The organism is Streptomyces sp. NPDC051207 (genome assembly GCF_040682395.1).
Lineage (GTDB): Bacteria > Actinomycetota > Actinomycetes > Streptomycetales > Streptomycetaceae > Streptomyces.
This window is the reverse complement of record NZ_JBFBAX010000019.1, coordinates 1-54,618: the sequence shown is the minus strand read 5'-3', so window position 1 is coordinate 54,618 and position 54,618 is coordinate 1. Positions and strand designations below refer to the sequence as shown.

Below are 54,618 nucleotides of genomic sequence, written 5' to 3'. Positions count from 1 at the left end.
GTCCTGGCGTCGGTGCTGCTGAAGGTGCGCAACGCCAAGTACCGCAGGCTGTGCGAGGCCGAGGAACGCGACGACGACCTCGACGGCATCCCGGACATCTACGAGGAGGACCAGCCGGAGTACCACCTCCGGATGGCCGCCATCCACGAGCGCAAGGCCGAGGAGCACCGCCGGATCGCCGACGAGAAGACCGCCGAGCGCCGCAGGCTTGCCGAAGTGGCGAGCGGGGCAAGCGCAGACGGGGACCGTCCGGCATGATCTGACGAGACGGTACAAAGGACGGAACCATGGAGTCGGACGCACGCGGCCGGGCCACGGTCCGTCAGACTCACGTCGGACCGCAGACCGAACCGCACGCACGAGCACGCACCAGACGGACACGTACGAGCACGCACAAGAGGGAGACCGCGATGAGCGCACCAGACGGCAGCCCGGTCGGCGCCGAACGCAGCATCGGCCAGCTGTTCGCCACGGCGACGACCGAGTTGTCGGCGCTGGTGCACGACGAGATCGCGCTGGCGAAGGCGCAGCTCAAGCAGGACGTGAAGCGGGGCGCGACGAGCGGCGGCGCGTTCACCGCGGCGGGCCTGCTCCTGCTGTTCTCCCTGCCGATGCTGAACTTCGCCCTGGCGTACGGCATCCGGACCTGGAGCGACTGGAACCTCGCCCTGTGCTTCCTGCTGTCCTTCGCGGCGAACGTCCTCGTCGCGGCCGCCCTCGCGCTGATCGGTGTCGTGTTCGCGAAGAAGGCGAAGAAGGGTCGCGGACCGCAGAAGGTCGCCGCGTCCATGAAGGAGTCGGCGGGTGTGCTGCAGAACGCCAAGCCGCACCCGCGTCCGGCCCTCGAGGACCGGACTCCCCCGGCCGTCGAGGCTGTGGCACGCTCGTCCTCATGACGGACCCCGGCATCCCTTCGGCGCAACCCGCCTCACTCGTACGGCTCGACCTGCCCGACGGCCACCGGGTGACCCACCGGGACGTCGCCGCCAACGGCGCGCGGTTCCACACCGCGGAACTGGGCGACGGGCCGCTCGTGCTGCTCGTGCACGGCTTCCCGCAGTTCTGGTGGACCTGGCGGCACCAGCTGGTCGCCCTGGCCGACGCCGGCTACCGGGCCGTCGCCATGGACCTCAGGGGCGTCGGCGGCAGCGACCGCACCCCGCGCGGCTACGACCCGGCCAACCTCGCCCTCGACATCACCGGCGTGATCCGCTCCCTCGGCGAGCCGGACGCCGCGCTCGTCGGCCACGACCTGGGCGGCTACCTGGCGTGGACGGCCGCCGCGATGCGCCCGAAGCTCGTACGGCGGCTCGCCGTCACGTCCATGCCGCACCCCCGGCGCTGGCGCTCGTCGATGCTCAGGGACGCCCGGCAGACCGCCGCGGGCTCCTACATCTGGGGCTTCCAGCGGCCCTGGGTCCCGGAGCGGCAGCTCACCGCGGACGACAGCGCGCTCGTCGCCCGGCTGATCCGGGACTGGTCCGGCCCGCGCCCGCTGGACGAGGAGGCGCTGGAGACGTACCGCCGCGCCATGTGCATCCCCTCGACCGCGCACTGCTCGATCGAGCCCTTCCGGTGGATGGTGCGGTCGCTGGCCCGCCCGGACGGCATCCAGTTCAACCGCCGCATGAAGCGGCCCGTCCAGGTGCCCACGCTGCATCTGCACGGCTCGCTCGACCCGGTGGTCCGGACCCGCAGCGCGGCCGGTTCCGGCGAGTACGTCGAAGCGCCGTACCGCTGGCGGCTGTTCGACGGGCTGGGTCATTTCCCGCACGAGGAGGACCCGGTGGCGTTCTCCACGGAACTCGTCAACTGGCTGAAGGACCCCGAGCCCGACCGCTGAGGCCGGTGACCCGCCGCCCGGCGGGTCGGGACGACCCCGCTCGGTGACCGCCCCCGTGCGTCCGGTATCCGGACGGGAACTGGTGTCCTACGAACGGCCACTTGCCCGGCGCATAGGCCAACTGGCGGCGCTCGGGGCGGTTATCGACCATCAGGTGGGGGCAGACGTCCCGGTATGGGCTGGACGCACGACTACAGTGACGCAGCACGCAATCGCCGCTCGGGCAGCGCCCTGAGCTTTCCCCAACGAGGCACCCCGCAGATGTCGGGCACCGGCCTCCGAGTGGGCATTCCGCACATCCTGCGTCGCCGGGCCCGCTGGGTCTCGGTACGCCTGCGCCACCCCCGCGGCTGACCCCGCGGCACGCGCCGCCCGCTGCCCTCCCGCGAGCACCTGCGTGAGGGCAGCGGGTGGCGACGACCCGGCCACGACGGACTACAGCGCGCAGCTGTCGCTGTCGACCTGCTGGTTCGCGGAGCGTCCCTTGGCGATGTCGTCCCGGATCTCGTCCGTGGTGAGCGCGTAGCCCGTGTCGGCGTCGTCCAGGGACTTCGCGAAGACCACGCCGTAGACCTTGCCGTCGGGTGTGAGCAGCGGGCCGCCGGAGTTGCCCTGGCGGACCGTCGCGTACAGCGAGTACACGTCACGGCGGACGGTGCCGCGGTGGTAGATGTCCGGGCCGTTGGCCGTGATGCGCCCGCGCACGCGCGCGGACCGCACGTCGTACGCCCCGTTCTCCGGGAAGCCGGCGACGATCGCGCTGTCGCCGCTGCCGGCGTCCTCGGTGGTGAACCGCAGCGCGGGCGCCTTCAGGCCGGGCACGTCGAGTACGGCGATGTCACGCCGCCAGTCGTAGAGGACGACCGTCGCGTCGTACTTGCGGCCCTCGCCGCCTATCTGGACGGTGGGCTCGTCGACGCCGCCCACGACGTGCGCGTTCGTCATGATGCGGCGGTCGGCGAAGACGAAGCCGGTGCCCTCCAGGACCTTGCCGCAGCTCTGCGCGGTGCCCGTGACCTTGACGATGGAGCGCTGGGCGCGGATGGCGACCGCGCTGTTGGCAAGGGCCGGGTCCGGGGGCTGCACCTCGTTGATCGGCTCGTTGGCGAACGGGCTGAAGACCTGCGGGAAGCCGTTCTGCGCGAGGACGGAGGAGAAGTCCGCGAACCAGGTGTCGGCCTGGGCGGGCAGCGCCCGCGAGACGCCGAGCAGCACCTTGGAGTTGCGGACCTCCTTGCCGACCGTCGGCAGCGTGGTGCCCGCCAGGGCGGAGCCGATCAGCCAGGCCACCAGCAGCATCGCCACGACGTTGACCAGCGCGCCGCCGGTCGCGTCCAGCGCGCGGGCCGGGGACCAGGTGATGTACCGGCGCAGCTTGTTGCCCAGATGGGTCGTCAGGGCCTGCCCGACCGAGGCGCACACGATGACGACGACGACCGCGACGACGGCGGCGGTCGTACTGACCTCGGCCTTGTCCGTCAGCGCGTCCCAGATGACGGGCAGCGCGTAGACCGCGACGAGGCCGCCGCCCAGGAACCCGATCACCGACAGGATGCCGACGACGAAGCCCTGGCGGTAGCCGACGATCGCGAACCACACGGCGGCGACCAGCAACAGGATGTCCAGCACGTTCACGAAGGCCACCCTGTCATGACCGCCAGTCGAGCGGGACCTGCTTCTCCCGGTCCCAGGGCCGCTCCCAGCCCGCGAAGTGCAGCAATCGGTCGATGATCCCGGCGGTGAAGCCCCACACGAGGGCCGATTCGACCAGGAATGCCGGACCCCGGTGTCCGCTGGGGTGCACGGCCGTCGCACGGTTGGCGGGGTCCGTGAGATCCGCCACGGGGACCGTGAAGACCCTGGCCGTCTCGTTGGGGTCGACGACGCCGACCGGGCTCGGCTCGCGCCACCAGCCCAGCACGGATGTGACGACGAAGCCGCTCACCGGGATGTAGAGCGGGGGGAGGGCCCCGAACAGCTGGACGCCGGCCGGATCGAGGCCGGTCTCCTCCTCGGCCTCGCGCAGGGCGGCCCGCAGCGGGCCGTCGCCCTGCGGGTCGCCGTCCTCCGGGTCGAGGGCGCCACCGGGGAACGACGGCTGGCCGGCGTGGGAGCGCAGCGAGCTGGCGCGCTCCATCAGCAGCAGCTCGGGACCGCGCTCGCCCGCGCCGAAGAGGATCAGCACGGCGGCATGCCGTCCGCCGCCGTCCTCGGGCGGCAGGAAGCGGCTGAGCTGCCCGGGCTGCACCGACTCCACGGCCCGCACCACCGGGTCGAGCCAGGCCGGCAGGCCCTCCGTGCTGAGCGTCACAGGGCCGCCCTGCGTGTGGCTCGCGCGCGTCATCGACACCCCCCTCGTCCTGCCCCCTCCAACGCCCGGCGGCCCGGGAATCGTTCCTGGCCGGCCGTCATCCGGCCCCCAGCGGCGGCGCCGGCCGGCCGCCCGCGTCCAGGTAGGCCTGCGGAGGCCTCAGGCGCTGGCCCGGATAGCCGCCCTTCTCGTACTTCAGCAGCTTCCTGGCCTTCTCCGGGTCCGTCTCGCCCTCGCCGTACGCCGGGCAGAGCGGGGCGATCGGGCAGGCGCCGCAGGCGGGCTTGCGGGCGTGGCAGATGCGGCGGCCGTGCCAGATGACGTGGTGCGAGAGGTCGGTCCAGTCGCTCTTGGGGAACAGCCCGCCGACCGCGGCCTCGATCTTGTCCGGGTCGGTCTCCTCGGTCCACCGCCAGCGGCGCACCAGGCGCTGGAAGTGCGTGTCCACGGTGATGCCGGGGCGGCCGAAGGCGTTGCCCAGCACGACGAACGCCGTCTTGCGGCCCACGCCGGGCAGCTTCACCAGGTCCTCCAGGCGGCCGGGGACCTCGCCGCCGAACTCCTCAACGAGAACCTTGGACAGGCCCATCACCGAGCGGGTCTTGGCCCGGAAGAAGCCGCAGGGCCGCAGGATCTCCTCGACCTCCTCGGGGTCGGCGGCGGCCAGGTCCTCGGGGGTCGGGTACTTGGCGAACAGCGCGGGCGTCGTCTGGTTGACCCTCAGGTCGGTGGTCTGCGCAGACAGGACCGTGGCGACCACCAGCTGGAAGGGGTTGTCGAAGTCCAGCTCGGGGTGGGCGTACGGATAGACCTCGGCGAGCTCGCGGTTGATGCGGCGGGCGCGGCGGACCAGGGCCGTGCGCGACTCGCCGCGCGGCGGCTTCGCGGCGACGCTCCGGGCCGCCGGGACGCCCTTGACGGCGGCGGTGGCCTTCTTGGGGGCGACGACGGCCTTCTTCGCGGCGGCGGCCTTCTTCACGGGCGCGGCAGCAGCCTTTCCGCCGGACGCGGCCTTCTTCTCAGGCGCGGCACCGGTCTTCCCGCCGGACGCGGCCTCCTTGGCGGATGCCGCCTCTTCGGCGGATGCCGCCTTCTTCGCAGGCGCCGCCTTCTTGGCTGACGCCTTCTTCGCAGATGCGACCTTCTTCGCGGCCGGTGCCGCACGCTTGTCCGTCGTCTTCTTCACCGCTGATCTTTTTGCCGCTTTCGGCGTTTCCCTACCGCCATCAGGGCCCTGTTCGCCCACAGCGGAATCACCACGTACAACCACCCGGGCAGCCCCCTCGGCCTGTGTTCTCACCGGCTATTTGGACACCCGGCCAGCCTAAGCCCCGGCACCGACATCCGACCCTGACCCCGAAGACCGGCCCCCAATTGGACCCCTGCCGCGTGGCCGGGCACACCAGTGCGGCATCCTTGTGACAGATCACACTGTTTGCACGGTCCGGCAAAATGGGGAGCACGGTCCCCTGTGTACGCGGGGGAGCAAGATCCCCTGAGCAGGTCGACAAGGAGAGAACTCGTGGACGACGTTCTGCGGCGCAACCCGCTCTTCGCGGCGCTCGACGACGAGCAGGCCGCGGAGCTCCGCGCCTCCATGAGTGAGGTGACACTCGCACGCGGTGACTCCCTGTTCCACGAGGGCGACCCGGGTGACAGGCTCTACGTCGTCACCGAGGGCAAGGTCAAGCTGCACCGCACGTCCCCGGACGGCCGCGAGAACATGCTGGCCGTCGTCGGCCCCGGCGAGCTGATCGGCGAGCTGTCGCTGTTCGACCCGGGCCCGCGCACCGCGACCGCGACCGCGCTGACCGAGGTCAAGCTGCTCGGCCTCGGCCACGGCGACCTCCAGCCCTGGCTGAACGTCCGGCCGGAGGTGGCCTCGGCCCTGCTGCGCGCCGTCGCGCGCCGGCTGCGCAAGACCAACGACGCGATGTCCGACCTGGTCTTCTCGGACGTCCCGGGCCGCGTGGCCCGCGCCCTGCTGGACCTGTCGCGCCGCTTCGGCGTGCAGTCCGAGGAGGGCATCCACGTCGTGCACGACCTCACGCAGGAGGAGCTGGCCCAGCTGGTCGGCGCGTCCCGCGAGACGGTCAACAAGGCCCTGGCGGACTTCGCCCAGCGCGGCTGGCTGCGCCTTGAGGCGCGTGCCGTGATCCTGCTGGACGTCGAGCGCCTGGCGAAGCGCTCGCGCTGACGCGGTCCGGCCGTACAACGGCCGTACGACCCAGCGGCCGCACAGCCGTACGTGTGCCCGCCTCTTCCGGAGGCGGGCACACGCGCGTGCGAGGCCGGCCGCTCGCGGGTGCGAGCGGCGGCGTGGGTCAGATGAGCCCGTGCTCGATCAGATAGTCCAGCTGCGCCCGCACCGACAGTTCCGCCGCCGGCCACAGTGAGCGGTCGACGTCCGCGTACACGTGGGCGACGACCTCGGCGGGCGTGCGGTAGCCGTTCTCGACGGCCGTCTCGACCTGCGCGAGCCGGTTCGCGCGGTGGGCCAGGTAGTACTCGACGGCGCCCTGGGCGTCCTCCAGGACCGGCCCGTGGCCCGGCAGGACCGTGTGCACGCCGTCGTCGACGGTGAGCGACCTGAGCCTGCGCAGCGAGTTCAGGTAGTCGCCGAGGCGGCCGTCCGGGTGCGCCACCATGGTCGTACCGCGCCCGAGGATCGTGTCGCCCGTGAGGACCGCCCGGTCGGCCGGGAGGTGGAAGCACAACGAGTCCGACGTGTGCCCGGGCGTCGGTACGACCCTCAGCTCCAGCCCGCCGACCTCCACGACGTTTCCGGCGGCGAGGCCCTCGTCGCCGAGCCGCAGCGCCGGGTCGAGTGCGCGCACGCGCGTGCCGGTCAGTTCGGCGAAGCGGGCGGCGCCCTCGGCGTGGTCCGGGTGACCGTGCGTCAGCAGGGTCAGGGCGACGCGCTTGCCGGCCTGCTCGGCCGTGCCGACGACGTGCCGCAGGTGCCCCTCGTCCAGCGGCCCCGGGTCGACGACGACGGCGAGGTCGGAGTCCGGCTCGGACAGCAGCCAGGTGTTGGTGCCGTCCAGGGTCATCGGGGAGGCGTTGGGGGCCAGGACGTTGACGGCGCGTGCGGTGGCCGGGCCCGACAGGACCCCGCCCCGTGGCCGGCCCGGCAGGGCGCTCGCGTCCGTCACTGGGGGGCTCCACCGGTCGGGATGTGCTTGGTGAACTCGTCGTGGCCCGGCCAGGACAGCACGACCTCGCCGTCCTCCAGCCGGGCGGTGGCCAGCACGGGCGTGAGGTCCCGGCCGGGTGCGGCGGCGAGCGCCTCGGCGGCCGTGTCGTACTGCTGGAGCTGACGCAGCGTCGCGATGGTCGGCGGCATCATCAGCAACTCCCCCTTGTCGTACGATGCCGCGGCCTCGCGCGGGGCGATCCACACCGTGCGGTCGGCCTCCGTGGAGGCGTTGCGGGTGCGCTGGCCCTCCGGGAGGGCCGCGACGAAGAACCAGGTGTCGTAGCGGCGGGGCTCGAACTCGGGGGTGATCCAGCGGGTCCAGGCGCCCAGCAGGTCCGAGCGCAGGACCAGGCTGCGGCGGTCGAGGAACTCGGCGAAGGACAGCTCGCGGGCGACCAGGGCGGCACGGTCCGCCTCCCAGTCGTCGCCCGTGGTGTCGCCGACGACCGAGTCGGGGGCCGGCCCGGCGAGCAGCACACCCGCCTCCTCGTACGTCTCCCGGACGGCCGCGCAGACGATCGCCTGGGCGTCGGACTCGGCCACCCCGAGGCGTGCGGCCCACCACGCGCGCGTGGGCCCCGCCCAGCGGACGGTGTGGTCGTCGTCGCGGGGGTCGACGCCGCCGCCGGGGTAGGCGTACGCGCCGCCGGCGAAGGCCATGGAGGCGCGGCGGCGCAGCATGTGGACGGCGGTGCCGGCGCCGGTGTCCTTCAGCAGCATGACGGTGGCCGCGCGTCTCGGGGCCACCGGGGTGAGGGTGCCCTCCGCGAGCGCGCGGACGCGGGCCGGCCACTCCGGGGGATACCACTGCCCATTCGCCATGGCCGGAGGCTATCTGGTGACGGGCGGATGTTCGAGAGGGGCCCGTGACGGGGCGCACCCGGCGTTGCGGCTGGGAGGCCGGGTGCGCGGCCGGCGCCACGGGGTGCCGGGGACCGCGTAGGGCAGCCCCGCGGCCCCGTCACGCCTCGGTCAGCTCCACCTGGATCTCGACCTCCACCGGGGCGTCCAGCGGCAGCACCGTCACGCCCACGGCGCTGCGGGCGTGCACGCCCCTGTTGCCGAGGGCGTCCGCGAGGAGTTCGCTCGCGCCGTTCAGCACGGCGGGCTGGCCGGTGAAGTCGGACGCGGACGCGACGAAACCGGTGACCTTCACCACGCGCGCGATGCGGTCCAGGTCACCGGCGACCGATTTGACGGCGGCCAGGGCGTTCAGCGCGCAGACGCGTGCCAGGTCCTTGGCCTCCTCCGGAGTGACCTCCGCACCGACCTTCCCGGTGACCGGCAGCTTGCCCTCCACTATGGGGAGCTGACCGGCGGTGTACACGTACGGGCCGGTCTGCACGGCCGGCTGGTACGCGGCCAGCGGCGGCACGACCTCCGGCAGGGTCAGGCCCAGCTCGGTCAGGCGCGCCTCGACCGCGCTCATCCGTTGCTCCCGGGCTTCTCGCGCTTCAGGTAGGCGACGAGCTGCTCGGGGTTGTTCGGCCCGGGCACGACCTGGACGAGCTCCCAGCCGTCCTCGCCCCAGGTGTCCAGGATCTGCTTCGTGGCGTGGACGAGCAGTGGCACGGTTGCGTATTCCCACTTGGTCATGCGGCCGACTCTAGCCGCTGCTCCGGCCCCTCCCACCGGTGCCCGCGGTCACGTTGTCCACAGCCTCCCGCGTGGTCCCGACCCGGACTGGTTAGGCTCGAATACGTGAGCAGGCTCCAGGTCGTCAGCGGCAAGGGCGGGACCGGCAAGACCACGGTCGCCGCGGCCCTAGCGCTGGCCCTGGCCACGGAGGGGAAGCGGACGCTCCTCGTCGAGGTCGAGGGCCGGCAGGGCATCGCGCAGCTCTTCGAGACAGAGGCGCTGCCCTATGAGGAGAGGAAGATCGCTGTGGCTCCCGGTGGCGGGGAGGTGTACGCCCTCGCCATCGACCCGGAACTGGCCCTTCTGGAGTACCTCCAGATGTTCTACAAGCTGGGGGGCGCCGGCCGGGCCCTGAAGAAGATCGGCGCGATCGACTTCGCCACCACCATCGCGCCGGGCCTGCGGGACGTGCTCCTGACCGGCAAGGCGTGCGAGGCGGTGCGCCGCAAGGACAAGTCGGGCCGGTTCGCCTACGACTACGTCGTCATGGACGCGCCCCCGACGGGTCGCATCACCCGCTTCCTCAACGTCAACGACGAGGTGGCCGGACTCGCCAGGATCGGCCCCATACACAACCAGGCGCAGGCCGTCATGCGGGTGCTGAAGTCGCCGGAGACGGCCGTGCACCTGGTGACGCTGCTGGAGGAGATGCCGGTCCAGGAGACCGCGGACGGCATCGCCGAACTGCGCGCGGCGCGCCTGCCGGTGGGCCGGGTCGTCGTGAACATGGTCCGGCCGGAGGTGTTGGACGCGGCCGGCCTGGAACTCGTACGGACGGTGCCGCGTTCTTCGATCGCCAGGTCGCTGTCCGCCGCGGGGCTCGGCGGGGCGCGGCGCGGCGGGCACGCCGAGCGGCTGGTGGAGCCCTTGCTGGAGCAGGCCGCGGACTACGCGGAGCGGTACAAGCTGGAGCAGGAGCAGCGCGCGGTGCTCGCCGACCTCGGCCTGCCGCGGCACGAGTTGCCGCTGCGGGCGGAGGGCATGGACCTGGCAGGGGTGTACGAACTGGCCGCCGAGCTGCGCGAGCAGGGCCTGTCATGAGGTCCGCGCGTCTCGTGCGGCCCACCAGACGTCGGAAGCAGGGGATGTCATGAGTCCGGATCCGGCCCACGCGCACGACTCCGCTCCGGCCCACGCGCACGACTCGGCCGCCCGCCCGCTCTCCCCCGCGCGCGTGCTCGACATCGACCCGCTGCTGGACGACCCCGGGACGCGCATCGTCGTGTGCTGCGGCTCGGGCGGCGTCGGCAAGACGACCACCGCGGCGGCCCTCGGGCTGCGTGCGGCGGAGCGGGGACGCAAGGTCGTCGTGCTGACCATCGACCCGGCCCGCAGGCTCGCCCAGTCGATGGGCATCGACTCGCTGGACAACACTCCGCGCCGCGTGAAGGGCGTCGAGGGCGACGGCGAACTGCACGCGATGATGCTCGACATGAAGCGCACCTTCGACGAGATCGTCGAGGCGCACGCGGACCCGGCGCGGGCCGCCGCCATCCTGAGCAACCCCTTCTACCAGTCGCTCTCGGCGGGCTTCGCGGGCACGCAGGAGTACATGGCGATGGAGAAGCTGGGCCAGCTGCGGGCGAGGGACGAGTGGGACCTCATCGTCGTGGACACGCCGCCGTCCCGTTCGGCGCTGGACTTCCTGGACGCGCCCAAGCGGCTCGGCTCGTTCCTCGACGGCAAGCTGATCCGGCTGCTGCTGGCGCCGGCGAAGGTCGGCGGCCGGGCGGGGATGAAATTCCTCAACGTCGGGATGTCGATGATGACGGGCGCCCTCGGCAAGGTGCTCGGCAGTCAACTGCTCAAGGACGTCCAGACGTTCATCGCCGCGATGGACTCGACGTTCGGCGGCTTCCGTACGCGCGCGGACGCGACGTACAAGCTGCTCCAGGCGCCCGGCACGGCGTTCCTGGTGGTCGCCGCCCCGGAGCGGGACGCGCTGCGTGAGGCCGCGTACTTCGTGGAGCGGCTGGCCGCGGAGGACATGCCGCTGGCGGGGCTGGTGCTCAACCGGGTGCACGGCAGCGGCGCCGACGGGCTGTCGGCCGAGCGGGCGCTCGCCGCCGCGGAAAATCTTGAGGAGCGCCGCATTGTGGATCAGGACGGCGGGAAGGAAGGACTTCGTAACTTTCCCGACACGCACGGCAGTTCAGACTCTTCCGCGCCCGTGACACCAGCAGTGGACCCGGCTCCCGAGGAAGGCTCCCCCGCCGCCGAGGAAACCGCCGACCAGGGGTCCGACACCGATCAGGAGCAGTCCGTGGACCGGCTCACCGCGGGTCTGCTGCGGCTGCACGCCGACCGTATGCAGTTGCTCTCGCGCGAGCAGCGCACCCGCGACCGCTTCGCCTCACTGCACCCCGAGGTGGCAGTGGTCGAGGTGGCCGCGCTGCCCGGTGACGTGCACGACCTCACGGGGCTGCGGGACATCGGCGACCGCCTCGCGGCACACCGGCACGAGCTGCCGTAGCCCGTGGCCCAGGGGCCGCCGTAATCCGGCGAGCGCCGCGCCGAAGGGCCCGGAGACCGTCCGAGCGCCGTGTCAAAGGGCCCGGAGACCGTCGGCCGGCCGCCTCTCTTGCCGGCCGGAGTCGCGGAGCCCCCTGCCGGACAGGGGGACGCGCTCAGCTCACCGCCGCGTAGTTCTCGTAGACCTCGTCGTCGTCGAGGGGTACGACACCCGTCCCCCGCTCGTACTCCGTACGCGCCGTCTCCAGCAGTCGGCGCCAGGACGTCACGGTCGGCCGCCTGCGCAGCAGTGCGCGGCGCTCCCGCTCGGTCATTCCTCCCCACACGCCGAACTCGACGCGATTGTCCAGCGCGTCGGCCAGGCACTCGGTCCGCACCGGGCATCCGGTGCACACCGCCTTGGCTCTGTTCTGCGCTGCTCCCTGAACGAACAGTTCATCCGGATCGGTAGTGCGGCAGGCCGCCTGCGCACTCCAGTCGGTTACCCAGCCCATACCGGCGCCGTCCTCTCCCGAATCGAGGCTCCCCCACGGCGGCAGCGGCATATTCACCGCCGCCAGTTGAGGACGTTACGGAAGGTGGGCACAGCGCAACACCCCCTTCGGGCCCAATCTTGAATGGCCCGAACGGACTATGGGTTAACGGCAGATCACCCAGGGGAGTGAGCTGGCGACATACGCGACGATCCCGGCACTTCGGGATGATTCAGTTGCGCCACAGCGGACACCCGGCGACACACAGGCCAATTCGGGCACGGGATCAACACGTCCGCCGAGAAAGTCGGGGGATCCGGAACGATCCGGGGTCCCGGGACGTATTCATTACGTGGCCGCCCTGCTGTGACAGTTGAGAGCAGCTTAGGCCAACGCCTGTACGCGTGTCCGGCGAATGGCGACGTCCGTACCGACTTTGCCGCCGCCGCCACGCACCGCTGCACCACACGCAGGCCGACGCCGGCGCGGGCAGGGGCTTTCGCGGGCCGAGGCGGGCGCCGGCTTCGGCCGGTGTCACACGCTGCGGACCGGCCACCCTCGGAATGGACACAAGTACGGATTAGGCTGCCCTCATGCCAAAGAAGCGCTCGGGCGGTGGTCTGTCGCCAACGCAGCAGGCCGCCAAGTTCCTCGGAGTCAGTGTGCTCGCGGGAGCCGTCATGGCCGGCATCGCGCTGCCCGCCGTCGGCGCGCTGGGGCTTGCCGCCAAGGGGACGGTGGAGAGTTTCGACGAGCTCCCCGTCAACATGAAGACGCCGCCGCTGAGCCAGCGCACCACGATCCTGGACGCCGACGGCGGCCCGATCGCCACGGTGTACTCGCGCGACCGCACGGTGGTCGACCTCAAGGACGTCTCGCCGTACATGCAGAAGGCGATCGTCGCGATCGAGGACTCGCGCTTCTACCAGCACGGCGCGATCGACCTGAAGGGCGTGCTGCGCGCCCTGAACAGAAACGCGCAGACCGGTGGCGTCGCCGAGGGCGCGTCCACGCTCACGCAGCAGTACGTGAAGAACGTCTTCGTGGAGGAGGCCGGCGACGACCCGACGAAGGTCGCGCAGGCCACGCAGCAGACCATCGGCCGGAAGATCCGCGAGCTGAAGTACGCGATCCAGGTCGAGGAGGAGCTCGGCAAGAAGAAGATCCTCGAGAACTACCTGAACATCACCTTCTTCGGCCAGCAGGCCTACGGCATCGAGGCCGCCGCCCGGCGCTACTTCTCCAAGTCCGCCAAGGACCTGAACATCCCGGAGTCCGCCCTCCTCGCCGGCATCGTCCAGTCGCCCAGCCGGTACGACCCGGTGAACGACGAGACGGAGGCCATCAAACGACGCAACGTCGTCCTCGAGCGGATGGCCGAGGTCGGCGACATCTCCGCGTCGGAGGCCGAGCAGGCGCAAAGGGCCCCGCTCGGGCTGAAGGTCAGCCAGCCCAAGAACGGCTGCATCACGGCCGTCTCGGGCGCCGGCTTCTTCTGCGACTACGTGCGCGAGGTGTTCCTGAACGACCCGGTCTTCGGCAAGACCAAGAAGGACCGGGCCCGGATCTGGAACCAGGGCGGCCTGACGATCCGCACGACCCTGGATCCGCAGGCCCAGCAGTCGGTGCAGGACTCGGTCCAGCAGCACGTGAACAAGAGCGACTCGGTCGCCGCGGCGGTCACCCTGGTCGAGCCCGGCACCGGCAAGATCCTCGGCATGGGCCAGTCGAAGCCGTACGGCAACGGCAAGAACGAAACCGAGATCAACTACTCGGCCGGCAGCGACAGGGGCGGATCCACCTACGGCTTCCCCACCGGCTCCACGTTCAAGCCCTTCGTCGCGGCAGCCGCGCTCGAGGAAGGCCGACCGCCCACCCAGGAGTACGCGTCCCCGTACGAGATGCCCTACCCGGATCCCGTGCGGACGTGCAGCGGCAAACCCTGGATGAACACGAGCGGCGCGACCGTACCCAACGAGGACAAGTCGGAGGTCGGCCCGTACCGGCTCAAGGAGGCCATGGCCAAGTCGGTCAACACCTACTTCGTGCAGATGGTCGCCGACATCGGCCTGTGCCCGGTGATGAAGATGACGGACGCCCTGCAGGTCGTGCAGGGCAACGGCGAACGGCTCCCGGAGGTGCCCGCCATCTCTCTGGGCTCCAAGGGCGTCTCCCCGCTGACGATGGCGAGCGCCTACGCCGCCTTCGCCTCCCGCGGCATGTACTGCACGCCCATCGCCATCGAATCGATCACCCAGAAAGTCGGTGACCGGCAGAATTCCCTGGAGGTACCGAAGTCGACGTGCTCGCGGGCGATGAGCGAGAAGACCGCGGACACGGTGAACACCCTGCTGCGCGGTGTGGTCGACTCCGGCACGGGCCAGAAGGCCGGCCTCACGGACCGCGACAACGCCGGCAAGACCGGCACGACGGACGAGCGCAAGAACGCCTGGTTCGTCGGCTACACGCCGAACCTGTCCGGGGCGGTCTGGGTCGGCAGCGCCACCCAGCAGGTCAAGATGGTCAACATCAGCATCGGCGGGTCGTGGCACGACAAGGTGTACGGCGGTTCGGTACCGGGACCCATCTGGCGTGACGCGATGGCCGGTGCCCTGTCGGGCAAGGACTCCGGCTCCTTCGACCTCGTCGACATCCCCGACCCCGAGAAGGACAGGGAGAAGGACGAGGACAGGGACCGCGGCCGGGGCAACGGTGGTGACGGTGACAACGGCGACAACGGCGGCTTCGTCGGCGGCCTGAGCAACGGCGGCGGAGACGGCGGCGCCTACCCGACGCCCACCTTCTCCCTCCCGGAGAACTGGATCGAGGGCCAGGGAAACGGGGGGAACGGCAACGGCAACGGTGGTGGCCGGGGCTGAGCTGACGACCGCCGATCGACCCTGACGGCGCGCTGTTCGACCGCCGGTCCCGGGTGACGACGACGGCCCCTTTCCTCGTACGGGAGGTGTGGGATCCGTACGGGGAAGGGGGCCGTCGCTTGCCGGTTGCGGCGCCGGGAAGGCCGGCTCAGCCGGCGAGCAGCCTCTTGACCGCGGCGGCCACGCGACCGCCCTCGGCCTGGCCGGCGACCTTCGGGTTCACGATCTTCATGACGGCGCCCATGGCACGCGGACCCTCGGCACCGGCCGCCTTCGCCTCCTCGACGGCCTGCGCGACGATCGCGTTCAACTCCTCGTCGGACAGCTGCTTCGGCAGGTACGCGGCGAGCACCTCGCCCTCCGCCTTCTCCCGCTCGGCCTGCTCGGCGCGCCCGCCCTGCGCGAACGCCTCGGCGGCCTCCCGTCGCTTCTTCGCCTCGCGGGTGATCACCTTCTGGACCTCGTCGTCGGAGAGCTCCCGCTTCTCCTTCCCCGCGACCTCCTCCTTGGTGATCGCGGCGAGCGTCAGCCGGAGCGTCGAGGAGCGCAGCTCGTCGCGCTCCTTGATCGCGGCGTTGAGGTCATCCTGCAGCTTCGACTTGAGCGTGGTCATGCGGCTGATTGTCGCAGGTGCCCCGGCGACCCCGCCCATCGATTTACCGGGGTGCCCGCCCGGCCGGTCTTGACGGGCTGCGGGGAACGGGAGTTGTCGGGGTCTGACACGATGGGCGTATGCGCGCGCGATACGGAGTACCTCTGTCCCTCGCGGCGGCTGGCGCCGCCGGTCTGGTGTACGCGGCGGGTTTCGAGGCCCGCTCCTTCCGCCTGCGGCGGGTGACGATCCCGGCCCTGCCGTCCGGGATGCGTCCCCTGCGCGTGCTCCAGGTCTCCGACATCCACATGGTCGGCGGCCAGCGCAAGAAGCAGCGCTGGCTGCGCTCACTGGCCGGACTGCGCCCCGACTTCGTGATCAACACGGGCGACAACCTGTCCGACCCGGAGGGCGTCCCGGAGGTCCTGGACGCGCTGTGCCCGCTGATGGAGTTCCCGGGCGCGTACGTCTTCGGCTCCAACGACTACTACGGCCCCAAGCTGCGCAACCCGGCCCGCTACCTGCTGGAGAAGGTCCAGGGCCGCCACGGCCTGAACGGCAACCCGCCGGCCGTCGACGCGGTCCACAACCCGTGGGAGGACCTGCGGGACGGCTTCGGCTCCGCCGGCTGGCTGAACCTCACGAACACGCGGGGCACGCTGAAGGTCGACGGCGTGTCGATCGAGCTCACCGGCCTGGACGATCCCCACATCAAGCGGGACAGGTACGCGGAGGTGGCGGGCGGACCGTCGTCCGGCGCGGACTTCTCGATGGGCGTGGTGCACGCGCCGTACCTGCGGGTGCTGGACGCGTACACGGCGGACGGCTACCCGCTGATCCTGGCCGGCCACACCCACGGCGGCCAGCTGTGCATCCCGTTCTACGGCGCGCTGGTCACCAACTGCGACCTGGACACGGACCGCGTGAAGGGTCTGTCGACGCATACGGCGGGGGGGCGTACGGCGTACCTGCATGTGTCGGCGGGATGCGGGACGAACAGGTACACGCCGGTGCGGTTCGCGTGCCCGCCGGAGGCGACGTTGCTGACGTTGGTGGGGAAGGAGTAGGGAAGCAGGGGGTAGCGGGTAAGGCCACGGCTGCAGCGGGGGCGAGGTGCTGCGGCACCGGGGCGGGGTATGGCGGCGTTTCTTGACCTGGCGGGCGGCGGCGCCGTCTCCTGACCCGGCCGGGGTGGGTCCGCCCGGGGTTCCGCGGGTCGGGGGCGGGCGGCTCGGCCTGGGGCTGCGGTGCGAAGTGGGACCCCCGGACTCCCGCGGGCCGGGGGCGACTCGGCCCGGGGCTGCGACGCGGTTGCGGCTTTTGATGTGGCTGCGGGGGTGCTTGTGGCTGCGGGGGTGCTTGTGGCTGCGGTTGTGGGGAGGGCGGCGCCTCAGGCGAGGAGGCCGGCGCCGAGGGTGGTGGCTGCGAGGGCGGCGGCTGCGAGGGCGGTGTAACCCGAACACCTCACCCACATCGCCCGGTATGCCGGTTCTGCCTACGTTCGGGGTATGACCGCCCCGATACCCAGGGACATCCCGGACCTCCCCGCCATCCCGGGCATGCCCGCACCGCTGCCCTCGTACGTCCCGGCGACGGCCGTCGTACCCCCGGCGAGGCGCCCACTCGCAGCGGTCTTCCGCCTGCTGATCGCGCTGGTGGCGATCACTGGCGTGATGATCGAGCTGCTGCACGGCGGCCCGACGACGATGCTGGGCCACTTCACGATCCAGAGCGGCATCCTGCTGACCCTGGTCATGATCGCCTCGGCCGGCCGCGCCTGGACAGCCCGGCACCCCTTGCCGGGGGGACTCACGGGTGCGGTCCTGCTCTACGTACTCATCGCGGCCGGGGTCCACCACGCGCTGCTGACGAACGACACGGCGCTGCTGACCCTGATGGGCGAACGGGCGCCGACCACGGCACCGCCGGCGCCATGGCAGACCCTTGCGGATCACACCCTGCACACGGTGATCCCGCTGGCGGCGCTCCTGGACTGGCTCCTGCTGTCACCCCCGGGCCGCCTGCACCTGCGCCAGGCCGTGGCGTGGCTGCTGTACCCGCTGGCCTACCTGGCGTTCTCCCTGGCCCGGGGCGCCCTCCTGGAGCCGGGGACCCCGGCCCGCTACCTCTACCCCTTCCTGGACGTCGACCAGCACGGCTACAGGGACGTCCTGGGCAACGCCCTCCTGCTGGGCCTGTGCTGCTACGCCCTGGCGGTCCTGCTGGTCGCCCTCGACCACGCCCGCCCCAACCCGATCCGCCGCCGCGGCAAAACCTGATTTCGCCCAGAGCCACCGGTGGGCTAAAGTAAACGACGTCGCCGCGACGAGCAGCGACATCGGGGTGTAGCGCAGCTTGGCAGCGCGCTTCGTTCGGGACGAAGAGGTCGTGGGTTCAAATCCCGCCACCCCGACAGCTAAATAGCAGCTCAGAGGGCCCTTACCGAATCGGTGAGGGCCCTCTGGCGTTGCTGCGTGTCTAACTGCGTGACTATCGATTCTTGAGTGCTTGGTGCGTGACTACGGCCGCCGTTCCTGCGCGCCGAAGATGCCGTCCATGACCACAGCGCCGGTCTGGATCACGGGCCGGATCTGCTTACGGTAGACCTCCTCAGTCACAGCCGTTCCGGAGTGCCCGACGAGCCGGGAGATCTCCTCCAGCGGCACGCCACGGTCGGACAGCAGAGACACGAAGCTGTGCCGGAGCTCCCGAGGCGTCCATTCGTCGGCGTTGATCCCGTCGATGCTTCTGAGCGCCTGACGGAAGGCCCGGCGAACGTTGGCTGCATCGAGCGGCTTACCCACAGCCGAGGAGAACACGAGCCCGTGTTCCTCCCACTTGTCGCCAGCGGCAAGTCGATCCCACCCCTGATCCTCGAACTGCTGCCACAGTGCCTCGACGCAGCGCGCCGGCCGAGCAAGCGTGCGCCGGGACTTCCGGGTCTTGGTGTCCCCGCCCCGACGAACCGAGCGCCACACCGCGATGTGCGGAGGCTGCGGCGGGTCAGCATCCGGCTTGCCCTTGAGGAAGACGTGGTCCCAGGTGAGCGCCCGCAGTTCCTCGGTACGGGCACCGGTCAGCAGAGCGACGACGATGTACGCGTACATCGAGGTCCCCTCGGCACCCTTGAGCACGGCCTCGGCCTGAGCGAAGGTGAGCGCCTTGGAGGGACGCACGGCTTGCCCCTGGGGCACCGAGCACAGCTCGACGACGTTCCGCTTCACCTTGTCCCGAGCCATGGCCCGCTTGACCGCACGGTTGAGGCACGAGTGGATCGCCTGGAGGGTGCGCGTGCTGAGCGTCTTCGCCTTGACAGCCAGCCAGCGGTCCACGTCCTCCGCGCTAAGGTCGCGGAGTTTGCGTGCGCCGAGTGACGGGATGACGTGCTTCTGGCTCAGGAGCTTGGTGGTCTCGACGGTGCTGGGGTCGAGGCCCGCCAAGCCGTAGGTGAGCCAGTCCGTCACCGCATCCTTGACCGTGTAGTTGGTGGGCGCGATGGCGAGACCGTCCTCGTGGTCCCGCAACACCTCCTTGAGCTTGTTCTTGGCCTCCGTCTTGGTCTTGCCGCTCCCCCGCTTGACGATGCGCTTTCCGCTCGGATCGAACCCGAGATTTGCCGTGGCGATCCACCGTTGCCGTCTCTCGTCCCAGTGCAGGCCGCCGTCACCGCGGCTCCGACGCTTGGTCATCAGGCCGCACGCTCCATCTGTCCCGCGATGAAGTCACGCAGAGCGATAGCAGGGATGCGCCGGCATCGGCCGATGATGACCGAGGGAAGCTGCCCCGTGCGGATCAGGTCGTACACCGTGGACCGGCCGAGCCTGAGACGGGCCATCACCTCGGCGACGGTGAGCAGTTCGTCGTCACGCACGGGTCGGTTCTCCTTCACTTCCGGGGGCGGGTTCGAGGGTTTCGGCGAGCCAGGCTTCGGCGTCGGTGAGGCCGGTTCCGGCGTAGACCCAGTGGGCGAGGACGAGGGTCGTGTCCGGGTCGGTCTCGGCCGCTGCCAGGGCTTGCGCGCGGCGCCATTCAGCGCGGACGTCGCGGAGGGCGCCGAGGGTGGTGGAGTAGCGGCGGGACTTGGTGGAGAAGTGGCCGCGGAAGCCGAGCATGTGGGCCCAGGCGCGCAGGCGGAGGTGTTCGAGGTCCTTACGGGCGCCGAGGGTCCAAGCGGTGCGGATGAGTCGGCGGGCGTGGTCGCTGATGTCGAGCTGGGCGAGTTCGGCGAGGAACTTCAGCGGCCGGTCCAGAGCTCCCGTGGCCGTCTCAGCGCCCTTGGTGGCGTACTTGGCGATGTACGCGGCGACGGCCCGCTCGGTCAGCTCCTGGCCGCCGTCGAAGTCGGCCGAGCGGATGGTGCGCACGTCGAGCTGACGGCCGAAGGCGAAGGTGTGGGCCCGGCCGTCGACGACCGGACCGTCCACGCGGGCGGCGGCAGCGGCGGCCCGGATGGCGTCGGTCAGCAGCTCGGCGGTGGCCCAGGCGGGAGGCGGGGTGTCGCCACCCTCGGGGCCGTCGATGCGGATGACGGCGTGGAAGTGGACGGCCCCGCGCTTCTGGTACTCGGCGACCTTGGCGAAGGACACCCGGGCGTACTCGCGGAAGGCCCGCTGTGTGAGTCCGGCGCGCTTGGCGACCTCCCGGCGCAGGTAGATCGAGAAGCGCCGCCACAGCGGACCGGCGTGCGCGTTCCAGAGCACGGCCGCTTCGTAGTCGTAGGTGTCCGGGTCGAGCGGGGTACCGAGGGCGGGGTCGTCCTGGTCGTGAAGGGCGCCGCAGCGGCAGCGGCGTACCGATCCGGCCGGGCCGGTGGGGCGGTTGTGGACCGGGCCGAAGCTCGGCGCGGTGAAGGTGGCGAAGACGCGCGGGTGTGCGGCGACGCGTTCGGGGACGCCCTTGCCGCCGCGCAGTCCGGAGGTGATCAGGTGGAAGGTGTCGCGGCGGTACACCTCGGCGCAGGCCGCGCAGCGGGTCGTGCGGCGGTTGTTGCAGCGGACCAGGAGGTGACCGGCCGGGAGGCTGGAGGAGTCGAGGTGGTGGAGGGCGTTGCCGATCTCGCCGGTGCGGGTGTCGACGGCGTACTCGGTGCGGTGGCCGTCGAGCCGGATCGGGTGCGTGCAGCCGCCGAGGCCGGCGAGCTGGCGCAGGAGTGCGGGCATGGTGCCGAGGGCGGCCAGTTCGCCGAGTTCGCGGAGCGGAGGCGGAGTGGCGCGGGTGATGATGGCTTCTCCTTCTGGTTACGGCTGGAGGAGAGGCCCCCGGGGCGGCGGATGCTTGGCGGTATCGAGGCCGCCCCGGGGGTCTGCAATTGGTGCGTCAGCGGCGGTGCTGGTCGCGGAGCAGTGAGCGCAGGACCACGGCGGCGACGGCCACGGATATGGCGGTGACGGCGACAGCGGCCAGGAGTGCGGTCAGCACGACGCCGCCGACGAGGACGGACGCGACCGCTCCGGTGCTGACGGAGATCTGAGGGGCGGAACGCCGCGCGGGCACTTGGTCGGCCACGGTGTGGGGATATGCGGGCGGCGGTGTCGGGTTGTCGGGGTACTTGGGCAGGAACACGGCGAAGCTATCCTTACCTACTCGTCTAGTCATGTGAGCCGTTGACGATGTCCACGCCGGAGCGCGTGCCGGACTCGATGGCGGGGGCCATGAAGGTGTCCGAGAGCCAGAAGCCGAAGAGGGCGATCAGGACGACGATCCACGTGCGGACGCCGAGGAACTTGACCGCTCCCCAGGCGAAGAAGCCGAGGAGAAGGACGAGCGGCAGGCTGACGGTCACGGTGTGCGGGTCCTTTCAGCGGACGGGGCAGCGGTGGGTACGGGCGGCCAGTTCGGCGGCGGCGCGGCTGTCGTAGTCGGCGGAGAAGCCGCAGCGCGGTGCCGTGCAGGCGGCGGTGTGCTTCTCCCGGCCGCGGCCGTCGTAGGACGTGCCGACCTGGACGGGACCGATGCGGATGACGGAGCGGAAGCGGCGGCTGGCGCTCATACGGGTGTCTCCTCTCAGAGCTGGGCGGCGATGGCGTCGGCCATGGGCGGCGGAACGCCGAGGCGGGCGCGCAGGGTCGGGGTGTCGATGGGCGTTCCGGTGCGGGCGTGGTGCTCGGCGGCGACTTTGCGGGCGTGCTCGACCAGGGCGGCCGGGACGGCGACCGGAGGCGGAGCCGGGGTCGGTGCCGGTTCGACTGCCGAAGGCGCCGGGGGTTCCGGTGCCGGAGCGGGCGCGTCCTCCTGGTCCTCGATGTCCTCGGGCTCCTTCTGGCCCACGGCGTCACTGGCCTCGTCGTGCGTGGTCGGCGTCGAATGGACGAGGAGGGTTCCGCCGAGGAAGGCGACCGCGGGCCAGCCCGCGACGAGGATGCGGAGCCAGGCCGGTACGTGGTCCAGGTCGAGCAGTCCGGCTGTGGCCACGTTCGCGCCGAGGGACGCGGCGAGGGCGATCAGGAACCAGCACCACCCGGCCGCTTTCGCGTCGCCGGTCCGCAGTCGGCGCCAGGCGGCGACGAGCAGCAGGTCGACCGAGACGGGATAGGCCCACGCCTTCCACCCGTCCTGTCCCGCCGCCGAGGCGACGTCGTGCAGGTGGGCGAAGGACAGCGCGGCGGCGATGACCGCTTGGACGAGCACCGCGTCGACGCGGGCCAGGTGGGCGCGCATGCTGCAGCTCCTTCCGGGTTCGGGCATGGGAGGGGTAGGGACATGGCGTGAGGTGGTCACGCCGACCGGGGATGAGTGCGGACGCGGGTCAGTCGCTTACCGGGTGGGGCCGCACTACGGGGCCTGGTGTCTCAGCGGGTTGTACGGGCACGTCGGGCCGGAAGGGCTTGAGTGCGGGCAGGTCGGGGACCAGGTGGGCCCACTCGCGGCAGGTTGCGGCGGCATCGGCGAGGGAGAGGTACGGCGTGCGGATGCGGGTCCAGCCGCCGGACGTGTCACCGGCCACGGCGAGGCCGGGCCGTTCGGGGGCGATGGCGCAGGCGGCGGAGACCGCCTCGGGGGCGATGTCGCCGAGTGCCATCTTGGCGGAGGCTTCGTCGTTGACGCGGTGGCAGACGCGGCCGGTCAACTGGGCCCGCAGCATGGTCGCGCCCTTGCCCAGTTCTGCGCCGAAGCGCTGCCCGCAGACCTCCAGGTAGATGCCGGCAGCCCGGCCGAGCTGGGCGAGCCGGATGAGTTGGGTGACCATCTCGTCCCGGCGTTCTTCGTCCTTCTTCGTGGCGACGAGGAAGAGTTCGGCCACCTCGTCCACGAACAGCACGACGGGCACCGGGCGTTCATGCTCGGGCAGGCCCCAGATGTCGGAGGTGATCTCCTCGTCCGGCGTGCTCGGTGCGATGCCCTGCCGGGCCTTGATCAGGTCGTAACGGTCCTCCATTTCCTTGATGAGCACGGGCAGCAGCTCGGCGGCCTGCTCCGGGTCGGTGGCGAGCGCCGACAGACGCGGAGCGAAAGGCTCCAGTTCCACACCCCGCTTGCAGTCGATGCCGACCAGGGCGACGGGCTGACGGGCGAGGCCGGTGACGAGGTGACGCAGGTACATGGACTTGCCGGAAAGCGTCGCGCCGAGAGTGAGTTGGTGCGGCACGGTGCGGTAGTCGCGTACGAAAGGAGTGGCGTCCTCGCGCAGCGCGACCGGCACCCGAAGGAGTTCCGGGCGCAGCTTGCGCGGCATACGGACCTTCCGCAGTACGTCGAAGCCGACGAGCCGCAGCTCGACCACCCCCGGCTTGAGGGTGGTCACGTAGACGGCGTGGACTCCCCAGGCGTGCCGCAGCCGTTCGGCGGAGGCGGCCACGTCGGCGGGTTCCTGCCCCGGGGCGAGCCGCAACCGGACCCGCAGCCCCGTCGTCGTCGGCCGGATGATCCCCCGACGCGGCGGCACAGGCCGGACCTCACGGCGGGTGGTGGCCTTGACCGCCAGGACCCGCAACCGGGAGGGAGCCACGGTCAGCCCGCACGCCTCCATGACCGAGCCGTATGAGCTGAGCAGTCGAACCGTGGATATCGGCAGGCCGACCGTGGACCAGTAGACGCCGGGGTGTCGCGCCCGGGCGTAGGCGGCCCCACCGCCGAGTGCCGCGACGGGACCACCCACCTCCAGAAGCGTTGCCAGGTCGGTCATCAGGCCGTGGCCCCCATGGCGGCCGGGAAGGCGGCCGGAGTGACGGCGGCGGCCCGGAAGGCGATGCCGTGCCGCTTCTGACCATTGAACACGCTCTCCCACGGCCGGGCGAGCAGACCGGGCAGGGAGACCGGGGCACCGAGGGCGAGCCCTTCCGACACCCCGCTCTCCGGAACGGTCACCTTGATCAGGGACGACTCCCCGTCCTCGATGTACACGACGCCAATCGTCATCAGCGCCTCACCGCTGATGGCGTCCTTGGCGATCTCGCCCGACTGCCGGTCGCGGACTTTGGGTTCGGGCGCCTCGGTCAGCAGGATCGTCGCGGCCGAGGTCTCCACACGGATGGTGCGCAAGATTCTTCCCATCTACTCGTCTAGACAAGATGCATCCTTCGAACCCGGCTTCACCGGGAACGTGGACCACCTTGCCACACAACTTGCCCACTCGTCTATACGAGTATGCATGCCGAGGTGTACGAGTCGAAGGAAGTGGCCTCGCGCACCGCCGATCAGGTCGCCGGAAGCTGGTAGGAGAGGACGTAAGCGTCCGCAGCCATCACCGTGTCGCAGACCTCCACGGCCCGCCCAGCACTGTCGAAGGCGGTGCGGATGAGGTGAATCACCGGCACACCGGAGGCCAGTTGCAGCGTCTTGACCTCGGACGGCGAGGGCATCCGGGCCCGGATCTCCTCCTCGAAGTGGTCGAGCTGGTGGCCCAGCTCCTCAAGTCGGGCGTAAATGCCGCCAGGCCCGGGGTTCGGCTCGGCGATCGGAGTACCGCGCGCGATGTCGAGCGGGAGGTACGACGTGGCGAATTCGACCGGTCGGCCGTCGAGCAGGTATCGGCGACGCCGGGCGAGCACGCGTCGCACGGAGCCGAGGCGGGTGGAGATGTCCTGGCCGGCCTTCTCCTCCTTCACCTCCAGACTGTCAACGGTGGGATGACTGCCGGCGGCGTCGGCCTCCACGATGAACGCGGACTTGCCCTGCTCGCGGTGACGCCGGGCGAACCGGTCGGAGGCGAGGCGGCGCACCGGAGGCCGGGGCCGGACGAAGACGCCCCTGCCGTGCTCGGCGTGCACCAAGCCCTCGCCCTGGAGGATCGAGAAGGAGTTGCGGACCGTCATCCGGGACACGCCGTAGTGCTCGACCAGCTCAGCCTCGGAGGGCAGCTTCTCCCCCTCCTTGAATCGCCCACGGTCGATGGCCTCGCGCAGTTGGTCGGCGATCTGCCGGAAGACCGCACGATCACTGGTCGGGTCGAGGCCGCCGAGAATGCTCGGTAGAGACGGCATGCGTACTCCTTTAGGTATCTAGACGAGTGGGCGAGTCTTGTTGCTACGGTGGAGAGCCTAGCCAGCGAGAGGGCCGAGGAACGTGAGAACAGAACGCCCGCACTCCGTGAGCGTCGCCGGGGTCGTCGTCGACGACAGTGGCCGGGCCCTCTTGATCAAGCGCCGCGACAACGGTAAGTGGGAGCCCCCGGGCGGGGTCCTCGAACGCGAGGAAACCATCCCCGAGGCCCTGCAGCGCGAAGTTCTCGAAGAGACCGGCATCAAGATCGCGCTTCCCGCGACCCTGACCGGCGTCTACAAGAACATGACGGGCCTGATCGTCTCCCTCGTCTTCCGCTGCCAGGCGGCCGACGGCACTCTCACCACCGGGGACGAGACCCGCGCCCTGCGCTGGGCCACCCGCGAAGAAGTCATCGAACTCGCCGACGAGGCGTACGCGATCCGCGTCCTTGACGCACTCGACGCGGCGTCCCCGCCGGCCGTCCGCGCCCACGACGGCGTGAAACTCGTCTAGTCCGCACCCGCTGCACATGGCGGCCTACCAGCACGAAGGAACTTGTATGCACGAGTATACGAGTACAGCCCGGGTCTGGGGGCTGTCTTGCCCAGGTTTCCCGGAAGAGGTCAGCCGGGCCCGCCGCTGGACGCGGGACATCCTGCGTGGATCTCCCCTGGCCGATGACGCCGAGCTGATCGTGAGCGAGCTGAGCGCGAACGCGATCCTCCACACGGCCAGTGGCCTGCGGCCGGGCAGCTTCCATCTGGCACTCGCGGTCTCACCGCAGGTGGTCGCCCTGTCGGTCACGGACGAGGGAGGCACCGGGACGGCCCCGAAGGCCGAGCATCAGGACGACCATGCCGAGCACGGCAGGGGCCTGGGCATGGTCAGCGCCATCGCTCACAGGGTCGTCGTCCACAACAGCCACAGCGGCCACACGGTCACCGCGGAACTGTTCATCGAGGCCGGACCGACAGGAGAACGTGCATGCTGACCTCCACTCTTCCCATGGCACTGAGCACGGAAAGCCAGCCTCTCCCCTACCAGTGCCGAGCCGATGCCCACCCGGTGAACGGAGCCCGTTCCATCTGCCTGGGATCACACGGCGCCATGAGCCCACGCCTGGCACTGCGCTGGTTACGAGAACGCACACGGCACATCACCGACCAGCTCGACGCCGCATATGCGCAGCCGGGCCTGCACTGGCTTACGGATGAGGCGGAGCACGAACGAGCCCTCGACTACCTGACGGCCGGCACGGGCTACGAACTCACTCTCCACGACGAGAGCACCCGCTACGCGCTGCTGGCCTGCCCAGTGGGAGTGACCCCATGAACGGACCCGTCCGCGGCTACTGGTGCGAATGCTGGACCGAGGAAGCCAGCAACACAGAAGGGCCGACACTCCTGGCATCGTTCGACGCGTACTCGGCACCCCAGGCAGACCGATGGGTCGCCATCGCTCTCCGCACCATCTCACCGGCACTCGACTCCGACGCATCAGACGAAGCATGGGCGTGGCTTTATGAGGGGCGTGCCGAGACCCGGAGAGCTCTGATGCGCTCCCAGCCGTGCAGGGTGACCATCACACATGCGAGCGTTCGCGTCACGTGGACGATCCGGCCAGTGCTCTTCCTGCCCCTCGCACACCGGCAGGACGCTGAACTCCCAGCATGCGCGTACAGCTCCACGCCCCACCACACAGACTGAGTTACAACTTTCTCTACTGGTTCAAGGCCCGCGCACAGCGCGGGCGCGCGCCGCCTCTGCGGCGCGGCCTGCCTCCTGTCTGCGCCCCGGCTGGCCGCGCCCGGCGGCGCGCTCGGCGGCTGCGGGCATGAAGTGGGGAGACACCCTCTGTGGCTGGGGCGGTCGGCTCCACGGCTTTAGGCAGCCACTTTGGGGCGAGCCTCTAAGATCATGGCCCCAACGTCGTGCTTTACGGGCAGGTCCACTGACTGCCCGACTCGCCATCAGCTTACGGGGCCATGATCACTCGCCCCAAAGCAGCTCCAGCCCAAAGCCGCTCCGCCGACCTAGTCAGACAGTCGTTCCGTACTGCCTTCCCTCCGACGACCCTGCCGAGCACAAGCATCGGAGCGGGGGGTAGTGTAAATATGTGCGCCTGACGCTACGCGGGTGGACCCGTACCGGCGGTCTGGACATTTGTCGCCGGGTTCGGTCTACTACCGGGTACCTCCGGACAGGGAAAGTGCACGACCGAAGGGCAAAGGGTGAGGGGTGCAAGGCCGATGGCCCTACACCCCTCTTGGGATTATTCAGTTGCTCAGATAGCGCCAACTATCTGGCATCACGTATCACGCGGCAGCAACCGCGTGGTGCAGCGTCCGGTAGGCGCACTCGCCCTTTCGGTCGATGCACGGAGGGAAGTTCCGCCCCTCCTCGTGGTGGCTCACCACGCCGTACTGGTCTACGTAGTACGCCGTCTGCGGCACACGCTGACCTGTTTTCCATTCACCGTTGGGCCCGAGGGGCCGGTGACGTCCTGCGAACATTGCTTAAGCCTTTCTTGGAGATGACGTGACGGTTGTTGACTTGTCTTCCAGGCGGACCCCGCCTCGGGGGGAGGAGCCGACGTCCGGGACCTGCTCGTGCGGAAGCGGATGGTTCGAACTTCGAACGGCTGATGGCTTTGGGGCCGTGTGTCTGAGCCCAGACGGCGCGGTTGCGGGGTACACCGGTCAGCCGCATTGTCGTGAGTGCGGCACCGCCTGGTCGCCGTCCTGACTCCAGGCTGATGGGTACCTCGGAACGGATCACTCCCCGGCACCCCCGTCCGGGCTACGCGGGTCGTTAGCCCGGGCGAGTTCATCGCGGATCATCATGGGGAGCACCCAAGAGCCATCCAGCATCCGTCCGACCTTCCCGGCCTTCCGGGCGCGGTGAAAGGCCATGGTGATGGCCGCGTCCGGCGTCTTCCAGTCCGGATTGACCCATCCGCGCCGTCTCCACTCCCTGCGCAGTTCCGGCATGCGCATGGGCCTGCCGGCGTCAGCCAGGATCGCTACTGCGCGGTCCGTCGTGGAGCGGGGCTCACGCTCCAAGAAGCCATGCATCTCAGTAGTAGTCGACTCGGATACTGAACCCTCTGCCACGTTCAGGGCATGTGCCGTGTCTACTTCAACGGCTTCGTGACGAAACAGCTCGCGTTGCGCTGGATTGTCACCCTGGGTAGCAAGCAGGTCGCGCAGGCTGTAAACGGCCGCAGATAGACGTTGAACTCGTTCGCGGGCATGCGCGATGTCGCGCTCGGCGCGGGCACGCACGACCGCGAGCTCACGCTCTGCGGCAGCCAGCTGCTGCTGGGTGACCTCCAGAGCGCTCTCGAGCGTGCGAGTCTCCTCCATGGAACAGAAGCATACCACGCCCCAACGCGACCCTAACGTTTACACGTTTGGAAACTGCTCACACGGCCCTGACCAGCCATTTCGTGTTCGCTGATTTGTTCTACATGTTCGGTCGAAGTCTTCTCGGTGTTCGTAGTCACGCCACGTGCTCTGCTCTTACTGGCAAATCGGGACCGTGAAGCCCTGGGCCGTCCTAGGCCGTCCGAAGCCGACCAACGCTGACAGACGCCACCCACGGTCGCCCCCACCCCGCGCCTGGGCGCCCACAGTTGATCTGCCACACTGGAAAGGTCATGCCTGCACCCGGAGAACTGAGCTGACGTGCACTGATCCGCGCATCGGGTGAGTGTTTAACTGCGTGACAACGCAGACGAACAACAGCGGACGAGCGCGGACGTCTGCGGACCATCAGTGCAGGTGAACGGCAAGCCCTCCCAAGGCGCCATGCCTGCCGAAGTTGCTTCGGGACGAAGAGGTCGTGGGTTCAAATCCCGCCACCCCGACAGAGAAGTAAAGGTCAGGGGCCTGATCCACCAAGTGGATCAGGCCCCTGACGGGTTTCTGGAGATCGTTTGGGAGAAATCTGGGAGAAGCTCTTGGTCGGCTTCTCCCAGACTGAAGGGACCGCTACCGAGCGACGTTGCGTCGCGAGCGGCTCACTCTGCTGCACGTTCGCGAATCCGGAGCACTCAGAACGGTGGACAGCCCACGTCTGGACCTGTGTTGTACGTACAGATGCATGGCCTACGCGTAAGCGCACCGGGCCGCGAAGCCCCCTCCGTTGATGCCGCGCAAACTTCGGCGCCCACTGTGGCCAGAGAGAAGCCCTTACACTCAACGTGACACAGCCAATACGCTCCGTCTGAGCGACTTGTTCGAAATTCCCGCATTGTGGGCGACCGCTTCTCCTCAGTCAGGCTTGCCGTTGGCGGAATCGAGCAGCAGTCTCCCTGGTCGTGCTCCCTCAGCTCAGTGTTCTCCTCGCTGCCGGACCGGAGGATGTGTGGTCCGGACTGCACCAGACGTCTCGGAGGGCTGCTCCGCAGACCGACACGGGTGGAGGTCAGCGGCATCATGTTCGCGCTCTCGCTCTGCTTGGCGCATCCGCGTCATGCAGCAAGAACGCCGACAGCCGGTGCCCGTAGACATCGGCCTACCCGCCGGAGCGCCTCCCCGTGCCCATCGACGACACCCTCACCATCTCGATCGACCTCGACCAGGACGAAGTCACCCTGGTCGTAGGCGCTCTCCAGTGTGCGGCCGACGAGTGTCGTGCCGCCCCCCATATGACGTATCTACGGACCAGGCCACTGGCATCACCCTGGGCCAGCTGACCGCGCGCTGGACGGACATCGCGGAGCGCAAGCTGCACTGCGCCGTGGTGAATCTGACCGCCGAGGCTGGTATCAGGTCCGGCCGGCACTCAGTGCCTGCGTCGCCCAGCTTTCCGGTGAGCTGGGCGACAGCACCCCGGCCGACGACCCGGACCGAAAGCGGATGTATCGCGCGCTGCATTTGGCACACAAGATCGCGGAAGCCACCAATGACCGATGAGGCCCCCGCGGGGCTCCGTGACAACGAGGCAGGTTGGCAGCCCGAACCCTACGTTCTGCCGCGCCTCGCCGCCGTCGACAACCTCGCCACGGCACTGTTCGGCCGGGGCTTGAGCGAGGAAGCAGCCGAGGCGCTCGCCGGGGCGGCCGTGCAGCCGGAGGACATGCGGCGGAAACTGACGGACGTCAACAAGCTGCGTGTGCAGGGCGGCACGCTACACATCGTCGAAACCCGCCTGTGGTCCGCCTCGGTGCTCCCGCACCCGGCCAACCCCCGTGAGGGTGCCTCATCCCAACGACCTGGCGCATCGCCTGGATGACGCCAAGCAGCGGCTCGTCAAGGAGAACCCCCTCGATGACGACATCGCGGCCGAAGGGGTGCTCCAGCCTCTGATGGTGGTTTCTATGGTTGTCTGTCACGAAAGGGCCCCAACGGGCCAGTCACGCTGCTGATCACCGCCGACGGTTCGAGCCGAATCAGCGCGCCTCCACCACTTGCTCAGGTACCGCCCTTCGCTAATCGCGTATGACTGGGCGAACGACGTCCAAAAGGTCCGACGGGAGGTCAATCGATGGCTCCGACTGGTACAGAAGCAGGGGTGGGACGCACTAAGTTCAACAGAGCAGGGCATGGTGCGCGCGTTGACCGTGCCCGCCCGGATCGTGGTGGGTTTCGTGCCCGACACCCGGGCCGGTGTCCGCTTCCACATTGCCGTACGAAACTTCATCGGGCTTACCCATATTCGGCCGTCCAGGCCGTACGGGTCTGCCGTGGAGAACGAGGCGAAGGGAAACGCGGTCCTCGACTCGCTGGCCGAACCCACCCGTAGCAGGCCCGCACGAATCACCCCACAGGAAAAGCGCTGTTCGCAGGCGTGATCACCGAGCAGGAAGCGGCCGAGGAGGGGTTCAGCCCACACCAGGACGTACGCACTGCGGGGATCGTCCGGACTGTACTCGGAGGCGGAACCGGCACCGCGCGACGGGTCAACGAGGGAATCCGCTCACTAGCCGCGAAGCAACGCCCCGAGCGCGAGGGCCGTGTGGATATCGCCGTAGAGCTGATCCTCCGCCCGGTGCGCACAGCCAAGAACGACGCCCTCCCGTATGTCCGCCCCCGGCGTGCCGTGCTGCAGCGTGCCTACCGCCTTCCGGAAATCAAGGAGCTGCCCGCCGACGCGCTGTTGGAGGGGGCGCTCGCAGTGGCCGATCACTGGAGGAGCTGCGGGACGCCGCGCTGAAGGAGGCTGCGGAAGGGCTCGGTGCGGGCGGCAGGCTGGGCGTGGCCCAGACGGAACTCGCGGTCAAGGCTTCCTACTACATGGTCACCGCCGGCACCATGGCGCTCCAGACCGAAGGCTCCGGCGCGGCCCGTGCACAGGACAGCCGCAGCGCGGTCGGGATACTGCGGGCGATGCTCTCCCAGCGGCGCGGGGTAATCCAGGCGTACAAGGTCGTCCGTGCGGGTCGGCTGGGCAGGCCGTTGCACGAGGTCGACGAGGACGGCGGACCGATCTGCACGGACGATGGTGGATACCGTGAGCTGACAGATGCGTTGGTCCGCCACACGTACAACGGCGAGGCACTGACCGAGGCGGTCGTGGGACTGCCCGCGGCACGAGCGCGGTGGACAACGGTGACGAAGAGCGTGGACAACCTGCGCCAAGCTGTGAGTGCCATGGAGTCCGTTCCTGCGTACGAGAGCGGCGACAGCCTGGTCAAGCGGGAGGGATGGGACCCACCCGAGATCGAGAAGGCCCGTCGCTACCTCGATAAGGTCAGCCGCACACTGGCGGACTGGGCGGATTGGTATCACGAGCAGAACGACGAACAGGGCCAGGGCGCCGACATCGATGCCACAGACGTTCGCGATCTGTAGATGGAGATACGAGTCCCATCCGTTATCGCCCCTCTGGCTGCCGGTTCACACTGCCCAGCCACAGCACGTCACGCGCTCGGGTCATGGCCACGAAGAGTTGACTGCGGTACAGCTCGTTGCGCTCGCGTTCGGTTTCGGAGGCTTCCGCGTAGGGCGTACGGGAGCCGTTCGCCAAGGCCGCGTCGTGCTCTGGGAGGTAGACACGCTTGAACTCCAAGCCCTTGGCTCGGCGGTAGCTGCCGAGTTTGACGGCGTCGACGGGGCGGCCGTCGTAGTGCTCCAGCAGACATACGGAGATGCCCGCCCGTTCAAGGAGCCGCTGGTAGTGGCCGATGGCGCGCATGGACGGGCACAGCACCGCGGTGTCCGGGCGAGCTCCGGGCGGCAGGTCGCGCAGTGCCTCCAGGAGGGCCTGGTCGTGCTCGGCCGGTGTCGGCTTCGAAACGCGGATCACGTTGCCGTCGTGATACGTGAGGTCGACGTCTCGGCGGCCTGGCGTTCGGAGCCCGTCGATGTCCTCGAAAGAGTCCTCGGCGACGACCGCGAGCGCGGTTTCGAGGATCTCCTTGCTGTTGCGGTAGTTGGTGCGCAGCACTTGCCCGCGGTCGCCGCGGATGTCAATGCCGGCGTCGGACAGGCGGAAACCGCCGGGGTAGACGGCCTGTTGGCCGTCGCCGACCAGCAGCAGCCCGTTGGGCGCATCGCCGACGAGAGCGTGCAGGAGCCGTACTCCGACCAAGGTCAGGTCTTGGACCTCGTCGACGATCACTGCCGAATAGCGGTGTTGTGCTGTATTGCGCCGCGCTTCTGCGAGGGCGAGGGAAAGGACGTCGTTGAAGTCGTGCACGCCTCGCTCGATGCGGAGGGCCTCGTACGCCTCGTACAGAGCCCAGACGGCCTGCCGATGCGGACGCCGCAAACTCGCGCGACGGCGTCGGCGGGGCACTGTGGCATATTCCTCGAAGGACGTGATGCCGCGACCCTTGATGACGTGATCGATCTCCTCCTTCCAGTATCCCGGGGCCGGGTCGATCTCGGTCAGGCAGCTGCCGCGGCCAACGTGCTTCCAGGCGAGGCTGAAAGCCGTCTGGGCCTTGTCTCCGTGCAACCGGACGGGGACACCGCTGTCGTGAAGGAACTCCTGGGCCCAGGAGTGCAGGCTTCGGAAGTCGACCCTGTCGGCCACGGCGGGGGACATGGTCTTGAGGAAGGTGGCCGTCACCCGCGGGAGGTTGTTGGCGAAGGTGACGTACAGGAGCCGGCCAGTGGTGCGCTGGGCGAGGTGTGCCGCGCGGTGCAGGCCGACGACGGTCTTGCCAGTGCCTGCAGGCCCGCTGATCCGTGCGGGGCCGGCCCAGTTGCGGCGTACCAGAGCTACCTGATCGGGGTGGAGGAAGGTCATCCACTGTTCGATCGGGGCCCTCAGCGCTTCTTCCAGAGCCGCCTCGCGCAGTCCCTCCAGGTCGAACAAGCCGTCGGACAGCTCCTTTTGAGGCTGCGCCTGAGGCGGGGACGGTGCTGTCTGCGTTACGGACGATCCCTCGTACCCGGGGAAGACTCGCTCCAGGTGGTCGGCGATGGCACGTACGGATTCGGCGCGAAGTCGACTGCGCTCCGACAGCAGAGCCGGCCCGACCTCATGCTCCCCCAGTAACCGGATCCTGCCCAGCCCTGCATCGACGCTGTGGCCCGCGAAAACCATGAGGGGTTGGACCGCGACCGGGGACATTCCCAGGGAGGCCACCGCCGACTCGGCCGCCTTCGTCACGGCCAGGAGTTTGGCCGCGTGCTCATCGCGGGGTTCTCCACCGGCGCGGAGCTTTCCCTCCGAAGTCTCTGGTGCCGAGCGCCAGTTCTTGACGTCGAGAACGAACACACCGCCGGGACCGACCAACAGCATGTCCACGTTGGCCGCCTGCGTTCCCGGCCACCTGCGGTCAACCAGCAACCGCCACCCGCGCGCTGTCAGGACCAACAGCTGTGCGGCGATCCTGAGTTCGCCCTCGCTGGCGGCTTCCCAACGGCGTGCCTGCTGCCGGGCCGTCTGCCACTGCTCCCTGAGCAGCCGCTCCTGGCGCCGCGCCTCCTGCGCCCGCCGCGATGCCGATCCACCAGCCGCCATGCCACGCTCCCTCGTACGCAGAGTAGTGATCTTAAGACGATCAGCGATGGACAGGGCAGGGCGCACGACTGGCCAAGTTCATCCCCACCGAACGACTTCAGCCATGCAGGCGGTCATCGGGCACATGGCGTTGAAGCCGGCGCCCCGTCGATAGACCACGCGCCACCGAGAAAGTTGCGCCGCCGTGGCCGGTCAGGGATTCCGCAGTGGATGAAGGGCCTGTCACTGGCTGGCCTTCAAGCGCACGTAACGGCTGACGCTGCGCTGACCGACTCGCCGTCACGCGACAACGCGCCAACCGCATCGAGATCACGCCTACGGGCGTGGCCCGCCCCTGCATCCTCCACAACCGCGACATCCCCCTGAAGCCCCACCTCGCCGAGCGCACCCTCGGCGACGCCTTCGCCCACCTCTTCCAGCATGACTCCGCAGTCCCCACTCGGCTTCCTGGACGCCAACACCCTGGAGGAGCTGGCCCGCGTCATCTGCGGCGACGAGCACCTCTATTACCGCAAGGGTTACGAGATCGCCCGCTTTCTGGAGCACGCCGAATGGCAGCGGGTGCCTGAGTACGACGGAGAGTACCGCAGGGAGTGGATTCTTACCCGACTCACCGAGCGCCGAGAGGACCCCACGGAGCTGCAAAAAGAGCTGTTCAGTGGGGATGCTGGTGCTCCATTCGAAGCAGCGTGCTTCAGGGCTGTCCGGACTCCAGAGTTTCAAGTACGGCTTCATGTCGTCCGACGCCGAGCACCGAGGGTTGGCACGGGCTTGCCAGACCGCCCTCAAGGCGACGTAGATTGGTTCCAGTTTGATTGTCAGGGGGAGCGGTGGCAGGGCGGGATCTTCGAACGCTATTCAGCTCGAACGACCGGAGCATCTCCGCCAGCGAGGCCTTCACGAACCGGCAGACACAGTGGCAAGCCGTTACGTCCAGCCTCGCAGAGCACATTCGGAGCGTGGGCCGTGCGGACTTCGACGTGGAGGACCTGGAGGCTCCCCGCCGAAACATCCTCGTCTTCCACGGCGTGGGCGGGATCGGCAAATCCACGCTCTCCCGCAAGATCGAGGCGTCGCTCGCCAGCAGCGCGCACCGCCCCGCGCAGTGGGAGCCACCGTCCCACCCCGAGCAACGGACTTTGCCGGTCCGCATCGACCTCGCGCGTGCCGCAGGCATGGACTTCGAGCGCGTCATCCTCACCATCCGCCTCGCCGTCGCCGCGCTCGGCCGACCGATGCCCGCCTTTGATCTGGCGTTGCGCCGCTACTGGGAGCACAACCACCCGGGTGAATCGATCGAAGACTACCTGCGCCGGGGCGGGCTGCTGAGCCGCTTCAGCGCCGCTGCCGCCCTGCCTCAGCAGATGCAGTCCGCCCTCAGCGACGTCGCCCAGGCCCTGCTCCTGCCTGGCACCGTCGGGGGCGCACTCGGCCACGGGGCCGGAGCGCTCATCAAGGCGTTACGCGAGCGGCGCCAGTCCGTACGCGCCCTCGCCGACTGCTCGCGCCTGGCCGACCTCCTGGAGGTCGACCCCGACCTGGAAGCCCTCAGCTTCTACCCGCACCTTCTCGCCTGGGACCTGGCCCAACTCCCGCCCGGCAAGAGCGCACTGCCCGTGATCCTGCTGGACACCTTCGAAGACACAGGCGACCGCACCCACCGTGACTTCGAACGCCTCCTCCAGCGCATCGTGTGGCTCATGCCCAACGCATTCTTCGTCATCACCGGACGCAACCGCCTCCAGTGGGCGGAGACGAGCCTGGAAGGGCAACTCGACTGGACCGGACCGAACTCCTGGCCCGGCCTCGTTCCCGGCGACGCTGCATATACACAGTCGAATACGCCCAGCCGCCAGATCCTGATCGGCGACTTCTCGCTCGAAGACTGCGAGAACTACCTGACCCGCAGGCTCAGTCGCGGAGGGCAGCCGCTGATCGACGAACCGGTCCGTCGGATCATCGCCGAGCGCTCCCACGGGCTGCCCCTGTATCTGGACCTGTCGGTCATGCGCTACCTGGAGCTGCGGCGTGGCGGCGGGCAACCGCAGGTCACCGACTTCGACCATGACTTTCCCGCCCTGATCACCCGTACCCTGAGCGACCTGACTGCCGAGGAGCGCCACGTGCTCCGCTCGGTCAGCCTGCTCAGCGCATTCTCTGTGCCCCTAGCCACCAAAGTGGCCGGCATGGACCACGACTCGCCCGCCCTCCGCCTGATTGAGCGTCCCTTCATCCGGGAGTCCTCTTCTGGCGTATGGCCTTTCCATATCCACGACCTCATCAGATCCGCCATCCGTAATGCGGACGACGGCAGTGACGACCGCTGGTCGCAAGAGGACTGGCAGCGCGCGGCCCAGCGTGGATTCCATGCCCTCGAAGAACAGTGGCGCCACGATGTGAGACGCGACCGAACCGTCCTTGTCGGTTGCCTTCAGCAAGGTCTGCTTCTCGCACGGGACTTCGATCTCGATGTCGACTGGCTCGGGGATGCCGCATTCCAGTACGTGGCAGATTCCATATGGGAACCGCTCTCGCTACCCGAAGCGAGTGACACGGTGTCGGGCGGCCTGCAGACTGCCGCAGATGCCCTGGTGGAAACACTCAGCGCCATCGCCCGCCGCCAGCACGAGCACCGTGAACGTACGGTCAGTCGGCTTTCTGCCGTCCTGGCATCAGGGCTGCTCCCCGACGAGCTCGTCGAACTGGCCACGTACCACCTGGCGAAGGCCCAGCGAGACCTCGGACTGACCGACGCTTCACGTCGGGGCATGCAGCGTGTTGTCTCCGTCGGCGGTCGGCTGGCTTTTGCCGCCGGACGCGGCCTGGCGCATCTGAGCCGACTGTCCGGAGACTTCCCTGCAGCGGTAGATGCCGCCGGAAGGCTGGGCTGGGAAGGGCGCCACCAGCGAGTCCTCGGGGACGTGTGGTGGGTCCAAGGAGATATGAACCGGGCGGCAGCCGCCTATCGCGCAGCCCGGAGCGAAGCCGAACAGAACGATGTGGTCGGCGAGACCGCAATGTCCCAGGCGCATCTCGCCTTCGCCGTCGCTTTCACTGACCCTGTTCAGGCCGATGACGAGCTCGACCTGGCAGACCGGTTGTTGTCGCGCCTCAGGCTGCGCTCCGCCGAGATGACCGCTCGCATCGCCGCATTGGTACGCGATGCCGGGTACGCCGCAGACGTACCCGACCGGGCAGCCGTCCTCCTCGCCGAAATCAGTGTCTCCGGGATCTCCTACGCCGCAGCCAAGCTCCAACTGGCCCTGTGCTTCCACCATGCGGTTTTCGACGCCCGCGACGAACTCGCGGCCGGAATCTCCCGCTTGCGCGAGCTGACAGACAGCGGCGATTACGCGTACTACGTCGAGATCGCCCACTTCATGGCCGACCTCCCGCTCTCCACGGACACCGCACGAGCACGGTGGATCGATGGGGAACAACGGACCCGCGAACGATGGCGCAACATAGTGATGACCCGCCGTAATCACCTCGAGGCGGCTCAATAACAGAAGGCTGCGCCGTGGACTCGTCATCTGCGGCGGCAGGCCGCCGGCTTTCGACCGCGACGCCTACATACGACGCACCACCGTCGAGCGATGTATCAACAAGCTCAAGCAACGGTGCGGCCTAGCCACACGCTTCGACAAGACCGCAACCATCTACCTCGCCGGGCTGCACCTCGCCGCCAACATCGTCTGGTCAGCGAGGTGATCCGGCAGAATCGGCCCAGTCGCTGGGCCAAGCATGTTGGCTCGGTCGCCTAGTGACTTGTCCCGTACAGCGTCAGCATCAGGGTCACGACGGCAACGCCCACCAAGAGCGAGGCGCCAAGCTGTTCGTCGCGCCGAACTTCGCGCACGACGAAGAAGCCGACGATGGCGATCAGGGTGAGAGTGGGCATGTCAGGCATTCACGCCTCCCGCTCTTCTGCTGCACAGTCATCGGCTCGACCGATGGCAACCGACTGGGCCGCTCGGATGCGGGACGTTTCCTCGCCATCCTGCCTGTGGCGCGCGCGGTGACCGAGCCGCTTGAGCTTGCGGCGTACTCGCTCGCCCAAAGCCTCGGCGTCACCCGGCACCTGCGCCTGGGAGGTGAGGGCCAACACGGTAGTGGCCGCCCCGGTCCAACTCGACGTCCCCGGACGGGACCAGGCGAGCGCGACGGCCCTTTCGATGGGGGACATCTGCTCCAGCACGGCGATCACACGCGGGTTGTTAGACAACGTTCCCGTAAGGATGTCGGCGGGGTCGGGACCTCCTGCGACAAGGTCGGCGAGGGTCAACCCATTGTCCAGAATCGGGGCATCGAGGCTGAGCAGCCGCTCCCCGGCGCAGCGCCTGCGCCACAGGGGGGTGAGCTGCCGGTGGATCTCCTTCACCTCGCTAATCAGTTGGGCGAGTGCCCCCCGGCGGATGGTGCCGTGTGTGTACCGGGTGCTTGCCCAGTCGCCGAGGAGAGCCGTGGCCACCGGTTCCTGCCAGCGCGCGCCCCACCACAGGCCCAGGTCAACGGCCATGAACTTCTCGATGAGTTCTGTGTTGCCGAGCGCGGCCTCGTTCCGTGCCTCCACGGCCCGTGCCGTGAACGTGGCCTCACGGGCTTCGGCACGGGCCTGCGGAGACTTCGGCCTCTCAATGATCCGCCCATCAACGGCGACTCGAGGCCATCTCACGTAGTCGACCTCCCCCTCAGTCCAGGTCCGCACGATTTCCCCCGGGCCGAGTCGGCTGTTCTCCATGAAAAGGCGTCCTGCCAGCAGCCGTCCACCATCCTCGTCATTTCCGAAGTAGAAGTAGGAGCTGTCGCGCACGTCCCCATGGCCCGCATATGCGATGAGGTCGTCCTGATCCAATACAGGGCAACCGTGAGCGGACTGTGGACCGATAGGAACCTGCTTCGGTTCCGGAAGTACCCGCCACCGCCTCACCAGGCCGTATTGCGCCCAGAAGGCGTCAATGTCCTCGGGTTCTTCCGTGTCAGACGCGTCGGACACGGAGGGCGGGACGGTCACAGGCGGGGTTGTCACTTCCACTGCCTGCGGTACCTCGGGAGCTTCGGGCGTCATGGGTGGTGCCTCCGGAGATGAATGTCGAGCCTGTCCTCTCTCGGGCGCCGCAACGCACGGAACCGGCAGTCCTCACCCCGAAATCTTGAGTGATCTGCGTCACGCTTCCGGTGAACCGGGCTGACGTACCTGGCTCGCCGACCATCTGGCTCCTTATTTCCGTGCTCCCCCCTCTCCCCCCCCCGCGAGCCCTCGCTAAGAATGGCTACGCAATTCGGGACGAAGAGGTCGTGGGGTTCGAATCTCACCACCGTAGAAAAACACCAGGTCAGGTGCCTACTGGATCCAGTAGGCACCTGACCTGCTTTTGTACGCCTCAGGCGCGCCCCGGGCGCAGATGGCGGGAGGCTGCCAGGCAGGAGGACAGCCATGTCGCCTCAGAGCGGTTGATGATCAGGTCGGCCACAGTGATCACCGCTTCCATCGCTCCGTCGAGCCGTATCGAATGATCACCGACCCGGACCATCTCCCAGTCCACGTCGCTGTGCCAGAGTCGGGCGGTCTTGTCGCCCCGCCGCTGAGCGAAGACGAGTTCCTCGCCGTGCTCGTTCATGAAGTAGCCGACGTAGTCCTTGCCACTGATGGCGCCACCACAGAGCCTCGCCAGGAGCGGCTCGATCGCGGGAGAGTCGTCGTTCATGCCGTGTGTCCGTCAACTTGGCCGGAGCTCTGCTCGGCCGACGAGAGCGCCAGCATCCGCTCCGCAGACTCCAGCAAGGTCTCGTAGGTGATCACTTCTATACGTGCCATATGCGTGTTGTAGGTTCGCAGCGTGTCCGCTACCTGCTGGGGTGTGATCCCCTCACTCACGTACTGCGGATGTCCGATCACGAGTGTGGCGGAGGCCCTGCGCGTGTCGACCCCGTACCGCGCGAGGATGGTTTCACGGCCCTCGTCCAAAGTCCGTAGGTAGTTCTGCGTCTGCGAAACGGCGCGATGGACCGGGGCGCCCAGCATGAGTTGGCCGCTGGGCCGGATGACCAGTTTCTCGATGTTGGCGCGCTTGAGCTCCACCACATGCAAGGAGCCGTCCCCTCGCAGCAGTGGAATGTCGAGAATGGTGTCCGGGGTGTACTGGCGGCGGGCCAACTCAGCCACGAAGGCACCGCCGAAGATCCACTCCTGGTTCTTCAGGCAGGAGTGGAGGGCACCCTCGGAGCTCTCAGGGCGGTCCACTGCGGCGCGCAGGGAGGCGAGGCCCGCCCGCCTGGCCCGCAGTTCCAGCAACTGAGCCAGCATTCCAGCGTCCGCATCCTCCAGGAACTCGCTCATCATCCGGGCGGTCTCGGCGCTGGCCGGTCGGGGCAGATCCCGCAGGGTCAGCTCCATGTGCCCGTACTCCTGGAGGCGCTTGAGGTACTTGGTGGACAGTTGGATTCCGCCCTCGCCGTCTCCGATACCCAGATGGTCGGCGGACCGGGCGATGCCGCGGAAGAGAGCAAGAGCGTCGGTGAAACTCGCATCGGCATTTTTGGCGCGCAGCGCCTCCAGGGCGGACACGGCTCGATCAGCGCCCATGGCAGCCATTCGCCGCATGTACTTCTCGCTCCGCTGCCGCGCCTCCGCATCGTAGTAAGTCTCAATGGTGTCAAGGAAGAGTTTGCCGCCCGCATAGCCGGCGAACCTCTGGAAGCGCTGAGCCAGCGCGAACTCCTCATGGAGCAGGCACTGTTGGGCCACATCTTCCAGGGCGTTCACCAGCGGTCTTCCCTTGCCGTACGTCCCGCCGAAGCCATCGCCCATGATGCGCAGCACCGCGTCGATCCGTTCACGCACGCCAGCGTGCTCGGTGAGTTTTCGCGCTTCTTCGACCATGAGCCTGAGCGAGTAGCTGGACCGGAATATCGCCATGCCGGGACTCTAAGAGTCGGCACTGACAACGTCGGCGCTGACAACTATGGGTCGCAGCAGTACGAGAGGCCCACGGCACCGCCGCTGCGGTAATCGGACGTCGGGAGCCGATCAATGAGCGTCCACCGCGTTCGCGTTTCGCCTCGAGGCGTGCGCTGGGACGGTGTTCTCGGAGGCCTCTCCTGGATGCTCGAAGAGAGTGGACGTCCGCTTCGCCAGTCTGAGCCGGGTGCCGGCCATCTTCGTCTGGGCCGGCGTCAGGCACTTTGCCGACCGTCCCGGAGCGCCGGCACGGAGCGAGTGCAGTTCCACGGCGCTGCCCTTCACCTTGTCCCGCGCCATCGTGCGCTTGACCGCGCGGTTCAGGTGCACGAGCGGATCCCTTCCAGCGGCGAGTGCCGGAGGGCGCAGTACCCCGCACCGCGTGATGTGCGGCGACGCGTCGCTACGATCACGGTCATGGATTGGCTGGAGCGCGCCGCGAGTCTCAGGCAGTGGAGCCGGGACGGGGTAAGGGCACCGCACAAGCCGTTGCTGCTGCTGTACGCGCTGGGCCGTTTCCAGGCCGACGCCGAGGGCGAGTTGCGCTACAGCGCGGTGGAAGCCGATCTCAAGCAACTGCTGACGGAGTACGGTCCCGCGCGCAGGACCACGCCCGCCTACCCCTTCCATCACCTGGCCAGTGATGAGGTGTGGGAGGTGCGCACCGATCGCGGCCTCGGCAGCCCCGGCACCACCGTCACGGAACTGCGGGCCAGCGGCGCCACCGGACGTCTGGCCCCCGACCTGCGCGCGGCACTGCGCCGCGAGCCCTCCCTCCTGGGCCGCATGGCGAGGGTCCTGCTGGACCTGCATTTCCCGCCCTCGCTCCATCCGGACCTGTGCGATGCGGTCGGCCTGGAACTGGAGCTGGCAGAGACCGACGCCCTCACCGCTCCTGAGCAACGCCAACGCGACCGGCGTATGCGGGAGTTGGTTTTGACTGCCTATGAGTACCAGTGCGCCTTCTGCGGCTACGACGGCATGATGCCCGTCGCGCTGGAGGCCGCACACGTGCGCTGGTGGGCCTACGACGGCCCGGACGACGTCGACAACGGACTGTGCCTGTGCTCCCTGCACCACAAGCTCTTCGACAAAGGCGTCCTTGGCATAGGAGACAGCCACCGCATCATGGTTTCCCAGCACTTCGTCGGCCGCAGCCCCGCCGCCCGCGACCACGTCATCTCACTCGCCGGTCGCCCACTCATCGGTCCCCAGCCCGGCATCCGGCCCGTCGCGGCGACCCACCGCGCCTGGCACACCAGCCAGGTCTTCAAGGGCTCCCCACGCCCCACCACCGCCTGACGTCGATGTGCCCGATCGTCCGCAGCAAGTCCCCCTCCTCGTCCACCGCGGCCTGCTGGAAGGCTCCGGCTGCTTCCATGGCAGCCGCCGCGGGCTCCTTGCTGGGAAGCTGGCCACTGCCGGCAGCCGGTCGGCTTCCACCATCGCCGCCGGAGTCGTCGCATCCGGCCAGCGGCAGCGCCGCCATCGCGAGCGTCCCAGCGGCACGTCCGACCCGGGCAGCCATGCCCTGTCCGCCACCTCTTCATCGGCCCTCTCCCAAGCGCCGTTCGGAGGTGGATCAGAGCACATGGCCGGAAGGTGGGAGGGCTGCGGGACCTGGATGTCCGGCGTCGAGCAAGGTCGGCCCATGGCCGGACTCGTTGTCGGGCAGGGTGGGGAAAGCCCGGTGGGTGTGGCTGACCCGGTGGCGATGTTCGCGCCACCCGGGCATCGGCGCGGCCGGCCGAGAGACCTCAACGACCGTCTGTCCCGCCGGCGTTCACCCCGTTGTGGTCACGCCTCAAGAAGGGGACACGGGCCTGCGCCGCAGCCACTGTCCGAGGGTTCGGCGCGGGGGTCGTACCACCACACGGCCGTGAGCCTTGTGTCCGGCCAGCTCCACTCGCAACGCGCGGGGCGTGTCGGGGTGTGTCGGAGTGCCACGGTGCTTGACCCTGCTGTGTACCAGCTGCAGGCCATCCGTATCGACGACCATGCCCGGCCTCGTGACCAGCGTCAGCGTCTTCCCCGTCATGGTGACGTCGATCCGGAGGGTGTCGTGCGTGATCACCGCGTCGGTGAAGTCGAGCGTGACGTCGCAGTACGTCACCGCGAGCTCCAGTCTGCGAGGCACCACCCATCGCCCCGCGCGCTTGACCGGGCCGCTGTGGACCCGTTCGATCCGGACTACGTCCTTGGCCTCTGCGTCAGCCGCCGACGCGGGCCGCAGGTCAGCGGTGAGCGCGTGCAGTTCGCTCAGCGTCCGCGCCGACAGGGTGACTTCCAGACGCTCGTCCAACTCGTCCGCGGTCAGCAGACCGTCCCCCGCCGCGATACGCAGCACATCCACCGCCCGGTCCCGGTCCGCATGGGAGGCCCGCACCTCGGGCGACGAACCGCGGCCGAAGCGCTCCCCGGTGGGCGCAACCTCTCCCGACATGCTTCCGGCTCCTGGTTCCGTCGAATGTTCCGCGTCCCGTCGAATGTTTCCGCGCGACGCCGGCAGCGGCGCGAGGAGGAGGCCTACGCTATATCGCGTTATGCCCACCGGCCAGGTCTCGTCATCGAAAGACAGGCGTCGTCGTCACCGTGAATCCCGGGGCAGCCGCCCCGGGGGCGATGACGCGAGCTGCACTGTTTGGCGTCTCACGCCCCCGTGGGCCAGACCGACGGACCGCCGCCCCGCCATTCGATGAGGTCGGTGGACGTGAGGTCCAGTGCGTCGACGTCGAGGCCCGCCCGGCGCAGGAACTCGGCGACGTCTTCGAGGCTGCGGGCGAGGCCGAGGATCTCGCCGTCGACCCGTACGCGGCGGCCGCCCGTCGGGGACGGCGGCTGGACGACGACGGATCGCTGGCGGGGCATGCCACCAGGATTGTCCCGCTCGGGCGTGTGCGCATCCCCGCGGGCCGGGGCGTGCGGCGCGGGTGCCCGTCGGGATGCGGGTGAGGCCCTCGGGTGGACGTCGGCGTGCGGCCGTGGCGTCAGGTCGGGAGGCCCAGTGCCGTGTCCGGGGCAGTGGTGCGGGCACGGCTTCGCCGGTCAGCCTTCAGCCTTCGGTGGCACGCGCACCCCTCGCTCAGATCGCCCTGTGGTGCCACGCCGCGCCATCCAGTGCCCCTCGACGCCATCCAACGCCACTCGACGCCATCCGGTGTCACTCGGTGTCACTCGGTGTCGTTCCGCGCCATTCACTGCCACTTGGTGCCATTCCGTGCCACACGAGTGGCACCATTCCGTGCCACCCGAGCCCGATGTGCGGCCCTTGAGCGCGCATCAGCATCCCCGGCGCCACAATCTTCGCCGTCGCCCGTGTCACGTTTTCCCAGCTCAGGACACCCGCATCCCGCCAAGTGCCACCTTCAGCGCCATCCGGCGCTTGCACATGGCACCAATATGGTGTCATCATGGCGTCATGGACCTCACCCCGTATGTCGACAACCTCCGCCGCGAACTCGCGGTGGCTGCCGAGGCCGGCGGCGATGATGCTCGTGAGCTGGCCGAGAGGCTCACCGCTCCACTGGAGTCGGCGGCCCGGCTGACCATGCTCAACGTGCTCTCCGCCGCCACGGACGAGATCACCCGTGAACTCGCCCCCGGCTCCGTCGACGTACGGCTGCGCGGGCTCGACCCGGACTTCGTGGTGACGCCGCCGCCCACCGACGGTGGCACCACCCCGGAACCGGCCGCACCCGCCGAATCCCTCAAGGCCCCGGCCGACACCGACGAGGGCGGCACCGCCCGCGTCAACCTGCGCCTGCCCGCCCACCTCAAGGCCCGCGCCGAGGAGGCCGCGAACCGCGAGGGCCTCTCGGTCAACGCCTGGCTGGTGCGCGCCGTGGCGGCCGCGGTCGACGGCGGCACCCGGCCCCGTACGGCGGAGAAGACCCGCAACGTCGGGCAGAGCTTCACGGGCTGGGTGCGTTAGCCGCCCGCCCGTACCGGCACCACCGACCACTTCACCACACCACGTCCCACCAGCAGGGACACCCCGCAGACCCAAGAGGACGGGACAGCCATGCCTTCTTTCGACACTCCCGAACCGATCTCGGCCACGGCGCACGTGGAGGCCGGTTCCCTCCAGTTCACCGCGGGCGACCGCCTCGACACCGTCGTCGACGTCCGGCCCCGCGACCCCAAGAAGGACCTCGACGTACGGGCGGCCGATCAGACCGAGGTGCGGTACGCGAACGGCGTCCTCACCCTCAGGACGCCCAAGGCCGGCCTGCTCGGCCTCGGCCGTACCGGAACCGTCGACGTGACGGTCGAGCTGCCCACCGGCTCGGGCATCGACATGACCGGCGCCTGGGTGCAGGTGCTCGGCGAGGGCCGGCTCGGCACGGTGCGGGTGAAGACCTCGTCCGGCGACGTCCGCCTCGACACGACCGGGCCGCTCCAGCTGACCGCGTCGCACGGTTCGATCACCGTCGACCGGGTCGAGGGCACGGCCGAGATCACCACCAGCTCCGGCAGCCTGCGCCTCGGAACGGTCGACGGCCCGGCCGTCCTGAAGAACTCGCACGGCACCACCACCGTCGGCACCGCAGCTAGCGACCTGCGGGTGAGCGGCGCCAACGGCGACATCGACATCGCGCGCGCCGAGGGCTCGGTCACCGCCACCACCGCCCACGGCACCCTGCGCGTCGCCGACGTCGCCCGCGGCACCGTCCACCTGGAGACCTCCTACGGCGCCATCGAGGTCGGCATCCGCGAGGGCACCGCCGCCTGGCTCGACGCCAGTTCAGGTGCCGGCCAGGTACGCAACACGCTCACCACGTCGGAGAGCCCCGAGGACGCCGAGGACACCGTCGAGGTCCGCGCCCGCACCCGCTACGGCAACATCGACATCCGCCGCGCCCGGGCCTGACGCAGAACCGGCCACACCCGCCGCGCCCGCCACCCGCCGAACCGGCCCCTTGCCGGATCCGCCACCCGCCACCCGCCGAACCGGTCAACCGCCGGCGCGCCCCCTCACGCGAGTCACCTCCCCCCACCCCACCCCGACCACCCCTCACCCAGGAAGACTCCATGCCTTCTTCTGTCATGCCCACATCAACACCTCACCCGGTCGACGGCCCCGAACCCCCCGTCGCCGTCTCCGCCACCGGCCTCCGCAAGGCGTACGGCGACAAGACCGTCCTCGACGGCATCGACCTCCGCATCCCCACCGGGACCGTCTTCGCGCTGCTCGGGCCGAACGGTGCCGGCAAGACCACCGCCGTCAAGATCCTCTCCACCCTCATCACCGCCGACGCCGGTGACCTGCACGTCGGCGGTCACGACCTGGCCGCCGACCCGCAGGCGGTGCGCGCCGCGATCGGGGTCACCGGGCAGTTCTCCGCCGTCGACGGACTGATCACCGGCGAGGAGAACATGCTCCTCATGGCGGACCTGCACCACCTGCCCAAGCGTGAGGGGCGGCGGGTCACCGCCGAGCTGCTGGAGCGGTTCGGCCTCACCGACGCCGCGAAGAAGCCCGCCTCCACCTACTCCGGCGGCATGAAGCGCCGCCTCGACATCGCCATGACGCTCGTGGGCGACCCGCGCATCATCTTCCTCGACGAGCCGACCACCGGCCTCGACCCGCGCAGCCGCCACAACATGTGGCAGATCATTCGGGCACTCGTCGCCGACGGCGTCACCGTCTTCCTCACCACGCAGTACCTGGAGGAGGCCGACGAACTCGCCGACCGCATCGCCGTCCTCAACGACGGCAGGATCGCCGCCGAGGGCAGCCCGGACCAGCTCAAGCGGCTCGTCCCGGGCGGGCACGTCCGGCTGCGCTTCTCCGACCCGGCGGCGTACCGGTCGGCCGCCTCCGCGCTGCGCGAGGTCACCCGGGACGACGAGGCGCTCGCGCTGCAGATCCCCAGCGACGGCACCCAGCGCGAGTTGCGCTCCATCCTCGACTGGCTGGATTCCGCCGGTATCGAGGCGGACGAGCTGACCGTGCACACCCCCGACCTCGACGACGTGTTCTTCGCCCTGACCGGCGGCACCGACCAGCCCCGCGGCACCGACCAGCCCTCCAAGGAGACCGACCGATGAGCGCCCTGCCCCTGTCCCTCTCCCTCGCCGTGCGCGACTCGGCCACGATGCTGCGCCGCAACCTCCTGCACGCGCGCCGCTACCCCTCCCTCACCCTGAACCTGCTGTTCACGCCGATCGTCCTGCTGCTGCTGTTCGTCTACATCTTCGGCGACGTGATGAGCGCGGGCATCGGGGGCGGCGGGGCGGACCGCTCCGAGTACATCGCCTACCTCGTGCCGGGCATCATGATGATGACCATCGGCGGCACCGTGGTCGGGACCGCGGTCTCCGTGTCCAACGACATGACCGAGGGAATCATCGCCCGCTTCCGCACCATGGCCATCCACCGCGGGTCCGTGCTCGTCGGGCACGTCGTCGGCAGCGTGCTGCAGTCGGTCATGAGCGTGGTCCTCGTCGGGGCCGTCGCCGTGGCCATCGGCTTCCGGTCCACGGACGCCACCCCGCTGGAGTGGCTGGCGGCGTTCGGGCTGCTCGCGCTCGTCGCCCTGGCGCTCACCTGGATCGCCGTCGGCATGGGCATGGTCTCCCCGAACGCCGAGGCGGCCAGCAACAACGCGCTGCCGCTGATCGTCCTGCCGCTCATCTCCAGCGCCTTCGTCCCGGTCGACGCGATGCCGGGCTGGTTCCAGCCGGTCGCCGAGTACCAGCCCTTCACCCCGGCCATCGAGACCCTGCGCGGGCTGCTGCTCGGCAGTGAGATCGGCCACAACGGGTGGCTCGCGGTCGCCTGGTGCCTGGGCCTCACCGTGCTCGGCTACCTCTGGTCCAAGTCCGTCTTCAACCGCGACCCCGAGTAACCCGGACGCACACCGCGAGCCCCAAGCAGCCACGACGACGGCCGGGCGGGCCGCCTCCCGCCTCCCGCAAGCTCACAAGCTCACAGCGCCCAGGGCGGCGTACTCCGAGATCGTCTCGGAGTACGCCGCCCCTGCCGTACCGCCAAGCCGATTTCTGCCGTGTCACATTTCTCGGGGGCCCGGTGTCTAAGGGGAGAAGCCACCGACAACAGCACAGGAGTGCACCATGGAACCCAGGCTGAACCTCTTCGCCAACCCTGTGATGGGCCAGTTCGGCAAGCACCTCGTCGCGGCGGCCAAAATGCTCGCGGGCTCGACGCTGCCGGTCTCCACTCAGGAACTCGTGAACATCCGTGTCAGCCAGATCAACGGCTGCGCCGCCTGCGTCGACATGCACACCAAGGAGGCCGCGCACGCCGGGGAGACCTCGACCCGCCTCAACCTGATCGCCGTCTGGCGTGAGGCCACGGTCTTCACCGACGCCGAGCGCGCCGCCCTGGCGCTGGCCGAGCAGGGCACCCGCCTGGCCGACGGCGGCGGCGTCACGGACGAGGTCTGGGACAACGCCGCCAAGCACTACGACGAGGAACAGCTGGCCGCCCTGGTGTGCACGATCGCCCTCATCAACGCCTTCAACCGCGGCAACGTCATCGTGCAGCAGCCCGCGGGCGACTACCGGCCCGGCCGGCACGGATAACGACGGCCACCGGTCCGGCCGGCCGGTCCACCCGGCCGGCCGGGCACACCCCCGGCCGCCCCGTCGGCCGTTACCCTCACGCCATGGCACAGGACACGCCCATCGACGTCCGGCCGGCTTCGGTCTTCGAGGACGTACGGACCCTCGTCGGCCCCAAGTCACCCGGCGCCAACGTCTGCTGGTGCCTGAGTTACCGGATTCCGTCCAGGCTCAACAACGAGCTGCGCGGACCGGCCCGCGGTGAGTACGTCGCCGGGTTGTGCCGTGAGGACCCCCCGCCCGGCGTGCTCGCCTACGACGGGGACGAGCCCGTGGGCTGGGCCGCCGTGGCGCCGCGCTCGGCCACCTCCTTCGCCCGCAACCGCAAGATCCCGCACGTCGACGACCTGCCGGTCTGGTCCCTGTGGTGCATCCGCGTACGCCCCGGCCACCGCAAGAAGGGCATCTCGCACGCCCTGATCGCCGGTGCGGTCGAGTTCGCCCGCTCGTACGGCGCCCCGGCCGTCGAGGCCTACCCCCTCGACAACGGCGACGCCAGGGTCGATCTGACCATGGCCTACCCCGGCCTGCGGAAGAACTTCGAGCGCGCCGGCTTCGTCCACGCCGCCGACACCACCTCCGTACTGGCCGGGCATCCGCGCGTCCTGATGCGCCTCGACCTGCGCACGCGGCAGCAGTGAGCGGACCGCAGCCGGGCCCGGCCGGCAGCGGCGGCGGGCGGCCCGGAGTAGCGCCCCGGCCGGTCCCCGTGGAAGCGTGGCGCCCGTGACGACCAACGACTACGACCGCGTACGGCTCGGCATCGAGGCCATGACCGCCTACGTGTCCGGAAACGACCTGATGGCGCAGTACATGGCCGAACGCCGGGTCTCCGACGGCAACCTCGACCAGGTCGCCGACGGGACCACCGCGCTGTGCGCGCTGCTGTTGCAGCAGATGGGCCGGATGACCGGGCGGTCCGAGCAGGAGATCCTCCAGGAGATCGCCCGGGGGCTCAACCGCGCCGAGCGTCGGGAGGAGTAGCCGGGGAGCGGCCGCGGCCGTCCGGCGCGCACCTGCCGCCACCACGCCGCGGCGGCCCCTTGGAACCACCGCTCGGGCTGCGGCAGTCTTCTCTTCCGTGGCCACCGTTCCGAATCAGGCTTCCCCGGGTGTTCCGCCGACGCACATGGTGGTGTGCGGCGACGACGGGCTCGCGCACCGGCTCGCGGCCGAACTGCGGGGCGTGTACGGCGAACAGGTCACCCTCGTCGTACCACCCACCGGACGCCGCGTCCGGCAGCCGGTCGTCGGGCGCGCCCGTGCCGCCTCCGCCGCACTGCTGGACCGGGTGAACGCCGCCGTCGGCCGCGTCGGCAGCAGCGCCCCCGAACCGACCGGCGGTTCACGGATCGTGGAGGCCGCCGAACTCTCCGAGGCCGTCCTCGCCGAGGCGGGCGTCGAGCGGGCCGCCGCGCTGGCCCTGGTGTACGACGACGACGAGGCCAACATCCGCGCCGCGCTCACCGCCCGCCGGCTCAACCCCCGGCTGCGGCTCGTGCTGCGCCTCTACAACCGCCGCCTCGGCCAGCACATCGAGGAACTCCTCGACCAGGCCGCCGCGCTGGCCTCCGGCAACGGCACGGAGACCGACGCCTCCACGACCGTGCTGTCCGACGCCGACACCGCCGCGCCCGCCCTCGCGGCCACCGCCCTCGCCGGCACCAGCAAGGTCGTCCAGACCGACGGGCTGCTGCTGCGCGCGGTGGAACGGCAGCCGCCGCGGGCCGGTGAGGTCGCCGATCCCGGCCTGTGCACGCTGGCGCTGCTGTCCGCGACGAGCAACGACCCGGCCGGCGCGGACGGTTCGGAGAGCAGCGGCGAGCAGGCCCCGCAACTGCTGCCCGACGCGGCGGCGGTGGCGGCGGCGACCGGGCGCGGCACGGTCGTCCTGGAGCAGGTGTCGTACTCCGGTCCTCCCCTGCCGCCCTCGCGCACCGCCGTGCCGCCCTTCGCCTCGCTGTTCTCGCGGCGGCTGCGGTGGTCGCTGGCCGGGCTCGTCGGGTGTGTGGTCGCACTCGCCGTCGCACTGACCGTGGTCACTGGGGACCATCCGCTGCACGCCACCTACGAGACACTGCTCGACCTCTTCGCCATCAACGAGCCCGCCCTCAACCGGTCCACCGGCCGGCAGGTCCTCCAGCTGCTGTCCGGGCTGGTCGGGTTGCTGCTGCTGCCGGTGCTGCTGGCGGCCGTACTGGAGGCGCTGGGGACCTTCCGGAGCGCGTCGGCGCTGCGCAAACCACCGCGCGGGCTCGGCGGGCACGTCGTCCTGCTCGGGCTCGGGAAGATCGGCACGCGGGTGCTGACCCGGCTGCGGGAGCTGCACATCCCGGTGGTGTGCGTCGAGGCGGACCCCGAGGCGCGCGGCATGGCCACCGCGCGCCGGCTGCGGGTGCCGGTGGTGCTCGGGGACGTCACGCAGGAGGGGGTGCTGGAGGCCGCCAAGATCCACCGGGCGCACGCGCTGCTCGCGCTCACCAGCGCGGACACCACCAACCTGGAGGCCGTGCTGTACGCCCGGTCCCTGCGGGCCGACCTGCGGGTGGTGCTGCGGCTGTACGACGACGACTTCGCCACCGCCGTGTACCGCACCCTGCGGGCCGCGCACCCCCACGCGCTCACCCGCAGCCGGAGTGTGTCGCACCTGGCGGCGCCCGCGTTCGCCGGGGCGATGATGGGGCGGCAGATCCTGGGGGCGATACCGGTCGAGCGGCGGGTGCTGCTGTTCGCGGCCGTGGAGGTGGGAGGCCTTCCGCAACTGGAGGGGCGGACCGTGGGAGAGGCGTTCCGGGCGGGCGCCTGGCGGATCCTGGCGCTGGACACGGACGCGCCCGGGGAGCGGCGGCAGGACCTCGCGGAGAACTCGGCCGGGGACGACGACGCCGGAAGGCCCCCGGCGTCCGGGCTGGTGTGGGACCTCCCCGACACGTATGTGCTGCGGAGCGAGGACCGGGTCGTACTGGCGGCCACCCGACGAGGCCTGGCGGAGCTGCTGGGACGCCGGAGTACGCGGGAGCGGACCCGGGTGTAGGGGCGGGTCTGCCGGCGGTGCCTGGCACCGGGAGGGGTGGGCCTGCCGACGGCGCCTGGCGCGGCGACGGGAGCGGGCCTGTCGGCGGTGCCGAGGCGCAGCCCATGAGCCCGCCGGCCGGGCTGGGGCGCAGGTGAGCCTGCCGACCGGCCGGGGCGCAGCCGCGAGCCCGCCCACCGGGCCGGACGCCGGGATCGACCCGCCCACCGGGCCGGACGCCGACATGCACCCACCCACCACGCCGGATGCACGTGCACCCACCCACCACTCTGGACGCACACATGCACCCGCCCACCGGGCCGGGGCCTGCGCATGGGCCCGGCGCCGGGGTGGCCCGGTCGGCCCGCCCGGCGTCGTCGCCGCGCCGGCCGCTACTTCAGGTGGCGGGCCGCGAAGTCCAGTTCCAGCCGGACCTGCTTGATGCGCTCCTCCACCACCAGGGAGCCGTGGCCCGCGTCGTAGCGGTAGACCTCGTGGACCGCTCCACGGGACTCCAGGCGCTTGACGTAGTTCTCGATCTGGCGGATCGGGCAGCGCGGGTCGTTGACCCCGGCCGAGATGTAGACCGGCGCCTTGACGCGGTCGACGTAGGTGATCGGGGACGACGCCTCGAAGCGGTCCGGGACCTCCTCCGGGGTGCCGCCCAGCAGCGTGCGGTCCATGGCCTTCAGCGCTTCCATCTCGTCGTGGTACGCCGTGACGTAGTCCGCGACCGGGACCGCCGCGATGCCCACCGTCCAGGCGTCCGGCTGCACGCCGAGGCTGAGGAGGGTGAGGTAGCCGCCCCAGGAGCCGCCGGTGAGGACCAGCCGGTCGGGGTCGGCGAGCCCGGAGTCGATCGCCCATTCGCGGACCGCCGCGATGTCCTCCAGCTCGATCAGCCCGACGCGGTGCTTCAGCGCGTCCGTCCAGGCGCGGCCGTAGCCCGTGGAGCCCCGGTAGTTGACGCGGACCACCGCGTACCCGTGGTCCACCCAGGCCGCCGGGCCCGCGGCGAAGGAGTCGCTGTCGTGCCACGTCGGGCCGCCGTGGATGTCGAAGACCGTCGGCAGCGGTCCCGTCGCGTCCGCCGGCTTCTGCACCAGGGCGTGGATGGGGCCGCCCGGGCCCTCCACCCACACGTCCTCGACCGGCACCGAACCGGGCGACTTCATGCCGGGCGGGTCGAGGACGACCCGCCCGCTCGTGGAACGCACCGCGGGCGGCTCGGCGGCCGACGACCACAGATACTCCACGCTGCCGTCCGGCCGGGCCGTCGCTCCCGACACCGTGCCCGCCGGGGTGGGGATCTCGATCAGCTCGCGGTGGGCGAGGTCGTAGCGGAACAGCTCGCTGCGGGCCTCGAAGCTGTGCACGACGAGCAGGCCCGAGCCGTCCGGACACCACTCGGCGCTCACGTCACCCGGCAGCTCCAGCGCGAGGTCCGTCTGCTCGCCCGAGGCCACGTCCCACACCAGCGGCTCCCAGCGGCCCCGGCGCTGGTGGCCGATGAGCAGCCGCGTGTCCCCGTCGACGGGGGCGAAGCCCAGCACCTCCAGGCCCAGCTCGCGGGTGCCGCCCTCGGTGTCGTCCAGCTCGGCGACGGGCGTGCCGTCCGGGCGCAGCACGCGCAGCGCCGAGTGCATCGCGTCGCCGTGCTCGGTGTGCTCGATGGCGATCAGCGTGCCGTCGTGGGAGAGGTCGCCGACGCCCGCCGACTCCCGGTGCCGGTAGATCTCCACCGGGGCCTCGCCCACGCGCGCGAGGTGGATCGTCGTGCCCTCCTCGTCCGTGGAGCGGCCCACCACCGCCGTACGGCCGTCCCTGCCCAGGGCCAGGCCCGCCGGGTAGGACGGGTCCAGGCCCGGCACCGCGAGCTCGTCCTCACCGCCCGCGAACGTCTGGCGGCGCCACACGCCGAACTCGTCGCCGTCCTTGTCGTCGAACCACCAGATCCACTCGCCGTCCGGGGAGAGCACGCCGTCCGTCGTGCCGTTCGGCCGGTCGGTCACCTGGCGCTGCTCGTCCGTCGACCGGTCCCATGCGTACAGCTCGTACGTCCCCGTCGCGTTCGACACGAACAAGGAGCGGTCCGGGGCGTCCTCCGCCCAGTCGGGCAGCGACACCCGGGGCGCCCGGAAGCGCTTCTCCCAGTCCGGCATTTCCTCGTTGCGTGGCTGATCTTGCGCCGCGGACCCGTTGCTCTCAGTCATGGCCCCATACTGCCCGTCCCGGGTGACAATCCGCTGCCGAGGCCACCGGCCTGTGGACAACTTCCACCGGTCCCCCACCAGGCCCACGACCCCGCGGCCCGGGAACCGGGCGGTGCCCCGTACCGTTGACGGCGTGTACCGGTTCCTGCTGACGCCCCGCTGGTGGGGGATCAACGTCTTCGTGCTGCTCGCCGTCCCGTTCTGCGTGTTCATGGGTTCCTGGCAGCTGGGCCGCTTCGAGGACCGCGTCCAGGAGGACCGCGGCGTCACCGAGCAGGCCGCGCAGAACCGCGCGGAGACCCCCAGCCCGTTGGACGGGCTGCTCCCGGTGGACAAGGCGACGTCCGGCCGCCAGGCCACGGCGACCGGCCGGTACGCCGAGCAGTTGCTGGTCCCCGACCGCGAGCTGGACGGCGAACGCGGCTTCTACGTCCTGACGCTGCTGCGGACCGGCACCGGCAAGGCCCTGCCCGTCGTCCGTGGCTGGCTGCCCGGAGCGGCCGACCCCGCGAAGGCCCCCGCCCCGCCGCGCGGCGAGGTCACCGTCACCGGGGCGCTCCAGGCGTCCGAGACACCAGGCGACAACGGCGTCACCGCGCGCAGCGGGCTGCCCAAGGGGCAGACCGGCGCGATCAGCGCGGCGTCGCTGGTCAACCTCGTGCCGTACGACGTGTACGACGCGTGGATCACGCTCGCCGACGCGGACGCCCCGATGACGGCCGTGCCCGCCGCCGCGCCGCAGGGGACGGGGCTGGACCTGAAGGCGTTCCAGAACCTCGGGTACACCGCGGAGTGGTTCGCCTTCGCCGGCTTCGTGGTCTTCATGTGGTTCCGGCTGCTGCGGCGCGAGGTCGAGTTCCTGCGGGACGCGGAGCTGGGGCTGGCCGGGGCGGAGGGCGCCGACGACGAGGACGCCGGCACCGAGGGCTCCGGCGCCGAGCGCGTCACCGCCTGAGCGCGGGCGGGACCGCCCGCGCTCCTGCCCCGCGGGCCGGGCCACACGCGGATGCCGTTGGTTAATTCGGATCCTCTCGTGACTTCGGCTCCCAAGACCTGGTTGTGGTCTTGGGAGCCGACGTCGTTTGGGGAGGGTATCGAT

The 54,618-nt window shown here is 69.9% G+C and carries 57 protein-coding genes, 1 tRNA gene and 2 pseudogenes (1 of these 60 only partly in view); 32 read left to right on the top strand and 28 right to left on the bottom strand.

The window, feature by feature from the left end; translation table 11 throughout:
* From nhaA to AB0M97_RS19655, 4 genes are all read left to right on the top strand, one after another.
* A protein-coding gene (nhaA, locus tag AB0M97_RS19670) for a Na+/H+ antiporter NhaA (protein ID WP_365962171.1) crosses the window boundary here: on the top strand, positions 1-258 show its final stretch. It extends 1,224 nt beyond the left edge of the window; only the last 258 of its 1,482 coding nucleotides appear in the window; its start codon lies off the left edge, out of view; its stop codon occupies positions 256-258.
* A 152-nt stretch (positions 259-410) separates the two neighbouring features.
* Positions 411-896 carry a phage holin family protein gene (locus AB0M97_RS19665; protein WP_365962170.1) on the top strand — a complete coding sequence of 162 codons (486 nt, stop codon included), beginning with the start codon at positions 411-413 and terminating at the stop codon, positions 894-896.
* Positions 893-1,843, top strand: coding sequence for an alpha/beta hydrolase (locus AB0M97_RS19660; RefSeq protein WP_365962169.1), 951 nt, complete (start codon positions 893-895; stop codon positions 1,841-1,843). The genes AB0M97_RS19665 and AB0M97_RS19660 overlap by 4 nt, the downstream gene beginning before the upstream one ends.
* Before the next feature lie 174 nt (positions 1,844-2,017).
* Positions 2,018-2,197, top strand: a complete 180-nt coding sequence (locus AB0M97_RS19655; protein WP_365962168.1) for a hypothetical protein — start codon at positions 2,018-2,020, stop codon at positions 2,195-2,197.
* 81 nt (positions 2,198-2,278) lie between these two features.
* Here AB0M97_RS19655 and AB0M97_RS19650 read toward each other — a convergent pair whose 3' ends face one another.
* The 3 genes from AB0M97_RS19650 to nth all read right to left on the bottom strand — a co-directional run bounded on the left by AB0M97_RS19650 (position 2,279) and on the right by nth (position 5,340).
* A complete protein-coding gene (locus AB0M97_RS19650; protein ID WP_365962167.1) occupies positions 2,279-3,478 on the bottom strand; it encodes a MarP family serine protease in 1,200 nt (399 codons plus the stop codon).
* A 13-nt stretch (positions 3,479-3,491) separates the two neighbouring features.
* Entirely contained in the window at positions 3,492-4,187 is a 696-nt protein-coding gene (locus AB0M97_RS19645) for a CoA pyrophosphatase (RefSeq protein WP_365962166.1), read from the bottom strand.
* 64 nt (positions 4,188-4,251) lie between these two features.
* Positions 4,252-5,340: an endonuclease III gene (gene nth, locus AB0M97_RS19640; protein WP_365962165.1), complete on the bottom strand. Its 1,089-nt coding sequence runs from the start codon at positions 5,338-5,340 to the stop codon at positions 4,252-4,254.
* A 336-nt stretch (positions 5,341-5,676) separates the two neighbouring features.
* On the opposite strand from nth, the gene AB0M97_RS19635 reads away from it, so the two are divergent.
* Positions 5,677-6,351 (top strand): Crp/Fnr family transcriptional regulator, encoded by a 675-nt coding sequence (locus AB0M97_RS19635; protein WP_279549319.1) that lies wholly within the window; start codon positions 5,677-5,679, stop codon positions 6,349-6,351.
* A 127-nt stretch (positions 6,352-6,478) separates the two neighbouring features.
* On the opposite strand, the gene AB0M97_RS19630 is transcribed toward AB0M97_RS19635, so the two are convergent.
* From AB0M97_RS19630 to AB0M97_RS19615, 4 genes are all read right to left on the bottom strand, one after another.
* Positions 6,479-7,309 (bottom strand): MBL fold metallo-hydrolase, encoded by an 831-nt coding sequence (locus tag AB0M97_RS19630; RefSeq protein WP_365962164.1) that lies wholly within the window; start codon positions 7,307-7,309, stop codon positions 6,479-6,481.
* Positions 7,306-8,175, bottom strand: coding sequence for an NUDIX hydrolase (locus AB0M97_RS19625; RefSeq protein WP_365962163.1), 870 nt, complete (start codon positions 8,173-8,175; stop codon positions 7,306-7,308). The genes AB0M97_RS19630 and AB0M97_RS19625 overlap by 4 nt, the downstream gene beginning before the upstream one ends.
* 139 nt (positions 8,176-8,314) lie before the next feature.
* Positions 8,315-8,782, bottom strand: a complete 468-nt coding sequence (locus tag AB0M97_RS19620) for a RidA family protein (protein ID WP_365962162.1) — start codon at positions 8,780-8,782, stop codon at positions 8,315-8,317.
* Positions 8,779-8,949: a DUF4177 domain-containing protein gene (locus tag AB0M97_RS19615; protein ID WP_365962160.1), complete on the bottom strand. Its 171-nt coding sequence runs from the start codon at positions 8,947-8,949 to the stop codon at positions 8,779-8,781. The genes AB0M97_RS19620 and AB0M97_RS19615 overlap by 4 nt, the downstream gene beginning before the upstream one ends.
* 105 nt (positions 8,950-9,054) lie before the next feature.
* On the opposite strand from AB0M97_RS19615, the gene AB0M97_RS19610 reads away from it, so the two are divergent.
* Positions 9,055-10,032: an ArsA-related P-loop ATPase gene (locus tag AB0M97_RS19610; RefSeq protein WP_365962159.1), complete on the top strand. Its 978-nt coding sequence runs from the start codon at positions 9,055-9,057 to the stop codon at positions 10,030-10,032.
* 49 nt (positions 10,033-10,081) lie between these two features.
* Complete coding sequence (locus AB0M97_RS19605; protein ID WP_365962158.1) at positions 10,082-11,464, top strand: ArsA family ATPase; 1,383 nt, start codon at positions 10,082-10,084, stop codon at positions 11,462-11,464.
* Between the two features lie 154 nt (positions 11,465-11,618).
* Here AB0M97_RS19605 and wblA read toward each other — a convergent pair whose 3' ends face one another.
* Complete coding sequence (gene wblA / locus AB0M97_RS19600; RefSeq protein WP_190052608.1) at positions 11,619-11,957, bottom strand: transcriptional regulator WblA; 339 nt, start codon at positions 11,955-11,957, stop codon at positions 11,619-11,621.
* Positions 11,958-12,529: 572 nt separating this feature from the next.
* Between wblA and AB0M97_RS19595 the strand changes: the two genes are divergently transcribed.
* A complete protein-coding gene (locus tag AB0M97_RS19595) occupies positions 12,530-14,815 on the top strand; it encodes a transglycosylase domain-containing protein (RefSeq protein WP_365962156.1) in 2,286 nt (761 codons plus the stop codon).
* A gap of 148 nt (positions 14,816-14,963) precedes the next feature.
* Here the strand turns inward: AB0M97_RS19595 and AB0M97_RS19590 are convergent, their stop codons facing one another.
* Positions 14,964-15,428, bottom strand: coding sequence for a GatB/YqeY domain-containing protein (locus AB0M97_RS19590; protein WP_365962155.1), 465 nt, complete (start codon positions 15,426-15,428; stop codon positions 14,964-14,966).
* A 119-nt stretch (positions 15,429-15,547) separates the two neighbouring features.
* Here AB0M97_RS19590 and AB0M97_RS19585 point away from each other — a divergent pair, with 119 nt between their 5' ends.
* The 3 genes from AB0M97_RS19585 to AB0M97_RS19575 all read left to right on the top strand — a co-directional run bounded on the left by AB0M97_RS19585 (position 15,548) and on the right by AB0M97_RS19575 (position 17,820).
* Positions 15,548-16,474: a metallophosphoesterase gene (locus tag AB0M97_RS19585; RefSeq protein ID WP_365962154.1), complete on the top strand. Its 927-nt coding sequence runs from the start codon at positions 15,548-15,550 to the stop codon at positions 16,472-16,474.
* 441 nt (positions 16,475-16,915) lie between these two features.
* Positions 16,916-17,686 carry a Pr6Pr family membrane protein gene (locus AB0M97_RS19580; protein WP_365962153.1) on the top strand — a complete coding sequence of 257 codons (771 nt, stop codon included), beginning with the start codon at positions 16,916-16,918 and terminating at the stop codon, positions 17,684-17,686.
* Positions 17,687-17,746: 60 nt separating this feature from the next.
* Positions 17,747-17,820 (top strand) — tRNA-Pro (locus AB0M97_RS19575).
* Between the two features lie 106 nt (positions 17,821-17,926).
* Here AB0M97_RS19575 and AB0M97_RS19570 read toward each other — a convergent pair.
* The 10 genes from AB0M97_RS19570 to AB0M97_RS19525 form a co-directional block, all read right to left on the bottom strand.
* The gene (locus tag AB0M97_RS19570) at positions 17,927-19,096 is read right to left on the bottom strand and encodes a site-specific integrase (RefSeq protein ID WP_365962152.1); all 1,170 of its coding nucleotides are present in this window, start codon (positions 19,094-19,096) and stop codon (positions 17,927-17,929) included.
* Positions 19,096-19,278 carry a helix-turn-helix domain-containing protein gene (locus AB0M97_RS19565; RefSeq protein ID WP_365962151.1) on the bottom strand — a complete coding sequence of 61 codons (183 nt, stop codon included), beginning with the start codon at positions 19,276-19,278 and terminating at the stop codon, positions 19,096-19,098. The genes AB0M97_RS19570 and AB0M97_RS19565 overlap by 1 nt, the downstream gene beginning before the upstream one ends.
* Positions 19,271-20,566, bottom strand: coding sequence for a replication initiator (locus tag AB0M97_RS19560; RefSeq protein ID WP_365962150.1), 1,296 nt, complete (start codon positions 20,564-20,566; stop codon positions 19,271-19,273). Before AB0M97_RS19560 ends, AB0M97_RS19565 begins: the two co-directional genes overlap by 8 nt.
* Before the next feature lie 157 nt (positions 20,567-20,723).
* On the bottom strand, positions 20,724-20,969 hold the full coding sequence (locus AB0M97_RS19555; protein WP_365962148.1) for a SpdD protein: 246 nt from the start codon (positions 20,967-20,969) through the stop codon (positions 20,724-20,726).
* A 25-nt stretch (positions 20,970-20,994) separates the two neighbouring features.
* Positions 20,995-21,189: a hypothetical protein gene (locus tag AB0M97_RS19550; RefSeq protein WP_365962147.1), complete on the bottom strand. Its 195-nt coding sequence runs from the start codon at positions 21,187-21,189 to the stop codon at positions 20,995-20,997.
* Positions 21,190-21,204: 15 nt separating this feature from the next.
* Positions 21,205-21,396, bottom strand: coding sequence for a mobile element transfer protein (locus tag AB0M97_RS19545; protein WP_365962146.1), 192 nt, complete (start codon positions 21,394-21,396; stop codon positions 21,205-21,207).
* 14 nt (positions 21,397-21,410) lie between these two features.
* On the bottom strand, positions 21,411-22,064 hold the full coding sequence (locus AB0M97_RS19540; protein WP_365962145.1) for a DUF2637 domain-containing protein: 654 nt from the start codon (positions 22,062-22,064) through the stop codon (positions 21,411-21,413).
* A gap of 88 nt (positions 22,065-22,152) precedes the next feature.
* Positions 22,153-23,529 carry an FtsK/SpoIIIE domain-containing protein gene (locus tag AB0M97_RS19535; RefSeq protein WP_365962144.1) on the bottom strand — a complete coding sequence of 459 codons (1,377 nt, stop codon included), beginning with the start codon at positions 23,527-23,529 and terminating at the stop codon, positions 22,153-22,155.
* Complete coding sequence (locus AB0M97_RS19530; RefSeq protein ID WP_365962143.1) at positions 23,529-23,885, bottom strand: hypothetical protein; 357 nt, start codon at positions 23,883-23,885, stop codon at positions 23,529-23,531. Before AB0M97_RS19530 ends, AB0M97_RS19535 begins: the two co-directional genes overlap by 1 nt.
* Positions 23,886-24,040: 155 nt before the next feature.
* On the bottom strand, positions 24,041-24,826 hold the full coding sequence (locus tag AB0M97_RS19525; protein ID WP_365962142.1) for a GntR family transcriptional regulator: 786 nt from the start codon (positions 24,824-24,826) through the stop codon (positions 24,041-24,043).
* A 106-nt stretch (positions 24,827-24,932) separates the two neighbouring features.
* On the opposite strand from AB0M97_RS19525, the gene AB0M97_RS19520 reads away from it, so the two are divergent.
* The 4 genes from AB0M97_RS19520 to AB0M97_RS19505 are packed head-to-tail and all read left to right on the top strand — an operon-like array spanning position 24,933 to position 26,533.
* Positions 24,933-25,340 (top strand): NUDIX hydrolase, encoded by a 408-nt coding sequence (locus AB0M97_RS19520; protein ID WP_365962247.1) that lies wholly within the window; start codon positions 24,933-24,935, stop codon positions 25,338-25,340.
* 46 nt (positions 25,341-25,386) lie between these two features.
* On the top strand, positions 25,387-25,818 hold the full coding sequence (locus AB0M97_RS19515) for an ATP-binding protein (RefSeq protein WP_365962141.1): 432 nt from the start codon (positions 25,387-25,389) through the stop codon (positions 25,816-25,818).
* Complete coding sequence (locus AB0M97_RS19510) at positions 25,812-26,159, top strand: hypothetical protein (protein ID WP_365962140.1); 348 nt, start codon at positions 25,812-25,814, stop codon at positions 26,157-26,159. The genes AB0M97_RS19515 and AB0M97_RS19510 overlap by 7 nt, the downstream gene beginning before the upstream one ends.
* Positions 26,156-26,533 carry a hypothetical protein gene (locus AB0M97_RS19505; protein ID WP_365962139.1) on the top strand — a complete coding sequence of 126 codons (378 nt, stop codon included), beginning with the start codon at positions 26,156-26,158 and terminating at the stop codon, positions 26,531-26,533. Before AB0M97_RS19510 ends, AB0M97_RS19505 begins: the two co-directional genes overlap by 4 nt.
* A gap of 1,067 nt (positions 26,534-27,600) precedes the next feature.
* Here AB0M97_RS19505 and AB0M97_RS19500 read toward each other — a convergent pair.
* Complete coding sequence (locus AB0M97_RS19500; protein WP_365962138.1) at positions 27,601-28,191, bottom strand: hypothetical protein; 591 nt, start codon at positions 28,189-28,191, stop codon at positions 27,601-27,603.
* A 1,543-nt stretch (positions 28,192-29,734) separates the two neighbouring features.
* On the opposite strand from AB0M97_RS19500, the gene AB0M97_RS19495 reads away from it, so the two are divergent.
* The 4 genes from AB0M97_RS19495 to AB0M97_RS19480 all read left to right on the top strand — a co-directional run bounded on the left by AB0M97_RS19495 (position 29,735) and on the right by AB0M97_RS19480 (position 31,623).
* On the top strand, positions 29,735-30,064 hold the full coding sequence (locus tag AB0M97_RS19495; RefSeq protein ID WP_365962137.1) for a hypothetical protein: 330 nt from the start codon (positions 29,735-29,737) through the stop codon (positions 30,062-30,064).
* 310 nt (positions 30,065-30,374) lie between these two features.
* On the top strand, positions 30,375-30,623 hold the full coding sequence (locus AB0M97_RS19490) for a hypothetical protein (protein WP_365962136.1): 249 nt from the start codon (positions 30,375-30,377) through the stop codon (positions 30,621-30,623).
* Complete coding sequence (locus AB0M97_RS19485) at positions 30,620-30,985, top strand: hypothetical protein (RefSeq protein WP_365962135.1); 366 nt, start codon at positions 30,620-30,622, stop codon at positions 30,983-30,985. The genes AB0M97_RS19490 and AB0M97_RS19485 overlap by 4 nt, the downstream gene beginning before the upstream one ends.
* A gap of 41 nt (positions 30,986-31,026) precedes the next feature.
* On the top strand, positions 31,027-31,623 hold the full coding sequence (locus AB0M97_RS19480) for a hypothetical protein (RefSeq protein WP_365962134.1): 597 nt from the start codon (positions 31,027-31,029) through the stop codon (positions 31,621-31,623).
* A 22-nt stretch (positions 31,624-31,645) separates the two neighbouring features.
* Here the strand turns inward: AB0M97_RS19480 and AB0M97_RS19475 are convergent, their stop codons facing one another.
* Positions 31,646-33,745, bottom strand: coding sequence for a UvrD-helicase domain-containing protein (locus tag AB0M97_RS19475; RefSeq protein WP_365962133.1), 2,100 nt, complete (start codon positions 33,743-33,745; stop codon positions 31,646-31,648).
* A 293-nt stretch (positions 33,746-34,038) separates the two neighbouring features.
* Here AB0M97_RS19475 and AB0M97_RS19470 point away from each other — a divergent pair.
* The 3 genes and pseudogenes from AB0M97_RS19470 to AB0M97_RS19460 all read left to right on the top strand — a co-directional run.
* Positions 34,039-34,164 (top strand): annotated as a pseudogene (locus tag AB0M97_RS19470) (molybdenum cofactor biosynthesis protein MoaA); the annotation flags it as partial.
* A 411-nt stretch (positions 34,165-34,575) separates the two neighbouring features.
* Entirely contained in the window at positions 34,576-37,251 is a 2,676-nt protein-coding gene (locus tag AB0M97_RS19465) for an ATP/GTP-binding protein (protein ID WP_365962132.1), read from the top strand.
* A gap of 31 nt (positions 37,252-37,282) precedes the next feature.
* Positions 37,283-37,456, top strand: a pseudogene (locus AB0M97_RS19460) (IS5/IS1182 family transposase); the annotation flags it as partial.
* Between the two features lie 49 nt (positions 37,457-37,505).
* Here the strand turns inward: AB0M97_RS19460 and AB0M97_RS19455 are convergent.
* From AB0M97_RS19455 to AB0M97_RS19440, 4 genes are all read right to left on the bottom strand, one after another.
* Complete coding sequence (locus AB0M97_RS19455; RefSeq protein WP_365962131.1) at positions 37,506-37,655, bottom strand: hypothetical protein; 150 nt, start codon at positions 37,653-37,655, stop codon at positions 37,506-37,508.
* Entirely contained in the window at positions 37,656-38,600 is a 945-nt protein-coding gene (locus AB0M97_RS19450; RefSeq protein ID WP_365962130.1) for a hypothetical protein, read from the bottom strand.
* Positions 38,601-39,129: 529 nt separating this feature from the next.
* Positions 39,130-39,453 (bottom strand): hypothetical protein, encoded by a 324-nt coding sequence (locus tag AB0M97_RS19445; protein ID WP_365962129.1) that lies wholly within the window; start codon positions 39,451-39,453, stop codon positions 39,130-39,132.
* Entirely contained in the window at positions 39,450-40,664 is a 1,215-nt protein-coding gene (locus tag AB0M97_RS19440; RefSeq protein WP_365962128.1) for a Shedu anti-phage system protein SduA domain-containing protein, read from the bottom strand. Before AB0M97_RS19440 ends, AB0M97_RS19445 begins: the two co-directional genes overlap by 4 nt.
* Positions 40,665-41,123: 459 nt before the next feature.
* Here AB0M97_RS19440 and AB0M97_RS19435 point away from each other — a divergent pair, with 459 nt between their 5' ends.
* The gene (locus AB0M97_RS19435; protein ID WP_365962127.1) at positions 41,124-42,008 is read left to right on the top strand and encodes a phosphorothioated DNA-binding restriction endonuclease; all 885 of its coding nucleotides are present in this window, start codon (positions 41,124-41,126) and stop codon (positions 42,006-42,008) included.
* A 502-nt stretch (positions 42,009-42,510) separates the two neighbouring features.
* Here AB0M97_RS19435 and AB0M97_RS19430 read toward each other — a convergent pair.
* Both AB0M97_RS19430 and AB0M97_RS19425 read right to left on the bottom strand, forming a co-directional pair.
* Positions 42,511-43,149 carry a DUF1707 domain-containing protein gene (locus AB0M97_RS19430; protein WP_365962126.1) on the bottom strand — a complete coding sequence of 213 codons (639 nt, stop codon included), beginning with the start codon at positions 43,147-43,149 and terminating at the stop codon, positions 42,511-42,513.
* A 206-nt stretch (positions 43,150-43,355) separates the two neighbouring features.
* The gene (locus AB0M97_RS19425; RefSeq protein WP_365962125.1) at positions 43,356-43,574 is read right to left on the bottom strand and encodes a hypothetical protein; all 219 of its coding nucleotides are present in this window, start codon (positions 43,572-43,574) and stop codon (positions 43,356-43,358) included.
* A gap of 550 nt (positions 43,575-44,124) precedes the next feature.
* Between AB0M97_RS19425 and AB0M97_RS19420 the strand changes: the two genes are divergently transcribed.
* The 8 genes from AB0M97_RS19420 (at position 44,125) to AB0M97_RS19385 (ending at position 51,327) form a co-directional block, all read left to right on the top strand.
* Positions 44,125-44,637 carry a hypothetical protein gene (locus AB0M97_RS19420; protein WP_365962124.1) on the top strand — a complete coding sequence of 171 codons (513 nt, stop codon included), beginning with the start codon at positions 44,125-44,127 and terminating at the stop codon, positions 44,635-44,637.
* A gap of 90 nt (positions 44,638-44,727) precedes the next feature.
* Positions 44,728-45,576, top strand: coding sequence for a DUF4097 family beta strand repeat-containing protein (locus AB0M97_RS19415; RefSeq protein ID WP_365962123.1), 849 nt, complete (start codon positions 44,728-44,730; stop codon positions 45,574-45,576).
* Positions 45,577-45,737: 161 nt separating this feature from the next.
* Entirely contained in the window at positions 45,738-46,757 is a 1,020-nt protein-coding gene (locus tag AB0M97_RS19410; RefSeq protein WP_365962122.1) for an ATP-binding cassette domain-containing protein, read from the top strand.
* The gene (locus AB0M97_RS19405) at positions 46,754-47,557 is read left to right on the top strand and encodes an ABC transporter permease (RefSeq protein WP_365962121.1); all 804 of its coding nucleotides are present in this window, start codon (positions 46,754-46,756) and stop codon (positions 47,555-47,557) included. The genes AB0M97_RS19410 and AB0M97_RS19405 overlap by 4 nt, the downstream gene beginning before the upstream one ends.
* 226 nt (positions 47,558-47,783) lie before the next feature.
* The gene (locus AB0M97_RS19400) at positions 47,784-48,254 is read left to right on the top strand and encodes a carboxymuconolactone decarboxylase family protein (protein ID WP_365962120.1); all 471 of its coding nucleotides are present in this window, start codon (positions 47,784-47,786) and stop codon (positions 48,252-48,254) included.
* Positions 48,255-48,337: 83 nt separating this feature from the next.
* Entirely contained in the window at positions 48,338-48,934 is a 597-nt protein-coding gene (locus AB0M97_RS19395) for a GNAT family N-acetyltransferase (RefSeq protein WP_365962119.1), read from the top strand.
* 85 nt (positions 48,935-49,019) lie between these two features.
* Entirely contained in the window at positions 49,020-49,277 is a 258-nt protein-coding gene (locus AB0M97_RS19390) for a hypothetical protein (RefSeq protein WP_365962118.1), read from the top strand.
* Between the two features lie 145 nt (positions 49,278-49,422).
* Positions 49,423-51,327 carry an NAD-binding protein gene (locus tag AB0M97_RS19385; RefSeq protein WP_365962246.1) on the top strand — a complete coding sequence of 635 codons (1,905 nt, stop codon included), beginning with the start codon at positions 49,423-49,425 and terminating at the stop codon, positions 51,325-51,327.
* A 371-nt stretch (positions 51,328-51,698) separates the two neighbouring features.
* Here the strand turns inward: AB0M97_RS19385 and AB0M97_RS19380 are convergent, their stop codons facing one another.
* Positions 51,699-53,519 carry a prolyl oligopeptidase family serine peptidase gene (locus tag AB0M97_RS19380; RefSeq protein WP_365962117.1) on the bottom strand — a complete coding sequence of 607 codons (1,821 nt, stop codon included), beginning with the start codon at positions 53,517-53,519 and terminating at the stop codon, positions 51,699-51,701.
* A gap of 133 nt (positions 53,520-53,652) precedes the next feature.
* On the opposite strand from AB0M97_RS19380, the gene AB0M97_RS19375 reads away from it, so the two are divergent.
* Positions 53,653-54,474 (top strand): SURF1 family protein, encoded by an 822-nt coding sequence (locus AB0M97_RS19375; protein ID WP_365962245.1) that lies wholly within the window; start codon positions 53,653-53,655, stop codon positions 54,472-54,474.
* Positions 54,475-54,618 lie beyond the last annotated feature (144 nt).

What these genes read in the sequence shown, in the direction of transcription:
- AB0M97_RS19665 (WP_365962170.1), top strand. Translation starts at nt 411, where the DNA reads ATGAGCGCACCAGACGGCAGCCCGGTCGGCGCCGAACGCAGCATCGGC.
- AB0M97_RS19660 (WP_365962169.1), top strand. Translation starts at nt 893, where the DNA reads ATGACGGACCCCGGCATCCCTTCGGCGCAACCCGCCTCACTCGTACGG.
- AB0M97_RS19655 (WP_365962168.1), top strand. Translation starts at nt 2,018, where the DNA reads ATGGGCTGGACGCACGACTACAGTGACGCAGCACGCAATCGCCGCTCG.
- AB0M97_RS19645 (WP_365962166.1), bottom strand. Translation starts at nt 4,187, where the DNA reads ATGACGCGCGCGAGCCACACGCAGGGCGGCCCTGTGACGCTCAGCACG.
- AB0M97_RS19625 (WP_365962163.1), bottom strand. Translation starts at nt 8,175, where the DNA reads ATGGCGAATGGGCAGTGGTATCCCCCGGAGTGGCCGGCCCGCGTCCGC.
- AB0M97_RS19620 (WP_365962162.1), bottom strand. Translation starts at nt 8,782, where the DNA reads ATGAGCGCGGTCGAGGCGCGCCTGACCGAGCTGGGCCTGACCCTGCCG.
- AB0M97_RS19615 (WP_365962160.1), bottom strand. Translation starts at nt 8,949, where the DNA reads ATGACCAAGTGGGAATACGCAACCGTGCCACTGCTCGTCCACGCCACG.
- AB0M97_RS19605 (WP_365962158.1), top strand. Translation starts at nt 10,082, where the DNA reads ATGAGTCCGGATCCGGCCCACGCGCACGACTCCGCTCCGGCCCACGCG.
- wblA (WP_190052608.1), bottom strand. Translation starts at nt 11,957, where the DNA reads ATGGGCTGGGTAACCGACTGGAGTGCGCAGGCGGCCTGCCGCACTACC.
- AB0M97_RS19595 (WP_365962156.1), top strand. Translation starts at nt 12,530, where the DNA reads ATGCCAAAGAAGCGCTCGGGCGGTGGTCTGTCGCCAACGCAGCAGGCC.
- AB0M97_RS19590 (WP_365962155.1), bottom strand. Translation starts at nt 15,428, where the DNA reads ATGACCACGCTCAAGTCGAAGCTGCAGGATGACCTCAACGCCGCGATC.
- AB0M97_RS19585 (WP_365962154.1), top strand. Translation starts at nt 15,548, where the DNA reads ATGCGCGCGCGATACGGAGTACCTCTGTCCCTCGCGGCGGCTGGCGCC.
- AB0M97_RS19580 (WP_365962153.1), top strand. Translation starts at nt 16,916, where the DNA reads ATGACCGCCCCGATACCCAGGGACATCCCGGACCTCCCCGCCATCCCG.
- AB0M97_RS19570 (WP_365962152.1), bottom strand. Translation starts at nt 19,096, where the DNA reads ATGACCAAGCGTCGGAGCCGCGGTGACGGCGGCCTGCACTGGGACGAG.
- AB0M97_RS19560 (WP_365962150.1), bottom strand. Translation starts at nt 20,566, where the DNA reads ATGCCCGCACTCCTGCGCCAGCTCGCCGGCCTCGGCGGCTGCACGCAC.
- AB0M97_RS19545 (WP_365962146.1), bottom strand. Translation starts at nt 21,396, where the DNA reads ATGAGCGCCAGCCGCCGCTTCCGCTCCGTCATCCGCATCGGTCCCGTC.
- AB0M97_RS19540 (WP_365962145.1), bottom strand. Translation starts at nt 22,064, where the DNA reads ATGCGCGCCCACCTGGCCCGCGTCGACGCGGTGCTCGTCCAAGCGGTC.
- AB0M97_RS19535 (WP_365962144.1), bottom strand. Translation starts at nt 23,529, where the DNA reads ATGACCGACCTGGCAACGCTTCTGGAGGTGGGTGGTCCCGTCGCGGCA.
- AB0M97_RS19525 (WP_365962142.1), bottom strand. Translation starts at nt 24,826, where the DNA reads ATGCCGTCTCTACCGAGCATTCTCGGCGGCCTCGACCCGACCAGTGAT.
- AB0M97_RS19515 (WP_365962141.1), top strand. Translation starts at nt 25,387, where the DNA reads ATGCACGAGTATACGAGTACAGCCCGGGTCTGGGGGCTGTCTTGCCCA.
- AB0M97_RS19510 (WP_365962140.1), top strand. Translation starts at nt 25,812, where the DNA reads ATGCTGACCTCCACTCTTCCCATGGCACTGAGCACGGAAAGCCAGCCT.
- AB0M97_RS19505 (WP_365962139.1), top strand. Translation starts at nt 26,156, where the DNA reads ATGAACGGACCCGTCCGCGGCTACTGGTGCGAATGCTGGACCGAGGAA.
- AB0M97_RS19500 (WP_365962138.1), bottom strand. Translation starts at nt 28,191, where the DNA reads ATGGAGGAGACTCGCACGCTCGAGAGCGCTCTGGAGGTCACCCAGCAG.
- AB0M97_RS19495 (WP_365962137.1), top strand. Translation starts at nt 29,735, where the DNA reads ATGACCGATGAGGCCCCCGCGGGGCTCCGTGACAACGAGGCAGGTTGG.
- AB0M97_RS19490 (WP_365962136.1), top strand. Translation starts at nt 30,375, where the DNA reads ATGGTGCGCGCGTTGACCGTGCCCGCCCGGATCGTGGTGGGTTTCGTG.
- AB0M97_RS19475 (WP_365962133.1), bottom strand. Translation starts at nt 33,745, where the DNA reads ATGGCGGCTGGTGGATCGGCATCGCGGCGGGCGCAGGAGGCGCGGCGC.
- AB0M97_RS19455 (WP_365962131.1), bottom strand. Translation starts at nt 37,655, where the DNA reads ATGCCTGACATGCCCACTCTCACCCTGATCGCCATCGTCGGCTTCTTC.
- AB0M97_RS19445 (WP_365962129.1), bottom strand. Translation starts at nt 39,453, where the DNA reads ATGAACGACGACTCTCCCGCGATCGAGCCGCTCCTGGCGAGGCTCTGT.
- AB0M97_RS19440 (WP_365962128.1), bottom strand. Translation starts at nt 40,664, where the DNA reads ATGGCGATATTCCGGTCCAGCTACTCGCTCAGGCTCATGGTCGAAGAA.
- AB0M97_RS19435 (WP_365962127.1), top strand. Translation starts at nt 41,124, where the DNA reads ATGGATTGGCTGGAGCGCGCCGCGAGTCTCAGGCAGTGGAGCCGGGAC.
- AB0M97_RS19430 (WP_365962126.1), bottom strand. Translation starts at nt 43,149, where the DNA reads ATGTCGGGAGAGGTTGCGCCCACCGGGGAGCGCTTCGGCCGCGGTTCG.
- AB0M97_RS19425 (WP_365962125.1), bottom strand. Translation starts at nt 43,574, where the DNA reads ATGCCCCGCCAGCGATCCGTCGTCGTCCAGCCGCCGTCCCCGACGGGC.
- AB0M97_RS19420 (WP_365962124.1), top strand. Translation starts at nt 44,125, where the DNA reads ATGGACCTCACCCCGTATGTCGACAACCTCCGCCGCGAACTCGCGGTG.
- AB0M97_RS19415 (WP_365962123.1), top strand. Translation starts at nt 44,728, where the DNA reads ATGCCTTCTTTCGACACTCCCGAACCGATCTCGGCCACGGCGCACGTG.
- AB0M97_RS19410 (WP_365962122.1), top strand. Translation starts at nt 45,738, where the DNA reads ATGCCTTCTTCTGTCATGCCCACATCAACACCTCACCCGGTCGACGGC.
- AB0M97_RS19405 (WP_365962121.1), top strand. Translation starts at nt 46,754, where the DNA reads ATGAGCGCCCTGCCCCTGTCCCTCTCCCTCGCCGTGCGCGACTCGGCC.
- AB0M97_RS19400 (WP_365962120.1), top strand. Translation starts at nt 47,784, where the DNA reads ATGGAACCCAGGCTGAACCTCTTCGCCAACCCTGTGATGGGCCAGTTC.
- AB0M97_RS19395 (WP_365962119.1), top strand. Translation starts at nt 48,338, where the DNA reads ATGGCACAGGACACGCCCATCGACGTCCGGCCGGCTTCGGTCTTCGAG.
- AB0M97_RS19385 (WP_365962246.1), top strand. Translation starts at nt 49,423, where the DNA reads ATGGTGGTGTGCGGCGACGACGGGCTCGCGCACCGGCTCGCGGCCGAA.
- AB0M97_RS19380 (WP_365962117.1), bottom strand. Translation starts at nt 53,519, where the DNA reads ATGACTGAGAGCAACGGGTCCGCGGCGCAAGATCAGCCACGCAACGAG.